Genomic DNA, 57,671 nt, shown 5'->3' with positions numbered 1-57,671 from the left:
GGGAAGGGGGTCGGGTGCCCGCTTCCTCGCGTGGGGTGATGGGCGCACCTGGGAGGGCGCGTGCCTCTGGGATCTGGAGGACCCCGGCTGCAACGCGCGCATGATCGCGGATCTGTTCGTGCACCCTGGGCGCCGCGACGCGCGCGCGGGTGGCGAAATCCTGCGCCTCACCCCGCCGTGGGAGGGTGAGGTGCGCGCCGAGGTGGTCTCCTCCTTGGGCGATGGCGCCTTCGGATACAGCGACGTGGCCTTCGCGGGGGACGAGGCCGTGGTGGTCTTCGAGCGCGACCGGGGTCTCTGGGAGGCTGCGGTCAGCCTCTGAACGGATACAGAAAACCTCGGTGCGCGTGCCCCCACAACGCTCCGAGGTTTTTCTGTGTGCTCTAGCGACCTTCGATGATCGCGAGGAGGGGGGCGTAGTGTGCCTCGACGGCGGCGGTGTACGCCACCAGGTCGCCGGCTTCGCACGCCCGCAGGATGGCCGCGTGGGCCTCGGCGGTGGCTTCCATCTCCTGGCGCGACGCTGCGGCCAGCGAAGGGGTGACGCTCTGGTGGACCAGCCACATGGCGGCCACCAGCTGGTGCATGAGTTCGTTGTCCACGTAGTCCAGTAGGCCGGAGTGGAAGGCGATGTCCTGCTCCAGGTAGGTTGACCCCGACTGTGCGTACTGAGTCATCGCCTCGACGAGCTCCCACAGGTGGGGGTTCGTCGTGCCCTTCATGGCGCGCGTGAGGGGTACGGCGATCCCGAGGTCGAGTGCCCGTCGCGTGTCGATGATCGCGTGCAGGGACTGAGCTCCGTTGATCTCATCCAGTGCGGCGCGCAGGACGAGGGTCTCGACGAGCGGTTGCATCGACATTTCGCCGACGTAGGACCCTGAACCCTGGCGAACCGTCACGATATCCAGTGCCTGGAGGCGACGGAGCGCTTCTCGCACGGACGACCGTGAAACGCCGAGGTCGGCGCACAGTGTTGATTCGGTGGGGAGGCGGTCACCGGGATGTAATCCATGTCGCAAAATATAGGACTTGATCGCATCCATCGTTACCGAGGATCTTGAGTCAATCGGTGCTGATACGCGTCGGTTCTGATCGGTTGTTTGTGGCGATTGGGGTGATATCGCTTGCACTAATTTGTCTGACAACATAGAATCAGTATAGCGAGCGGAACAAAAGAACCGCACGTCCCAATTCTCGAAGATGAGGAGCGAGAACATGCGAATGCGCAAACACTTCGCGACCGGCGCTGCACTGACCGCAGCTGCCGCCATGATCCTGACCGCGTGCGGCGGCGGATCCTCCACCACCACCTCGACCGACGGCGGCTCCAAGGGCTCCGACGGGCCGAAGGGCACGATCACCGCCGGCGTCGCCTACGAGACCACCGACTACGGTCCGATCACCACCTCGGCGCTCGGCATGGGTGCAAACTGGCAGGTCCTCGAAGGCCTGTACCGTTTCAACATGGCCGACTACTCCGTCAGCCCCGCGCTGGCCGCCGGTGACCCGGAGAAGATCTCCGACACCGAATACGAGGTCAAGCTGCGCGACGGCGCGAAGTTCTCCGACGGTACCCCCGTGACCGCCGCCGACTTCGTGGCCTCCTACGAGCGCGCCACCTCCGAAAAGTCGATCTACCGTCAGTTCTTTACCTTCGTCGACTCCGTCGAAGCCAAGGACGACAACACCATCACGATCAAGCTGAAGCACCCCTTCTCCAACCTGAAGGAGCGCTTCGTCAACGTCCGCGTTGTCCCCGCCTCGATGGACGAAGACTCGCTCAAGGCCAAGCCGATCGGCACCGGCCCCTACAAGTACGAGAACATCACGGCGACTGAGATCACCGCTGTTCCCAACGAGAACTACACCGGTAACGAGCCCGCGAAGGTCGCCACCCTCAAGTGGCAGTCCCTCAAGGATGACTCCGCCCGTCTCGCCGCCGCCATCGGTGGCACTATCGACGTCATGGAAGCCGTTCCCGCCTCCGCGCAGGACCAGCTCAAGGGTGCCGGCTGGAACATCGAGTCCAAGCCCGGCTACGGCAACCCCTTCCTGATGTTCAACACCCAGAAGGCTCCCTTCGACAAGCCCGAGGTTCGCCGCGCGATCCTCAAGGCCATCGACAAGCAGAAGCTGATCAACTCCTCGCTCGAAGGCCAGGCCGTTGAGGCGACCTCCTTCCTGCCCGAGGCGAACCCCGCCTACAAGAAGCCCTCGACCGACCTGTCCTACGACAAGGACGCCGCCTCCAAGCTCCTGAGCGACGCTGGCGTCTCCGGCCTCGAGGTCAACCTGGTGACGACGGACCACCCGTGGGTCCTCTCCCTGGTTCCCCAGATCAAGTCCGATCTGGAGGCCCTGGGCCTGAAGGTCAACCACACGCAGATGGCGTCGTCTGACCTCTACGCCAACGTCACCGACGTTGACAACCCCACCTACGACATCGTCCTGGCCCCCGGCGACCCCTCGGTCTTCGGCACCGACCCCGGCATCATCATCTCCTGGTGGAACGGCGACAACGTCTGGACCAAGAAGCGTGACGGCTGGCAGACCTCGGACCCCGAGTCCTTCAACAAGCTGCAGTCCATCATGGACGAGGCCGTTCAGCTCGACGGTGACGCCGCTAAGGCCAAGTGGGGCGAGGCTCAGGATCTGCTCGCTGAGAAGACCGTGATCTTCCCGCTCGTGTTCCGCAACATGATCACTGGCTCCAACCCCGCCAAGGTGGAAGGATTCCAGGCGATCTCCTCCACCGGCCTGCAGCTGCTCGGTGTGAGCGCTAAGTAAGTCCCCTCGGGACATCACAGAAAGGAGGGGTGGGACGCCCGCCCTGAGGCAGACGCCACAGTCGGGCGCCACCCCTCCCTTTCTATTGCCAAAATCCGTTGAAATGGAGGTCTAGAAGTGAATAACCTTCTGCGACTCATCGGACGACGTTTGGTGGCACTGCCGATCATGGTGGTCGGCGTATCCTTCCTCGTCTTCTTCATCATGTCGCTGTCTCCGATCGACCCGGCCTACTCGGCTCTGGGCGAGACCGCGACCCCCGAAGCTCTCGAAGAGTACCGTGTGCAGCACGGCCTCAACGACCCCTTCTTCGTTCAGTACGGTCACTACCTGTGGAACATGCTCCACGGTGACCTTGGTACCTATGGCGTTGGAACGTCCAACCACGTGAGTGATCTGGTCGCTCAGGCTCTCCCGATCACCCTGCAGCTCACCTTCCTCGGCCTGTTCTTCGCCGTCATCATCTCCTTCCCGCTTGGCGTTCTCGCCGCCCTCTACCGCGACCGTTGGCCCGACCAGGTCATCCGCGTGTTCTCGGTGGTCGGCATCGGCACCCCGTCCTTCTGGCTGGCAGCGCTGCTAGTCCTGGGATTTGTCCAGAAGCTCCCGGTCTCGGGTCCGCTGCCCGCATTCAGCGAAAACCCGAGCGGTTGGTTCCTGCGCATGCTGCTCCCCGCGATCGCACTGGCGGTTCCCGTGATCGGTCAGATGACCCGAGTCGTGCGTACCTCAATGGTTGAGGAACTGGACCGCGACTACGTCCGCACCGCTGTGGGTGCCGGTATCCCCAAGCGCATCGTCGTGGCCCGCAACGTGCTGCGTAACGCGCTCATCACGCCCGTCACCGTCCTCGGCCTGCGCATCGGCTACCTGATGGGTGGCGCGGTCGTCATCGAAATTATCTTCTCCATCGATGGAATGGGTAAGGCGGTCCTGCTCAAGGGCATCCAGGAGAACTGGGTGACCCTGGTGCAGGGTGGTGCGCTCGTCGTCGCGATCGCGTTCATCGTCGTCAACATCATCGTTGACATGCTCTACCTGCTCATCAATCCGCGTATTAGGTCGGTGTGAGGCATGAATCAGAAAGAAAAGCTCGGCAAGGTCACCGCGAAGGGCGCGCGTTTCTCGCGCATCGGTGCGATGTCCACCGGATCGAAGATCGCAATGGGCATCCTTGCCCTCATTGTCCTCGCCTCGGTCCTGTCGCCCTTCATTTCTCCCTACGGTCCCGATCAGATTTTCGACAAGTGGAGCGCCCCGTCCGGCGAGCACCTGTTCGGAACTGATCACGTCGGCCGCGACATTCTTGCTCGCGTCCTGTACGGCGGCCGTTTCTCCCTGCTGATCGGCCTGTGCTCGACCCTGATTGCGCTCTTCTTCGGTGCGATCATCGGTTCGATCGCAGCCGTCGTGCGCAAGTCCTTCTCCGAAGCGATCATGCGCGTCATGGACATCGTGATGGCGGTCCCCGGTATCGCGATGGCAGCCGTCTCCGTCCTGGTCTTCGGTCGCACGCTGTCCAAGTCCGGTAACACCTTCGGCCTGGTCCTCGTGATCATCTGCTCGATCGCCTTCGTGTACATCCCGCAGCTGTCGCGTATCGTTCGCGCGAACGTCATGGCCGCCTACGGTGAAGACTACGTCCGCGCGGTGATCGTCTCCGGTGCCCGCGCTCCCTGGATCCTCACCAAGCACGTCATGCGTAACACGGCCGCCCCGGTCCTCGTGTTCGCGACCGTCCTCGTCGCCGACGCGATCATCCTCGAGGCCTCCCTGACCTTCATCGGTTCGGGCCTCCAGGCGACCACCGTGGCCACGTGGGGCAACGTCCTGTCCGAGGCCTCGTCGAACCTGTCGGTTCTGCTGGGCAAGTGGTGGACCGCGTTCTTCCCCGGCCTGTTCATCATGATCACGGTCCTGTGCCTCAACATTTTGTCTGAGGGCATCACCGACGCCATGGTGGCGGCACCCGCGTCGGCGGCTGTCGCCCAGGTCGATAAGGACTCCGACCGTGAGGCCGACAAGCTCCTGCTTGACCCGCGCCGCGCCTACGCCGAGCAGGCCGCATCCCTGCAGGCCCGCCTCGACGACCTCGAGACCGTCGAAGAACAGCGCTTCGATCGCTTCGAAGCCGACTTCGAGAAGACCCCGCTGCTTGAGGTCAAGGACCTGTGCATCAAGTTTGATCGTCACGGCGACGTCAACGTCGTCGACCACGTGTCCTTCAAGGTCCGCCCCGGCGAGACCATGGGCCTCGTGGGCGAGTCCGGCTGCGGTAAGTCGATCACGGCCCTGACCATCATGGGCCTCATTGATCCCAAGGCCGAGATCACGGGCGAGATCCTCTACGAGGGTGAGAACCTGCTGTCCAAGTCCGCCGAGGAGCGTCGCGCGCTGCTCGGTCACGAGATGGCCATGATCTACCAGGACGCCCTGTCGTCCCTGAACCCCGCCATGCTCATCAAGGCTCAAATGAAGCAGCTGACCAGCCGCGGCGGCACCCGCAGCGCCGAGGAACTCCTCGAGCTCGTGGGCCTGGATCCCAAGCGCACCCTCGAGTCCTACCCGCATGAGCTCTCGGGCGGCCAGCGCCAGCGCGTTCTCATCGCCATGGCCCTGACCCGCGACCCGAAGCTGATCATCGCGGACGAGCCGACCACCGCCCTGGACGTCACCGTCCAGAAGCAGGTCATCTCGCTGCTCAACGAGCTGCGCGAGAAGCTCGGATTCGCCATGATCTTCGTGTCCCACGACCTGGCGCTCGTTGCCGAGGTGGCACACCACATCACCGTCATGTACGCCGGCCAGGTCATCGAGCAGGCCCCCACGAAGGAACTGCTCACGCACCCGACCCACGAGTACACGCGCGGCCTGCTGGGTGCCGTCCTCTCGATCGAGTCCGGTTCCGGCCGACTCCACCAGGTCCCCGGCACCGTGCCCTCGCCTCGCGACTTCCCGAAGGGTGATCGTTTCGCCCCCCGGTCCTCGCACCCCGATTACGGACTGGATATTCGCCCGGTCCTCACCGAGGTCGGTCCCGAGCACGTGTACGCGGCTCTCCCGCCCCGCGACGAGGTTCTCGTGGCGAGCGAGACCATCATCATCGAAGAAGGTCAGGAGGACGCGCGATGAGCCCCGAAACTCTGATTGTTGAAACCGAGACGATGATCGCCACATCCGAAGCTCCGATCATCGAACTGAAGGATGTTGAGGTGACCTTCACCTCGCGTACCGGCTCCCTGTTCAAGCCCAATAAGGTCCACGCGGTGCGTGGCGTCAACATGCGCATTGAGCGCGGACAGACGCTCGGCATCGTCGGCGAGTCCGGCTGTGGCAAGTCCACGACCGCGAACGTCATGTGCGGTCTGCAGATGCCGTCGAAGGGCAAGGTGTTCTTTGGTGGCAAGGAGGTCACGAAGCGCAGCGCCGCCGCCCGCCGGGAAATCGGACGCGTCGTCTCCGTGGTCTTCCAGGACCCCGCGACGGCCCTCAACCCCCGCATGCACGTCGCCGATCAGCTCGCTGACCCGCTGCGCGTGCACCACATTGGGGACGAGGCCTCGCGAGCCAAGCGCGTGCGCGAACTGATCTCGCTCGTCGGCTTGCCCTCGAGCGCCCTCGACGCGCTCCCCGGACAGCTCTCGGGCGGCCAACGCCAGCGCGTGGCCATCGCGCGCGCCCTGTCCATCGGCCCCGACGCGATCATCGCCGACGAGCCCACCTCCGCGCTCGACGTGTCGGTGCGCGCCCAGATCCTGAACCTGCTCACGGACCTCAAGAGGGACCTGGGCCTGGCGATGGTTTTCATCTCGCACGATATCCAGACCGTGCGATACGTCTCTGACCGAATCGCCGTGATGAACGGCGGCAAGGTCGTCGAAGAAGGGCCGGCCGCGCAGCTGCTCGCCGACCCGAAGGACCCCTACACCCGCAAGCTCCTGGGCGCCGCGCCCTCGCTCCTGCACCCCAACCTCGAAGGAGAGAAGTAATTATGTCTTCGAAGATCCGTGGCGTTGTCCCGCCCCTGGCCATCCCGCTCAAGGACGGCGAGCTCGACGTCCCCTCGCTCGAGCGTCACATCAACCGCCTGATCGAGGCCGGCCTCGACGGCCTGTTCGTGTCCGGCTCCACCGGTGAGGTCGCGTTCTCGACCGCCGAGCGCCGCGCCCAGATCCAGCGCGAGGCCGTGCGCATCGTCGACGGCCGCATCCCGCTCCTGGTCGGCGTTATCGACACCGAGACCGAGCGCGTCATCGAGAACATCAAGGCCGTGGAGGAGATCGGCGGCGCTACGGGCGTCGTCGCGACCGCCCCGTTCTACGCCCTGGGCGGCGAGACCGAGGTCGAGCGCCACTTCCGCATCCTCAAGGAGAACACCAGCCTCGAGCTGTGGGCCTACGACATCCCCGTGTGCGTGCACACGAAGCTGTCGCCCGACCTGCTCATGCGCCTGGGCCGCGACGGCGTCATCGACGGCGTCAAGGACTCCTCCGGTGACGATGTCGCGTTCCGCTGGCTGTGCCTGGCCAACGAGGCCGCCGGCCACCCGCTGCAGCTCCTCACCGGCCACGAGGTCGTCGTCGACGGCGCCTACATGTCCGGCGCGGACGGCTCCGTGCCCGGCCTGGCCAACGTGGACCCCGAGGGCTACGTGCGCCAATGGCAGGCCTACGAGCGCCGCGACTGGGAGGCCGTGCGCGCCGAGCAGGACCGCCTCGCAGAGCTCATGCGCATCGTCCAGGTGAAGGGCGTGCAGGGCTTCGGTGCGGGCGTCGGCGCCTTCAAGGCCGCCCTGCACCTGCTCGGCGTCTTCGATTCGCCTGAGATGCCGCGCCCGGTTGCCGCCATCGAGGGCGACAACATGGAGCATGTCGCGTCCGTGCTGCGCGCGGTCGACCTGCTCTCCTGATACGTCGACGAGGCCGGGGCACTTCCGTTCCGCATATTGCGTGCCTTCGGGCGCGCGCCCCGGCCTCGTCGATTTTCTTATACCCCTTTTCAATTCGTAAGGATCCTCATGACTACGCTCCTTGCCCTCGACATCGGTGGCACCAAGGTCGGGTGGGGCATCGTCGAGGCCGGTGACACCTACGAGGTCACCGAGCGCGGATCGATCCCCACCGACGCGATGCGCGGCGGAGCGGACGTGGCGGCTCGCATCTGTGACCTTGCCTCGTCCCTGGTCGCCTCTCACCCGCAGATGAGCGGTGTCGCGGTCGCCAGCGCCGGCGTCGTCGACCCTGCTACCGGCGACATCGTCTCCGCGACGGGCACGATGCCCGGTTGGGGAGGCACCCCCCTGGGCTCTCTGCTTCAGGAGGCAACCGGCCTGCCCGTGCGCGTCCTCAACGACGTGCACGCGCACGGCCTGGGCGAGGCCACGCTCGGCGCCGGCCAGCCCTACCGCTCCGTCCTGTCGATCGCCGTCGGCACTGGCATCGGTGGCGCCCTCGTCGAAGACCGCCAGGTCTCCTTCGGGTCGCGCGGCATCGCCGGGCACGTGGGCCATATCCACCACCACTTCGCCCCCGACATGACGTGCTCGTGCGGCCGCAAGGGCCACATCGAGTCTTTCTGTTCGGGATCGGGCATCACGGCCTGGTACGACTCGCTGCGCGGCGAGTCCGACCCCGAGGTGGACGGCGGGCGCGCTCTGCAAGAGCTTGCCGAATCCGGCAACGCCCTGGCGGCCGCCTGCTTCTCCCGCTCCGCGTTTGCGCTCGGCGAGGCCACGGCCTCGTTGGTCAACTGCGTGGACCCGGCCGTCGTTATCCTGTCCGGGTCGATGACCCGCTCCGGTGACATCTGGTGGGACGCCCTGCGCGGTGGCTTCGCGGCCTCCGCGATGACGCCCGTCGCCGCCACCCCCATCCTCGTTGGTTCCCTCGGTGGCGACGCGCCGCTGCTCGGAGCCGTTTCCTTCTTCCTGCACTCATAGGAGTTCACCATGCACCCGCTCATTGCAAACCTGAAGGGTAAGCTCATCGTCTCCGTCCAGGCGTACCCGGGCGAGCCCATGCGCCACCCCGAGACGATGGCGCAGATCGCCCGCGCCGCCGAGATCGGTGGAGCCGCCGCCATCCGCTGCCAGGGCCTGTCCGACATTTCCGCGATCAAGGGCCGCGTCGACGTGCCCGTGATCGGCCTGTGGAAGGAAGGCCACGAGGGCGTGTACATCACCCCGTCGCTGCGCCACGCCCGCGCCTGCGTCATGGCCGGCTCCGACATCGTCGCCCTGGACGCGACGGGCCGCCCGCGCCTGGACGGCCTGAGCTTCGCGCAGACCGTTGCGGCCCTGCGCGAGGACGGCACCCTCGTCATGGCCGACTGCGGTTCCTTCGAGGACGCCCAGCGCGCCGTCGACGCCGGCGTGGACATCGTGTCCACGACCCTCGCGGGCTACACGGGCGACCGCGTGAAGACCGACGGTCCCGACCTGGAGCTGCTGCGCGAGGTCGTCGCCGCGTTCCCGGACGTTCCCGTGATCTGCGAGGGGCGTGTTCACACGCCCGAGCAGGCTGCCGCGGCCATCGAGGCCGGCGCGTTCGCCGTCATCGTCGGCACCGCCATCACGCACCCCACGTCGATCACGACGTGGTTTAAGGCGGCCGTCGAGGGCTGAGTCCCTGTCCCTGTCGAGTGGGGGCGGGCGGGTGATCAACACCCGCCCGCCCCCGCTGACATTTGCAACTGGCGGCGCGTATATTACCCAGCATGTCTGTCCCATCTTCGCGTGCTCGCGCTGCCCTTCGCGCCACAGGCGTCGTCTACGTGTGCCTCGGTTTCGGCACCTCCGCCTGGCTCTCGCGCCTGCCCGACGTCCGCGACGATCTCGGGCTGACCCCGGCGACGATCGGCACGATGCTGCTCATCGCCTCCCTCGGCTCCCTGCTGACGCTGCCGACCTCCGGTCCGATCGTCACCACCATCGGCGCGCGGGCCTCGGGCCGCATCGGCGTGCTCATCTGGGCTCTGGGCATCGTTTGCGCGGGGGTGGGCGCGCTCAACGTCTCGATCCCGCTGGCCACCGCCGGCCTCGTGCTGATCGCGGCCGGCAACGGCCTGTGGGGCGCGACCATGAACATTGAGGCCGGCCTCGTCCAGGCGGCCGTGCGCCGCACCGTCGTGCCCGTCATCCAGGCGATGTACGCGGTCGGTATGCTCGGCGGTGCCCTCCTCGGTGCCCTCGCCGCCCAGCTCGGCCTGCCCCTCGGCGCCCACCTTTTCGGACTGGCGGCCCTCGAGCTTCTCGCTTGCGGGACCGCCGTCGGTTTTTACCTGACGAAGGAGGAGGTCGCGGCCCTCGCACCCGCGCAGGATAAGGGTGAGGGGAAGGATGCCTCGCAGCGCAAGGCGAAGGGCCTCACCCGGGTTGCCTGGCGCGAGAAACAGACTGTGCTCATCGCCCTCATGGTCATGAGCGCCGGCCTCATGGAGGGCGCGGCGAACGACTGGCTCAACCTGTCCATGGTGGATGGCTACGGCTACTCGACCGCGGCGGCCTCGGCGGCGTTCGCGTTTTTCCTACTGATGATGACGATCGTGCGCTTCGCGTCCCCGCGCCTCGAGGCGCGCCTGGGATCGCCGAAGCTGCTGCGCATCACCTTCTCCGGCGCGGTCGTCGGCCTGCTGCTCGTGGCCTTCGCGCCGCACCACCTGTTCGCGGTCGCGGGCATCGCCCTGTGGGGCATCGGTTCGGCCCTCGGCTTCCCCCTGGGCATTTCGGCGCTCTCCGTCGACCCCGTGATGACGCCCGCGCGCGTCTCGGTGCTGTCGACCGTCAACTACGGTGCGGCCCTCATCGGCCCGCCGCTCCTCGGCCTCATCGCCGACCACATCGGCTACCACCGAGCGCTGGCCTTCGTGGCTCTGCCGGTCCTCCTCGCGATCGTCCTCGCCGGGCAGGTGCCCGACCGCCGCGGGACGAAGCACACGGACCTCGCCTTCGGCGACTAGAAGGCGGCTTCTCGGGCTTGTCCTTGAGCCTTCCGTCCGCGACAGCGCAGGCGTATCCTGGTGTACGAGCACGCTTGTGACGTGGCGCTCTGTTTCGCTGCGATGGAAGAAGAGGAATGATGGCGCGAATCATCGGCTACCGTCGTTTTGGAGGCGTCGAGGTCCTCGAGGAAGGCTCGGTGTCACTCCCCGCGCCCGGAGAGGGACAGGTGCTCGTCACCGTGCGGGCCGCCGGCATCAACCCCGTTGACTACAAGCTCTTCGGTGGATTGACGAGGCCCCTCGAGATCCTCCGCACCATCGTTCACCCCGGCCGTTGGTTCGCTCGCGGCAAGGAGCGGCCGCTACGGGGCGTGGGACAGGATTTTGCCGGCGTCGTGGCGGCCGTCGGCCCGGCGGTGAGCAACGTGGCGGTGGGCGACGAGGTCATCGGTCTCCTGCGCGCCGCCCCCTGGCAGGTGCGCGAATATGGTTCGCTCGCGACCCAACTCGTTATTTCCGCCGACAACGTCGTGTCCAAGCCCGCCTCCATGAGCTTCGACGTCGCCGGAGGGCTGGGCGTTGCCGCGCAGACCGCGATGGGCGCCATGCGCAGCGTGAAGGCCGACGCGGGTGACGTCATCGTGGTTGCTGCGGCCGCCGGAGGAGTGGGCGGCCTCGTCACGCAGCTGGCTCTCGCCCGCGGCGCGACCGTCATCGGTGTCGCCGGTCCCTCGAACGCCGACTACCTGCGTTCTCTCGGCGCGATTCCCGTCTCCTACGGCGAAGGCATCGAGCAACGCATCAAGGACGCGGTGCCCTCGCCCGTCACTGCCTTCATCGACTGCTTTGGCGGCTACGCGTCACTCGCCCACAGCCTCGGCGTCCCGGGAGAGCGCGTGGGCACTCTCGTTCCAACTCCCGCGATAGCCCTGCGTCGCGCGCGCTTTACCGGTGGGCGGGACGGGAAGATCGCCGACATCGCAACGGTCGCGGACCTCATCGACCGCGGGATGGTGAGCCTGACCATCGCGGGTACCTATCCGTTCGAGCTGGAGCAGGTGCGCGCCGCCTACTCCGAGCTGATGGGCGGCCACGTGCGCGGCAAGATCGTCATCACGATGGACTGAGCCCGTCGCTGCCTCTGGTGACCGCGCGGTGCCCGGTCGGGCAGGCCACGGCCTCGTCGTCCGTGCGAACCCATCTCAGAGCGCGCTGTCCCGCTGTCCCTGCCATGGCCTCGTCGTCCGAGGGCACTCTGGTGCCCCTTAGCTCAGGTCCGCGCCGGGGTTAGGCCGAACGCGCGGCGTGCGACTAGGCTTAGGGGCATGACGACCCTTGCTGATCTGACGACCCTGCGCGTGGGCGGCCCCATCGCCGAGTACGTGCGCGTTTCTACGACTGACGCCCTCGTGGATGCCGTCGCCGCGGCCGACGCTGCTGGCGGCCCGCTCCTCGTCGTGGGCGGAGGGTCGAACCTGCTGGCCTCCGACGCGCCCTTCGAGGGCACGGTCGTCGACGTGCAGCCCTTCGGTGAGGTCGCCGCCATCATCCACGAGGACCCCGCCGGATCTGTCGTCGCGCGCGTCGGCGCGGGTACGGTCTGGGACGAGTTCGTCTCCTGGACGCTGGCAGAGGGCCTGTCCGGCGTCGAGTCGCTCTCCGGCATCCCCGGCACCGTCGGCGCCTCCCCGGTGCAGAACGTGGGCGCCTACGGCCACGAGGTCTCCGAGACCATCGAGAGCGTCGAGGCCTACGATCGCCTGACGGGCATCGTTGTGCGCCTGCTGCCCTCCGACCTCGGTTTCGCCTACCGCTCCTCGGCGATCAAGCGCAGCGTCGGCGAGCCCGGCCTGAACGACCGCCCGTGGGGGCCGACTGGCCGCTGGGTGGTCCTGTCCGTGGACTTCCGCCTCGAGCGCTCGGCCCTCAGCGCCCCCGTCATGTACGCCGAGCTGGCGCGACGCCTCGGAGTCGAGGCCGGGTCGCGCGCTGATGCCTCCCCGGTCCGCTCCACCGTCCTGGATCTGCGCAGCGGCAAGGGCATGGTCCTGGACGCGGAGGACCACGACACGTGGAGTGCCGGTTCCTTCTTCACGAACCCGATCCTGCCCGAGGACGTGGCAGCCACCCTGCCCGAGGGCGCGCCTCGCTTCAAGGCGGGGGAGGGCCTCGTCAAGACGAGCGCCGCCTGGCTCATCGATCACGCGGGCTGTGGCAAGGGCTTCCACCTGCCCGAGGCCGGGGATCCGCCGCGCGCGTCCCTGTCCACCAAGCACGTGCTGGCCCTGACGAACCGCGGCGGCGCGACGAGCGCCGACATCGAGGCCCTGGCCCGCGCCGTGCGCGAGCATGTCTTTGAGGCCTTCGGCGTGACCCTGGTCCCCGAGCCGGTCACGGTTGGTATCACCTGGTAGCGGGTCACCCGGTAGGTGTTGCATCAACCGGTAGCGTTTGCGTCACCTGGTCGTTGTTGCATCAATCGTCGTTGGTATCTTTCCGGTGATCCCATAGAGGTGCGTCCCTAAATTTCGCATGCAATTCCCCGGTGGGTGTCCGGGGACACCCCCTGAAAACCGCGGAATATCAACGTTCTGGTTTCAAAGTTTGAAGGAGGTGCGGGGGAATTGCATGCGAGATTGTGGGAGAACTGTGCTGATCCTGCGCTCGCGGATAGTTCGCGGGTGTGCGGGGAGGGGCGTCGTCAATGAAGTAAGCCTGCGCTCGCGGATCTGTTACGCGGATAGGTTGTCACGATGCGGATAGGTTGTCACGATGCGGATAGGTTATCCGCATCCGGATAGGTTAATAACCTATCCACATCTTCATAACCTATCCGCGTGCTCATAACCTATCCGCGTGAGGCTGCGGCGCGCAGGCGCTCGATCATGTCGGGCACGTTGCGGGTAACGGCCGTCCACAGGAGTTGGTCGTCCATGTTCTGGTACCCCGAGTGTGCCGCGATGTTGCGGGTCGTGCGCAGGGCGCGCTTCTCAGGCGAGGTCAGGGTATCCATGTAGGGTGCGTACTCTTCGCGTTCCAGGAACGCGGCCAGCCGGATGATCACCATGCAAGCCGAGTCGTACTCCGGGCAGTCGGCGCTAAAGGCCTCAACGGGGACAGCGGCAACTCGCTTGACACGATGGGCGATGACGTCGAGTTCGCGCAGGAAGTTCTCAGCGTCGAAACTGGGCGCGTGTCTGCGCGCCACTCGCGGTCGAGGGGTGAAGGAAGCGGACTCGCTCATAGCGCCACGGCCTCGTCAACGGCAGTTCGCAGTGCCTCGGGTACGTGAGTGTCCGCGTGAACCTCCGTCGGGAAGCCGGTGAGCTCGCTCGCGAACGATGCGATGTCCGCTAACTCGAACAGCGATAGCTCGCGGGTGGGCGTGCCGATCAGGTCAATGTCTGACTCGAATCCGTCCGTTCCCCGGGCAACCGAGCCGAAGACGCGGAGGGAACCGAGGCCTCGTTCCTGGGCGTAGCTGCTGATGGAAGGCGCATAGCGGGCGAGCGGTACGGAGGGGCGGTAGTCGGCGACGCGGAGGATGCGTTCGAGCAGCTCGGCGGAGACTGCGCGCTTGCCGGACTCGATCTGCGCGAGGGTCGACTGGCTCATCCCGGTCATCCCCGCCAGCTCGGCCTGTGTGAGGGATGCGTCCTGACGTGCAGCGCGCACGAGGGACGGCGCATCGTCACGACGAAACCGGCTCATGCCTCCATGATAGTGCACGCGTGCACTATTGGTGAAGTGGTCGTCGGTAGGTACGAGGCCGGGGCCTGCAGTCGTCCCGAGGTGGCCGACTCGGGCGGTTGGATGGGAAAGAAATAATCGGACTGAGAGAGATCCCCATATTTCGCATGCAATTCCCCGGAGCGTGTTCTGTAGCACCCCTCGAAAACAGCGGAATATCAACGTTCTGGTTTCAATGTTTGAAAGAAGTGTGGGGGAATTGCATGCGAGATTGCGGGGGCGTGGAATCTTGGGGGTGTTGAGGAGAAGCTTGCCTGCGCTCGCGGATCTGTTACGCGGATAGGTTGTCACGATCCGGATAGGTTATGCGCATCCGGATAGCTTAATAACCTATCCATATCTTCGTAACCTATCCGCGTGTTCATAGCCTATCCGGATGCGAACCGTCGGTCGCCGAGGTGGTCTGCGATTTGGGCATCGCTGTGGCTGTGGGCCACGGGGACCGGGTAACGGCTGTGTTTGCATTCTCCCATAAATCCCGTCGATACCGTCGATACCGCAGGTTCCGCTGAGACCTCCCCACATTTCGCATGCAATTCCCCGCAGGGCATCCCGGGACATTGTCTGAAATCCGTGGAATATCAACGTTCTGGTTTCAATGTTTGAAAGAAGTGTGGGGGAATTGCATGCGAGATTGTGGGGGAAGTGGGCGCACCCCACACAAGTACGACTCACTACACCGTGGGTGTCGCAGTGCTACGCCGCGTGCACCCCGCGACAGTCCTACGCCACGGGCTCGGCCGCCAGCCACGCGTCGATATCGGCCTTCCAGGCCGCCTTGCGCGAGGGCGAGGCCAGCGACGCGTCGATAGAGGAGCGCGCCAGGTCTGCCAGGGCCTCATCGGACAGGCCAAACACGTCGCGCGCGACCTCGTACTGTGCGACCAGGCGCGAGCGGAACAGCAGCGGGTCATCGGCAGCCAGCGCGATACGAGCGCCGGCCGACAGCAGTGTCGGCAACGGCACCTGCGAAAAGTCCGTGTACACGCCCAGGTGCACGTTCGACGTCGGGCACACCTCCAGGGCGATGCCCGCGTCCACGACGGCATTCAGCAGATCCGGGTCCTCACTCGTGCGCACCCCGTGCCCGAGGCGGGCGGGCGCCAAAGTGGAGACGACCTCGCGCACGGAGGACGGGCCCAGGAGCTCGCCGCCGTGCGGAACACCCACGAGCCCCGCGCGGCGCGCGATGCGGAACGCCGGAGCAAAAGAAGCCGTCGAACCCACGCGCTCGTCGTTCGACAGGCCAAAACCCACGACATCGCCGGGACCATCCCCAGCAAACGATGCGGCCAGGCGCGCGAGCGTGCGCGCGTCCAGAGGGTGCTTCATGCGCGACGCTGCGACGATCACGCCGATGTCGACGCCGGTATCGCGCGAGGCCGCTCGGGCCTCGTCGATGATGATTTCCAGGGCCGGGGTGATGCCGCCAACGTAGGGCGCGTAGGACGTGGGGTCGGCCTGGATCTCCATGCGCACCGACCCCTCGGCGGCGTCGTCTTCGGCGGCCTCGCGGATCAGGCGGCGCATCGCGGCCTCGGAGCGCACGAGGTGACGCGCGGAATCGTAGGCGCGCTGGAAACGGAACCACCCGCGCCCGTCGGCCGGCATGGAGGCCGCGTCGATGTGCAGCAGGTGTGGGGGCAGGCGCACGCCCTGCGTGCGCGCCATCTCGACCATGGTCGTGGGCCGCATCGCGCCCGTGAAGTGCAGGTGCAGGTGGGCCTTGGGCAGGGTCGTGAGGTCACGCCTGCCCGGTGGGGTGGGGCGCGGGGCGGTGAGGTTCGGCACCGCGGGCGTGGCCACGGCTCAGTGCTCCCCGAGCCAGATGATGATGTCGCGGATCAGGCCGGGGCCCTCGGGCTCGTTGAGGAGCTCGTGGTAGGCGCCATCAATGATGCGCAGGTGAATGTCGGCATCCGGGTGAGCGGCGCGTGCCCCGCGCACGAGCTCGCGCGAGCCGCGCAGGTCCGCCATCAGGTCGTGCGACCCGTGCATGACCAGGATCGGCGAGGCCAGGCGGCCGGCGCGGGCGATGACCTCGTCGCCCTGAATGATCATGGTCGCGCCCGTCAGGATCAGCACGCCGCCCTTGTAGGTGAGCGGATCCGCATCGAAGGCGCGCTGGACCTGCGGGTCGCGCGACAGGGGAGAGACCTCCATGTCGGACGCGCCCTTCGCCACGACGAGGCCGGGGCGCAGCCGCGCGATCGGCAGAAGCCTGCGCGCCTGAGAGGGGGAGACGTGGGGGAGGGGACGCAGGGCGGGCGCGGACAGAACGGTACCGCGCAGCCGCGTCGGGTCGAGGATCGTGGAGGCGGCCGCGATGATGCCGCCCATGGAGTGTCCGAACAGGAACAGCTCCGGCGTGCGCGCGTGGGCGAGGGCCGCCCGGCGCGCATCGCCGAAGTCGCGGATCAGCGCACCCACGTCCACGCGGGCGCGGGGACCGTCGGAGGTCCCGTGGCCCGCGTGGTCGTAGTAGGCGACGTCGTAGCCGGCGCGGGTGAGCGCGGAGCGCAGGTGGGCGTAGCGCCCGCAGTGTTCCGCGTACCCGTGGGCGAGGAGGACCGTCCCGAAGGGGGCCTCCTGCGCTGTCCGTTCGAACGAGACGTGCATCAGGCGAAGAGCTCCTGCACGCGGGTGATGCCCTCGACGAGGTCGTCGTCGGACAGGGCGTAGGAGAAGCGCAGGAAGCCGGAGGGGCCGAAGGCCTCGCCCGGAACCGCCGCGACCTCGACCTCGTCGAGGATCAGGTCGGCGAGCTCGCCCGACGTGTTGGCCACGCGGCCGCGGATCTCGCGTCCGAGCAGGCGCTCGACGGAGGGGTAGACGTAGAACGCGCCCTTGGGGGTGGGAACGTCGAAGCCGTCGATCTGGCGTAGCATGTCAACGATCGTGCGGCGGCGACGGTCGAAGGCGACGCGCATCTCGTTCACGGCGTCCAGGGAGCCGGACACGGCGGCGCGCGCGGCCTCCTGCGCGATGTTGTTGACGTTGGAGGTCAGGTGCGACTGGAAGGACAGCGCGGCCTTGATGACGTCGGAGGGGCCGATCATCCAGCCCACTCGCCAGCCGGTCATCGCGTAGGTCTTGGCCACGCCGTTGAGGATGACGGCCTGGTTCGCCAGTTCGGGCACCAGCTTGACGATGTGCGCGGTCTGCGCGTCCTCGTACAGCAGGTGCTCGTAGATCTCATCCGAGATGACCCAGATGCCGTGCTCGAGGGCCCACTGGCCGATCGCGGTCAGCTCCTCGGGCGTGTAGACGCTGCCCGTCGGGTTGGACGGCGAGCACATGAGCAGCACCTTCGTGCGGGGGGTGCGCGCGGCCTCGAGCTGCGCGACGCTCACCTTGTAGTCCTGGTCGGCACCCGCGAACACCTCGACGGGGGTCGCGCCGGCGAGCTTGACGACCTCGGGGTACGTGGTCCAGTAGGGGGTCGGCAGGATGGCCTCGTCGCCGGGGCCCAGCAGCGCGCCGAAGGCCTGGAAGACTGCCTGCTTGCCGCCGTTGGTGACGACGATGTCGGCGGGGGAGACCTCGTAGCCGGAGTCGCGCAGCGTCTTGGCGGCGATGGCCTCGCGCAGCGCCGGGAGGCCGGCGGCGGGCGTGTAGCGGTGCATCGCGGGGTTGCGGGCGGCCTTGACGGCGGCCTCGACAATGTAGTCGGGCGTGGCGAAATCGGGTTCGCCGGCACCGAAGCCGATCACCGGGCGGCCGGCGGCCTTGAGGGCCTTGGCCTTCGCATCCACGGCCAGGGTCGCGGACGGGGTGATGGCGTTGAAACGATCAGAGACACGGGTGCGAGGAGTATTGGTCACCCCTCCATGGTCCCACGTCGCGCGCGCGTGTGGCGGGGAGCGCACGCAATGCGCGCGTGGGCTACCTCTCATTTACGAGGTCGGGGCTGGTATTTCGGGGCGCGCGACCTCTGGCTGTGGTTCTCGGGTGGACAAAGCGCCGCATGATCCACTAATGTTCGTCAGGCAGGTTTTCCTGCGTAGGGCAGTGGCGCAATTGGTAGCGCACCGGTCTCCAAAACCGGCGGTTGTGGGTTCGAGTCCCGCCTGCCCTGCGGATTAGGCTGATCATTTCGTAGGAGGATTCCCATGGCCGATCGTGTTGCCTCGGACGCTGAATCCTCGCGCCGAGATCGCACTAAGAGCGCTGCCACCCGCAAGCGTGGTGACGCCGACAAGGAACAGAACAAGCGTCCCGGTTTCTTCGGCGGCATCTGGCTGTTCTTCAAGCAGGTCATCGATGAAATGAAGAAGGTGACCTATCCGACGGGATCCGAAACCTGGACATACTTCGTTGTCGTCGTTGTGTTTGTCGCCGCAATCATGCTTTTCGCTGGCCTACTCGACTTCGGATTCGGTAAGCTAAGTGCATTGATCTTCGGCTGAGACCGACGAACCCGCCCGCAGGATACTGCAGGCGGGTTTCTTCTACGGTCCGGCCCCATTTGCAGGAGGGAAACGTCGTGAGCGACGAAAACTACACCGAGGAACAGGCTTTCGAGGAGCACCAGGAAGAGGTCCAGCAGGAGAGTGCCGAGGCGCTGGCCGACGGAGCCGCCCAGGAAGTCGTCGATGAGGTGACCGAGGAGGTCGCCGAGAAGGAGACCGAATCGGACGACGAGGCCCCTGCCTCGGCCGAAGAGGAAGCGATCGCCAAGCTGCGCCGCAAGCTCTACATGTCTCCCGGCGACTGGTACGTCATCCACACCTACTCTGGCCACGAGCGCAAGGTGAAGGCGAACCTCGAGCAGCGCATCACCACGCAGAACATGGAAGACTACATCTTCGCCGTCGAGGTCCCGGACGAGTACGTCATGGAGTACCGCGGCACCACGAAGAAGCGCGTGCGTCACGTGCGCATCCCCGGCTACGCGATCGTCTGCATGGACTTCAACGAGGCCTCGTACCGTGTCGTCAAGGAGACCCCCGCCGTCACCGGCTTCGTGGGCGACCAGCACAACCCGGTCCCGCTCTCGATTGATGAGGTCGTCATGCTCCTGACGCCCAACGTCCTCGAGGAGGCCGCCGAGGCCGCCAAGGATCAGCCCGCACCCGTCCAGGTCGTCCAGACCCAGTTCGAGGTCGGCGAGATCGTCACCGTCACCGACGGACCTTTCGAGACCATGTCGGCCACGATCTCCGAGATCATGCCCGAGACCCAGAAGCTCAAGGTCCTCGTCACCATCTTCGAGCGCGAGACGCCGCTCGAGCTCGGCTTCGACCAGGTGGAGAAGCTCGAGCAGTGACATCACGCACCCGGACTTGGGATCGAGCCCGGAATCGCGTTATGATTCACTTTTGTGTGCGTAGGGCGCACTATGCCCGCTGAAACCCAGTGAGCAGTGCCCGACGCTCCGCCTGACCGGCACCCGTCGGTCAGAACTTCAGAAGAAAGACCCGCATTCATGGCACCGAAGAAGAAGGTCACCGGCCTGATCAAGCTTCAGATCGCAGCCGGCGCCGCAACCCCCGCACCGCCCGTCGGCCCCGCACTGGGCCAGCACGGCGTGAACATCGTCGAGTTCACCAAGGCTTACAACGCGGCCACCGAGTCGCAGCGTGGAAACATCATCCCCGTTGAGATCACCGTCTACGAGGATCGTTCCTTCACGTTCGTCCTCAAGACGCCGCCCGCCGCTGAGCTCATCAAGAAGGCTGCTGGCATCCAGAAGGGTTCCGGCACCCCCAACACCGTCAAGGTTGGTTCGATCACGATGGATCAGGCTCGCGAAATCGGCCAGTCCAAGATGGCTGACCTCAACGCCAACGACATCGAGGCCGCGGCCAAGATTATCGCCGGCACCGCCCGCTCCATGGGCATCAACGTCGAGGGCTGACCTCAACCAACCCCCCGTGGTAGGGCAGGCGCTGCCCGACACCCACGACTGCAAGGAGAAGAAGCAGAATGACCAAGCGCTCCAAGAGCTACCGCGCAGCGGCCGAGAAGGTCCACGCGGACGTGCTGTACACCCCCTTCGAGGCCATGAAGCTGGCCAAGGAGACCACCGTCACCAAGTTCGATTCGACCGTTGAGGTCGTCTTCCGACTCGGTGTCGATCCTCGTCAGGCGGACCAGATGGTCCGTGGCACCGTTTCCCTGCCGCACGGCACCGGCAAGACCGCCCGGGTCTTGGTCTTCGCCGTTGGTCCGCGCGCTCAGGAAGCGATCGACGCAGGTGCCGACGAGGTCGGCGGCGACGAGCTCATCGAGAAGGTTGCCAAGGGCTACACCGACTTCGATGTTGCCGTTGCTACCCCCGACCTGATGGGCAAGGTTGGCCGCCTCGGCCGTGTCCTCGGCCCCCGTGGCCTCATGCCGAACCCCAAGACGGGCACCGTGACCATGGATGTCGCGAAGGCCGTCAAGGAGATCAAGGGTGGCCGTATCGAGTTCCGTGTCGACAAGCACGGCAACCTGGCGTTCATCGTCGGCAAGGCGTCTTTCACCGCCGAGCAGCTGACCGAGAACTACGCGACCGTCCTGGACGAGGTTCTGCGTCTCAAGCCGACCTCCGCGAAGGGTCGTTACCTGATCAAGGGCTCCGTCGCCACGACGATGGGCCCCGGCATCCCGCTGGATGTCACCAAGGTCAAGGACCTGCTGGAGAAGTGAGCTTAGCTCGCTGACGAAGCAATCCGGGTCCCCGCGCAGCCAAGCTGCGCGGGGACCCGCTTTTTGTCTCAAGGCCTGCCGTCGCTCGTCTGGGTAGCATGTGAGCTCTGTTAGGGACGTAGGTCACATGCTATTGATGGAGAGTAGGGTACCCTTAATTCGCTTGTATAAACCTATGTTTGTGAAGGGTCGCGAAAATGTCTCAGGTTGCGGGTTCGGGTGTCACGAAGGCGCGCTCGGCCGTCACGATTGGTGCTTTCACCGCCGTCTACTTTGTCCTCATGTGGTGCTCGGCGATGCTCGGCTTCTTCGGGCCGGCGTTCATGTTCGTCGGCGGGATTGTTGGCCTCCTCCTGAACGGGCCGGTCATCATGCTCATGCTGGTGCGTTCGCGCATGTTTGGGACGATGACGATCATGGCGGGCATCGTCGCCTTCTTCATGGTCGTGACAGGGCATGCGTGGGTGACCGTACCGGTCGCCCTCATTCTCGGTTTCCTGGCTGACCTTATCGCCCACAGTGGCGGCTATCTTAGTGCCCCTCGAAACATTGCAGCATACATGCTGTTTTCCCTGTGGGGGATTGGCCCGCTTGCTCCGATTTTCTTTGCTCCCGACTCCTACTACGCGGATGTCGCGTCCCAGATGGGCCAGGACTACGCGGATGGTATGCGTGCCCTCTTTAGCCCCGCGGTCATCAGCGTGTGGGTGGTTGTTACGATGATCGTCGCGTGCCTCGGCGGGCTTATTGGTCGTTTCTTGCTGCGCAAGCACTTCGCGAAGGCTGGCGTTGCCTGAGATCTCGCTCGCCGAGGACGCCCCAGGCCAGTTAGTGAGCAGGCTGGATCCGCGCACCAAGCTTCTTGCCCTCCTCGTCCTCAACGCGTTTGTCATGCGCGCGAGCCCCACGTCCACGCTGCTGGCGGTGCAGCTGCTCGCGGTGCTTGCCCTCCTGTGGGAGGTGGGTGGCGCCACCGCGGCGCGCACCGGGCTTGGGTGCCTCGTCTGCGACGCGTTTAGCCTCGGCTCGCCCCTCCTCGTCGCGTGGCTCGAGGGCATGGGGGCGCCGCGTAGCGTGGTCCTCGTGATCGGCACGTGCGCCGCGATCGCATTCTGGTTCGCGCGATTCTTCGCGGGCTTTGGCCTCGCCCTCTACGTGTACCGCACGACGCGGATCGGCCAGATGAAGGCAGCCCTGCGTGCGATTCACCTGCCGCGTGTGTTCGTCGATGCCCTCGTTGTCGCGTTCCGCGTCCTCCCGACGGTTGGAGCGGAGGCGGTCGCCATTCGCGAGGCGCTGGAAATGCGCGGCGTCGACCTCGGGATTCGTGGTGTTCTGCGCCACCCCCTCGTGATAGCCGAGCGCTTCCTCGTCCCCCTGCTGTCCTCCATCGCGCGCGTAGCCGACGACCTGGCGGCCTCGAGCGTCATTCGAGGCCTGGGTGGCCCCACGCTCCCCACCTCGCTGACGCGGCTGCGGGCCAGCGCCTGGGACGTGGTGGCCCTCGTGTGCGTCGCCGGCGTAGCCGCCATTGAGTTCAGCGCTTACCTCGGAGTACTCCCATGATTGACGTGGAATCCCTGTCGTTCTCCTACGTCAGTGAGCTGACGAGTGATCGCGTCGACGCGCTCTCCGGGGTTGACCTGTCCGCCCGGCCTGGCACCCTCACGCTCGTGTGCGGCTCCTCCGGCTGCGGAAAGTCGACGCTCATGCGGGCGCTCACCGGCCTCGTCCCCCAGATGACGCCGGGAGAGCTGGAAGGCGCGGTGAGGATCGACGGTCGCGACCTCGCCGAGGTCCCCCTGACCGAGGTCGGCCACCTCTGCTCGTCGGTCTTCCAGAATCCGCGCACCCAATTCTTCTGCGACACCGTCGCCGAGGAGCTGGCCTTCTGCGGGGAAAACTACGGCCGCGACCGCGAGACCCTCGTCGAGAGCAGCGCACGCGCCGCGACGCTCATGGGGATCTCGCACCTGATGAACCGCAAGCTCTCGACCCTGTCGGGTGGGCAGCTGCAGAAGGTGGCGCTTGCCTGCGCGCTGTCATCGGGTACCCCGGTCCTCCTCGCCGACGAGCCGACGTCGAACCTTGACCCCGACGCCATCGCCGACGTGCGACGCGCCCTCGCGATCCTCAAAGAACAGGGGATGACGATCGTCGTCGTCGAGCACCGCCTCCACTTCCTGCGGGCGCTCGCCGACCAGGTTCTCCTCATGGAAGGCGGAGCGATCACGCGTCGCTGGGGCGGCGAGGAGTTCTACTCGATGGGCGAGGAGGAACGCAGGTCGCTCGGTCTGCGGACCCTCGTGGACCCCGGACCGCCGCAGGCCTGGGTGGCCTCGCGGGGAACCGGGGCGAAAGCCTCGGCCGACGGGGACGCGGGCCTGTCCTGCCGGGACCTGAGTTTCGCCTACGGGAGTACTCCCGTGTTCGAGGGGTTTGACGCGGATTTTCCGGCCGGGAAGATTACCTGCATCGCGGGAGAGAACGGCGCCGGGAAAACGACCCTCGTGCGTGTGCTGTGCGGGCTGGCCGCTCCCGCTTCCGGGACGATCACCCTGGACGGCCAGGAGGTGAATCGCAGGCAACGCCGGGCCGCGTGCGCGCTCGTCATGCAGGACACCGGGCGACAGCTGTTCTCCGACACGCTTGCCGGTGAGCTCACAATCGGAGCATCCGAAGCCAGCGGCGAGGCCGGGGAGAAACTCCTCGCCGACTTCGACCTCGCGCACCTGGGAGAGCGCCACCCGCTGAGCCTGTCGGGCGGGCAGAAACAACGCCTCGTCATCGCTGCCGCGCGAGCAACCGGGCGCCGCATCGTCATCCTCGACGAACCCACGTCGGGCGTCGATGCCCGGCACCTCGACTCGATTACCGCCACCCTGCGCCGCATTGCCGAGGAAGGCGCGGCCGTCATCGTCGTTACCCACGACGGCGAGTTCGCCTCGGCCTGCGCGGACCGACTCATCACACTCACGCCGACGGGCACCACACGCGCCCGCGAAGGAGACCACCAATGACCGACACCGACGAGCGCGAGGCCGCCACTGCCTCGTCCCCGAATGCCCCGCGTGCCGACGCCGATCACCCCGACGACCCGCGCGCGGCTCACCTGGCGGGCCAACGCGCCTTCAAAGAACTGACCGCCCCTATCCGTGGGTCCATGATGGTTGCCCGAGTGCTCGGGTTCCTCTACGGTGCGCTCGCGGTCGCCCCCTATGTCATTCTCGTCCAGCTAGGCGAGGTGCTTCTTGCCGCAGCGCGCTCGGGGGTCTCACCTGACCGCGCCGAGGTGATGACTCTCCTCATGTGGCTGACCGGCGCGTTCGGCCTCCGATACGGTATCTACTTCGTCGCGCTGGCCGTCACCCACTTCGCGGACGTGCGTTTCGGGCACATCGTGCGTTCCCGCATGGTCAGTGTCCTCGCCGCCGCGCCCCTCGCTTGGTTTACCTCCACGAACTCGGGGGCCGTGCGCAAGGCCATCCAGGACGACACGCACGACGTACACACGGTCATCGCGCACGCGCCCGTTGAATCCGCGGCCGCAATCAGCGCGCCAGTCTCCCTGCTCATCTACGCCTTCGTCGTCGACTGGCGGCTCGGGCTCCTCTCGATCGCGACGCTGCCCCTCTATGGACTCCTCAATGCGTGGATGATGCGAGGCATGGGGGAGAAAACCGCGCAGATGGACCGACACCTCTCGCGCGTCTCGTCGACGATGGTCGAATTCGTGTCCGGCATCAGCGTCGTCAAGGCATTCGGAACCGTCGGGCGCTCACACGAGCGATTCACCCGGGCTGCCGAGGACTTCTCGCGCTTCTACGTCGACTGGTGCGGCCCGCTGCTGAAAGGCTCCGCGCTCGGGCAGGCAACCGTGTCTCCCTCCCTGATCCTGCTCGTCTCGACGGCGGGAGGGTCCGCGCTCGCGGCCTCGGGCATCGTGAGCCCGGTCCAGGTCATCACCTGCGCTCTCATTGCCCTCGTCATCCCGGCGGCCATTGAGGTGCTAGGCACGACGACGTGGGCCTACCAGATCGCCGGGGCCGCCGCGCTGCGCATCGTGGACCTACTCTCGGTCGCCCCGTTGCCCGCCGAGGGGAGTTCAGTGCCGAAGGGCGCTGACATCGAGATTGATGGTGTTTCCTTCTCCTACGGGTCAACTCTCGCGCTGGACGACGTGAGCCTGACGATCCCCGAGGGATCGGTGACCGCCCTCGTGGGTTCCTCCGGCTCGGGAAAATCGACGCTTGCGACGCTGGTCGCGCGCTTCGCCGACCCGGACCGGGGGGCTGTCCGCATCGGTGGGGTCGATGCGCGTGACATCGCTGCGGACGTCCTCTACCGGCACGTCTCCTTCGTCCTCCAGGACCCGCAGCTCCTCGACATCTCCGTGCGTGACAACATCGCGCTCGGAGTCCCGGACGCCAGCGACGAAGCAGTGTGGGCTGCCGCTGGGGCCGCTCGCATCGACGACTACCTGCGTTCCCTACCCCGAGGCCTCGACAGCGTCATCGGGGAAGATGCTCACCCCTCGGGTGGTCAGGCGCAACGCATCGCAATCGCTCGAGCCCTCCTCGTCGATGCGCCCATCCTCGTCCTCGACGAGGCCACCGCCTTCACCGACCCGGAAGCCGAAGCCGATATTCAGGCGGCGCTCACCCGCCTCGTCCAGGGAAAGACGGTCCTGGTCATCGCGCACCGCGCCGCCTCGATCGCGGGTGTCGACCAGATCGCCATCCTCGACGCTGGTCGTCTCATCGCGCTGGGCACGCCCGACCAGCTCGCCGATCATCCCTACATGCGTCGCATGAGCGCACCCGCGAAAGGACACTGACATGCTCGACCTCATCCCCCGGCTGCGCGAACCCCTCTCCGAGCAGGGACGAGCCGACTTCGTTCAAGCAACCGTGCTGTCCTGTGTCGTCGGAGCGGTACGCGGCGTCTCCTTGGTCGCCTTCATCCCGGCTGCGATTGCCCTGACCTCGGGCGCGCCCGCGTGGGGTATGAGCCTGGGATCGTGGCTCGTTGTGCTCGCTCTGTGCGCCCTTACCTCCTTTGTCGTCGAGTACCTGCTCGCCATGCGCTCCTATTCGGTGGCCTTCGACTTCCTGTCGAACATGCACCGTGCGATCGGCGACAAGGTGGCGTCCCTGCCGCTCGGGTCGTTCCGCGCGGACACGGCTGGAAAGACGTCGCGCCTCGTCTCGCGCGAGCTCATGGTTCTGGGCGAGATCTTCGCGCACATGTATTCGCCCCTCATCGCCGCTATCGTCACCTCGGCGACGATGCTCGTTGGTATCGCCGCCTTTTCGCCGGTTCTCGGGGTCGTGTGCCTGGTCGCAATTCCGATCGTCGGTGGGGGAGTGTGGGTGGCGCGCCGATGCCTGCAGTCGGGGGCCGCCCTGAAGGAGCCTCCCGCCCGCGAGCTGTCGCACCGCATCGTCGAATACGCGACCAAGCAGGGGGCGCTGCGCGCGTGTGGGCGCTCCGCCTCCTACGAGCCCCTCCAGCGGGCCGAAGACGCCTACGGGGTGGCCGCGCGTCGCTCACTCATGAGGGAGACGGTTGGCCAGATCGTCAACGGCATGGCCGCCCAGCTCGTCGTCGTGACGCTCATCTGCGCGATGGGGTGGCTCGCGGTCGCCGGTAGCGTCAGCCCCGTGGAGGCCATCGTCTCCATTGGCCTGCTCCTGCGCTTCACGCAGATCCTTGTCGACATCGGGACGCTCACCTCCGCGTTCGAAACCCGGCGCCCGGTCCTCGACCTCAGCCACGAGATCCTCTCCGCCCCCGAACTGCCCGCCCCCAAGGGCGTGCGACGCGCGGACGAGGCCCCGGCCTCGTCGGGCTCGTCGGTTTCCCTCGAGGAGGTGTCCTTCTCCTACGAGGCCGACCACCCCGTCCTGCAAGGCGTGTCCTTCCGCGTCGAACCGGAGACGATGACCGCGATCGTCGGCCCCTCGGGCTGTGGTAAGACCACCATCGCACGCCTCATCGCGCGCTTCTACGACGTGGACGCGGGACGTGTACTCGTCGGTGGTGGGGACGTTCGGGACTGGGATACTGCCGACCTCATGGCACAGCTGTCTCTTGTCTTCCAGGACGTTTACCTCTTCGACGACACCCTCGAGGCTAACGTGCGCGTCGGAAACCCAGACGCGACCCGGGCTGACATTGAGGAAGCAGCCCGCCTGAGCGGAGTCGACGAGATCGTCGAACGCCTGCCGCTCGGCTGGGACACCCCCGTCGGGGAAGGAGGCCGCGCATTGTCCGGAGGGGAACGCCAGCGCGTCTCCATCGCCCGCGCGCTCCTGAAAGCCGCGCCCATCGTCCTCTTCGACGAGGCCACGAGCGCTCTCGACCCCGAGAACGAATCACGCATCACCGACGCCATGGCCGCCCTGCGACGCGACGCAACACTCATCGTCATCGCCCATAAGCTCGATACGATCACGGCAGCCGACCAGATCGTCGTCCTCGACGAGGACGGCCGCGTCGCCCAGATCGGCACGCACGCAGAGCTCTACTCGCAGGAGAGCGGCCAGTACCGGGCCTTCTGGGACGCGCGCTCGCGGGCATCGGGGTGGAGTCTCGTCTGACCGGGGGCGGGGCCTGCCTCGCGCATCTGCCCAGCGGAGGACTGTGCGCGCGGTCGGCCCCGGCCTCGTGCACCCGATGGCGTGCTCAGCGGCTGTTTGCCTGCGTGACCGGCCCCAGCCTCGTCTGTGAAACGCGCCGCCATGCTTGCGTGCGCCTGCCCGCCCTGTTAAGCTGATCCGTGCCGAAGACCGTTGGTGTCCACGCTAGTGGAGGAAAATCCAACGCAGGTGAGTGAGCAGCCTTGTGCTGCAATCGAGCGTACGCCCGACACGATCCTGCGTGTCGGGTTTTTTCTTACCTGCGGTCACGTATCTGGAAGGAGGACCATGGCGAAGTCCGACAAGGTGGCAGCAGTTGCCGAGCTCGTGGAGCGCTTCCGCGCAGCCGACGCTGTCCTGCTGACCGAGTACCGCGGCCTGACCGTCGGCCAGCTCAAGCAGCTGCGTCGCGGCCTGGGCGAGAACGCGACCTACGCCGTGGCAAAGAACACGCTTGCGCGCCTGGCGGCCAAGGAGGTCGGTCTCGACTTCCTGGCTGAGGACCTGAAGGGCCCCACCGCCATCGCATTCGTCTCCGGCGAGCCCGTCGAGGCCGCCAAGACCCTGCGTGATTTTGCTAAGGACAACCCCGCCCTCGTGCTGAAGTCCGGCGCGATGGACGGTGCTCAGCTGAGCGCCGAGGGTGTCAAGAAGCTTGCCGATCTCGAGTCCCGCGAGGTCCTGCTGGCCAAGGCCGCAGGCGTCCTCAAGGCCAAGATTGGTCAGGCGGCGTTCGCATTCAACGCTCTGCCCGTCAAGGCAGTGCGCACCATCGATGCTCTGCGCGAAAAGCAGAGCGAGGCGGCCTGACGAGACAGGCCATGTTCCACGCCGCCACCGTGGCTGCGTGAAACAAACCAACAATCTGCACTCGTGCAGGCCAATTAGGAAGGATGCCACTCATGGCTAAGCTCTCCAATGACGAGCTCATCGCAGCTTTCAAGGAAATGACCCTCATCGAGCTCTCCGACTTCGTGAAGCTCTTCGAGGAGACCTTCGACGTTGAGGCCGCTGCCCCCGCAGCCGTCGCCGTTGCCGCCCCGGCCGCCGACGCCCCCGCCGCCGAAGAGAAGGACGAGTTCGAGGTCGTCCTCGAGTCCGCCGGTGACAAGAAGATCGCCGTCGTCAAGGTCGTCAAGAACCTGGCCGGCCTGGGCCTCAAGGAAGCCAAGGACCTGGTTGACTCCGCGCCCTCCACCATCTTCCCCGCCGCGAAGAAGGAAGACGCCGAGAAGGCCAAGGCTGAGATCGAAGAGGCCGGCGGCAAGGTCACCCTTAAGTGACTTTCCCCGTCTGAATCGTTCAGACTCTTCCACCCGACTGGGTGGGCGAAACCCCGTCCCGCATCTGCGGGGCGGGGTTTCCGCATGCGAGAGCCGGGCTGCGCCGTGGGCGGCGGCCCGCCCGCGAGCCGTCCGCGCTGCGAGCCTTCGGTGCCGCTCGTTGTTGCTTGTGGCACCGCTGGTGTTCCGGGCGCCGTCGGGCCCGGCCGCCCGCGAGGCTAGGCGGCCTCACTGCGTTCGGCGCCGCGCCTCGAAGCCCGCCCTGGCCCTCCGGACCCTCCGGTGCCCTCCACACCAGTGGGGCCTTGTCGCTGTGAATAGCCCAGCCAGGCCCTGCCGCCGTCCACAGGCGCCGCAGCCAGGCCCATTGGAGTCGCAGCCAAGCCACACCCCAACCCCACAAGCCTCACATCCAACCCTCCCAGCGCTCATCGCTGAGTCCACACCCAATTTCGCACGTAATTCCCCCACGACTCTTTCAAACTTTGAATACCGATCGTTGGAATTGCAACGTTTGTGGATGGTCTCGAAAAGTGACCGTGGGAAATTATGTGCGACTTATGTTTCGCTCGGGTCCTGCCACCGCCTATGGGCACCGCAGCTCGACTTCTCCGGACCCTCCGGCGCCCTCCACACCAGTGACGCGTGGCGTGCTGTGTGTTGCCAGGCGCGTCGGTGCGACTCAGGCCAGGCCCTGCCGCCGCCCACGGGCACCGCCGCCTTGTCAGCGCGGCTATTGTGGGTCTAGCACTTTCGCATGCAATTCCCCTGTGACTATTTCAGAATTTGAATTGGCATCGTTGGAATTGCAACGTTTCTGGGCTTTGTTGAAAGTTCACGCAATCGAATTGCATGCGGAATTTCTGGCAAGTGTCTCCGTCGTCACTCGGGAGGTAGCGCAGCCCCGTGCAACGGCTTCCTCGCATGCTGTGCATGCGGATAGGTTGTTGCTATCTGGATAGGTTATGAGCATCCGGATAGCTTATTAACCTATCCGCATCGTCGTAACCTATCCGCATCGTCGTAATCTATCCGCATCGTCGTAATCTATCCGCATCGTCGTAATCTATCCGGATCGTCAGCGACCATGTCAGTGTCACCCCGTGCCCCACAGGAGAGGTGAGGCTTTGGCATGTTATTCGGTGTTGGCGGGGTGGGCCCGCGATGGCCGGTACAAAATTCTCCCTGCTCGGCTTCTGTACTCTGCGAGCGGTACATAATTCTCCCTGCTGATGCATTTTGGGCAAAAACAGCCGTTTTTTCGCGAGCTGGGAGAGTTTTGTACCGCCAAGGGTGTGTGACGCTGGTTGTTGGGAGAGTTTTGTACCGGGGTGGGCGTTTAGTGATGCCGTTGGTTTCACAGTTATGACGTCCCTGTGCTCTGGGCGCGAAAAAGTTCGCCATGTGCGATCTGACGTGAACGCAAACGCGAAAAAGTTCGCCCAGCGAGGGAAAAATGGCCTAAAAATCGCGGTTCATGGCACGCTGGGCGAGTTTTTTCGCGAAAACGCCGCTGGCGTGCCTATGCTGGGCGAACTTTGTCGCGCAAGGGGCCGGATGTGCTTCGTGCTGGGCGAACTTTGTCGCGCAAGGGGCCGGATGTGCTTCGTGCTGGGCGAACTTTGCCGCGCAAGGGGCCAGATGCGCCTCGTGCTGGGCGAGTGTTGTCGCGCCCAGGGCACCGGGGTGTTCTTCTGGGTGACCGGACGTTGAGGTGTTTTCAAGCTGACTGTTACGCTGGCATTTTCTTCCATGTGGCCGCGACGCGGACACGCCCTCCCGCGTGACCACGACATGGAAACTCTCTTCCGCTTGACCATGACGCGGCGTCAGGGGTCAGAATCGATGTCATGAGCAACGACACCATCCTCTACACGGTCGGGGAGGTCGCTGAGCGATTCTCGCTGACGGTGCGAACGCTGCGCCACTGGGAGGCGCAGGGCCTCCTTGCACCCACCGCGCGGAGCTGGTCGAACTACCGGCTCTATTCGCGCGAGGACTGCGTGCGTGTCCAGCGGATTGTCATCTACCGGGCGACGGGGATGAAGCTGATGGACATCAAGGCTCTCCTCGACTGTGGAGACTCTGAGATCGAACACCTCAAGAGGCAACGAGAGAGCCTTCTTGCTCATCGCCGCGAGACGGACGCAATGATAGACGCACTAGACATACTGTTGGAGGATGCAATGAATGACAACGAGCTCACCGTGGAAGAGGTCGGGAAGATCCTGGGAGACGCCGACTTTGCAGCGCACCAGAGCGAGGCCGAAGACCGTTATGGTGACACTGACGACTGGCGTGAATCACGAGAGCGCACCGCTTCGTGGCAAACCGCCGACTGGCGTGACAACGCCGAGCGATTCCACGACATCGAAAGCAGGATGATCGATGCGATCCGCGACGGCGTAGCTCCGGATAGCAAGGAAGCGGAAAGCCTCGTCGAGGAGCACAGAGAAGCCCTCAGTGAGTTCTTTCCGGTTACACCTGCCAAGCACTACATCATGTCTCGCGGGTACATCCATGACGAGCGATTCCGGGCTCACTACGACTCGCAGTATGTTGGCTTCGCGCAGTGGCTTGCCGATGCGATTGAGGCGGCTGCGAGGCATCGGGGAATTAACCTCGAGAATCCGACGTGGGGGTGAGCGCACCCGACCCCGAACTTGATGTCAGTGACGCGCAGCATAGCCTTTGAGGCCGCTCTGGCTTGCCAGTTTCGAATAGTCTCTGCTACCATTTTCTCTTGTCGCAATCCTGCGTAGCTCAACGGCAGAGCATCCGACTGTTAATCGGACGGTTACTGGTTCGAATCCAGTCGCAGGAGCAGATGCCCCGAGTTCTCATGAACTCGGGGCTTTTTGTTGATCGGGGAGGAGTGGATAGATGCAGGCTATCGCTGATCACGCCTACCACATTCTGATCATCGTGTTCGTTGCGACGACGATCGTCGAGGTGATCGTCAAGGCCGTGAATAAGCCGCGCAAGAAGAAGTGCGGGCCGGTTGCCCCCAGAGAGAGCGCGGCCGAGCGTGAGAAGCGCATGCGAGAGCGCTATGCGGCTTTTGGGGATCGTTGGCGGGAGTGGCTGGATCGGCCCCGGGAGAGTGGCGACGCTGGCCGTCTCGTGACGGCTGCGAGCATCTGGGGAAGCCCCGAATCGGGGGCGTCTTTCCCTCGGCGCTTCCACGACAGTCAGCTGGGAAAGGTCATGCTCGATAAGCGCAGCTACCTGGCGATGCTGGACGCGCCCGCCGATGCGCTTCAGCCGAGGCGCGAGCTTGCCCCGGCCTCGTGGGCGACGATGCGTCTCGACGTGTGGGCGCTGCACTCTAAGGCTGCACAGAAGCCTCGTCTCATGCGCGTGTGGATCAGTAGGGATCGTGCGCTCGTGGAGCTGCATCGCACGCGCGTCGTGAAGGTTGATGAGATCCTCCCCAGCGAGATCGTTGGGTTCGTCCGAGGCTTCACGCGCCTCGGCCCGCGCACGGGCAAAGTCGACGGCCTGCGCTGGCTGCCCGCCGAGGCGATGGAGCTGGGGGAGAGGCCCCTGTGGAACACGTTCCGCGTCCTGCGCGGAATCTCTGGCGTCGCGCCCGAGGGATCGCCCATCGCCGATGCGTTGCGTGCGGGGGACTATCATGCGTTTGCCTTCGTGGTTTGCCGCGCTGAGAACATGTGGAGAGCGCCCTACGCGCATCTACGCATCCTGGATTGTGCTGGCGTCACGTACCAGGTGGGCGACGCGTTCGTCCGGGAGTCCTCCGACGCGCGGTGGGCTCCTTCCGCAGCTGAGGGTGCGGCCTTGCCGCAGGCGGGTGATACGGAGGATGTACAGGCTCCTCGACGAGGCCGTGGCCGCCCGGGCGAGCAGGGTGCCCTGAGGAGGGGAGGCGGCGTGGTGGCCGAGCCGGGTGCGGCCACCGGTGGCGATGGGAGGATTGTGAACCCGATGTCATCAGGGCTGCTCGGAGATGAACCTGGGCCTATGGCGGATACGGACCTCGCCGTGGTGCCGATCGACCCTCGCGAGGTGCTCTGGGCGGTCGAGAGGATGATCGAGCTGTGAGGGAGGAGCTCGTTGAAGCTGTCCTGAGGGTCGTGGAGGAAATCCCGGTGGGGCGTGCGGCGACGTACGGCATGATTGCGCGGGCGGTCGGTACCGGTCCGCGCGTTGTGGGGCGGATCATGCATGACTGGGGTGGTGGGGTCCCGTGGTGGCGTGTCGTGAACGTTCACGGAACTTTTCCAACAACTGTACGAGGTGAGGGAATTTCTGAGTGGGAGAAAGAGGGGATGCCTCACGATCCAGAGCGAGGAAAATTGCATCTTGACAAGTGCGTTGTTGAGCAGGCCTGGCTTGACGCTGTCGCACGAACGGTCATTGAAAATCTGCAGAATTCTGCGGAATTGTCAGGCTAAAGCCCGACGGTCCTTGATTACGATTTGGTTACGCGTCTTTCGATTTCGGTCGCGTAGACCCCTGTGATGCTCTACTCTAAAGAAGACGCCGAAGAGGGCGATTCTCCGGAGCGGTGACCGTTAGCGTTAACGAAGCCGGGGAAGAAAACTCCAGAAACAGAGAAGTTACTGGTACCCAAGGGGTGAGAAGTGACGAACTTACTAGAGCTAAAGGGGATCTCAAAGACGTTCCCCGGCGTGAAGGCGCTGTCCGACGTGGACCTCGACCTTCGACCCGGTGAAGTCTTGGGTCTCTGCGGTGAGAACGGAGCGGGCAAGTCCACGCTCATGAAGGTGCTCACCGGTATTCACAAGTCCGACCCGGGCGGCGAGATCTGGCTGCAGGGAGAGAAGGTCGACATTCAGTCGCCGGAGCACGCACGTGACCTCGGCCTGTCGATCATCCACCAGGAACTCAACATTGTTCCTGACCTGACCGTCGCCCAGAACCTGTACATCGGTCGACCCGGTACGTCCAAGTTTGGCTACGTCGACGACCGCAAGATGGTTCGTGATGCGCGCGAGCTCTTCGAGCGCCTCAACATGAACATCGATCCCACCGCCTACTGCCGCGACCTGCCGGTTGCGCGCCTGCAGATGGTGGAAATCGCACGCGCGCTGTCCTTTGATTCGAAGATCCTGGTCATGGACGAGCCCACGGCTCCTCTGACGACCACCGAGACCGAATCCCTGTTCGAGCTCGTGCGCGACTTCGTGTGCCCGACGACCGGCCTGATCTTCATCACGCACCGCATGCCCGAGCTCACCGAGCTCACCGACCGCATCTCGGTCCTGCGCGATGGCAAGTACATCGGCACGGTGGACACGGCCACGACGCCTATGAGCGAGGTCGTCAAGATGATGGTTGGCCGCGAGGTCCCCGCCGACGCGCGCCCCACGACCAAGCCGCTCTCCGACGAGGCCGTCCTGCGCGTCGAGCACCTCTCGACCGTCAAGGTCGTCCACGACGTCTCCTTCGAGGTCAAGAAGGGCGAAATCTTCGGCTTCGCGGGCCTGGTCGGCGCCGGCCGCACCGAGGTCGCCCGTGCGCTGTTCGGCGCTGACCCCCACACCGAGGGCGACATCTACGTCCACGGTAAGAAGGTCTCGATCAAGGGCGCGACGGACGCGGTCAAGAACGGCATCGGCTACCTGTCCGAGGACCGCAAGCAGTACGGCCTGCTCCTCGACAAGGACATCTCTTTCAACACGGGCCTGGCCGCGATGAGCCACTTCACCACCGCGACCGTCGTCGCAACGAAGAAGCTGCGCCGCGTCGCCCAGGACTACGTGGAGAAGCTGCGTACCCGCACCCCCTCCGTGGACGTCGAGCTGCGCAGCCTCTCGGGCGGTAACCAGCAGAAGGTCGTCGTGGCCAAGTGGCTGGAACGTGACACCGACATCCTGATCTTCGACGAGCCGACGCGCGGCATCGACGTGGGCGCGAAGGATGAGATTTACACGCTGCTCGAGGATCTGGCGGAGCAGGGCAAGGCCATCATCGTGATCTCCTCGGAGCTGCCCGAGGTCCTGCGCCTGGCCAACCGCATCGCCGTCATGGCCCATGGCCGCATCATCGGCACCCTCAACAACGAGGAAGCCACCCAAGAAAACATCATGGAACTGGCCACCGTCGGCCAGGAAGAAGCGAACGGAGAAGTCGCGTGAGCACCGTCGTCGACAACAAGGGCCTGGAGGCGCCGTCGCCTGTCAAGACCTTCCTGAAGAACAACATGCAGCTGATGCTCGTCACGGTTGCTCTGTTCGTCATCCTGCTGTTCTTCAGCATTGCAGCCAACGGCTTTGCGAAGCCGAACATCTACCTGGACATCGTTCTTCAGTCGGCCTACACGGGCGTCATGGCCCTGGGCGCGACCTTCGTCATCGCGACTTCCGGCATTGACCTCTCCGTCGGTACGGGCATGAGCCTCGTGGCGGTTATGGCCGGTATCTTCCTGGCGGGCGACAAGATGAACCTGCCTCTGGGCCTCGGCCTCCTCCTGACGCTGCTGGTCGGCATGGCGATCGGCCTGGTCAACGGCCTGAACGTCTCGATCCTGGGCCTGCCGCCCTTCATCGCGACGCTGGCCATGATGATGGTCGCCCGAGGCCTCGCGCTGATCATCTCGGACAAGGCTTCCATCACGATCGCGAACACGGGCTACAAGGCAATCGCGCGTGGCGAGATCATCCCCGGTGTGGCCAACGCCGTCCTGATCTTCGTCGTCCTCACTGTCCTGGCGACCTTCCTCATGAACAAGACGCTGCTCGGCCGCTACTCCCTCGCGATCGGCTCCAACGAGGAGGCCACGCGCCTCTCCGGCGTCAACGTGCGCCTGTGGAAGATCATCATCTACGTCGTCGCGGGTGCTTTCATGGCTATTGGCGCGGTCCTCTACTCCTCGCGTGGTGGCCTGGTCCAGCCCGCTGAGGGCGTGGGCATGGAGCTTAACGTCATCGCCGCGGCTGTCATCGGTGGTACGTCCCTGTCGGGTGGCCGCGCCTCGATCCCCGGTGCCCTGGTTGGCGCGATCATCATGGAGACCCTGAAGAAGGGCCTGACGATGATGGGTATCGCCGCCGAATGGCAGTTCGTCGTCACCGGTATCGTCCTGCTGCTCGCCGTCGTCATCGACAACATCCGCCGCGTTCGCGAGAACGCCGCCTGATTCTTACCCATTCAATTCACCCATCGTGGACCGACGTCGGTCCACACACCCAAGGGCGGGAATGACCCCGCCACCCCACGAAAGGAATACCAATGCGCCCCATCGGACGTATCTTCGCCGCCGCCGCTGTCGGCTCCATGGCCCTGGGCCTGGCTGCCTGCACGACCTCGTCGGACTCCTCCGCTCCCGCGACTGACACCAAGACCGGTGACTCCTCGGGTGCGACCAAGGTCGACACCTCTGCCAACGCTCAGGATTGGGAGAAGGCTGCGGTCAAGGGCGACGGCACCAAGACCATCTACCTCGTCTCCAAGGGCTTCCAGCACCGCTTCTGGCAGGCCGTGAAGGAAGGCGCCGAGCAGGCTGGCGAGGAGCTGGGCTACCAGGTCAAGTTCGTCGGCCCGCAGGATGAGACCAAGGTGACCGAGCAGACCGACCAGCTGAAGTCCGCTCTGGACTCCGGCCCGGCCGCCATCGGCTTCGCTGCCCTCGACTCTAAGGCTGCCGCCGACCTGCTCGACGAGATCAACAAGCAGGGCATCCCGGTCGTCGCCTTCGACTCCGGCGTTGACTCCGACATCCCCGTGACCACCGTCCAGACGGACAACAAGGCCGCCGCCGCCGAGGCCGCCAAGCACATGATCGAGCTGCTCAAGGACAAGAAGGGCTCGGTCGGCATGGTCTGCCACGACTCGACCTCCACCACGGGCAAGCAGCGCTGCGAGGGCTTCAAGGAGTACTTCAAGGCCAACGCTCCCGCCGACCTGAAGCTCCTCGACGAGCAGATCGCCGGTGAGGTCACCAAGGCCGCCGACACCTCCAAGGCCATCATCCAGGCGAACGACGACATCGTCGGCATGTACGGCTCCAACGAGGCCGCCGCCTCCGGTATCGTCCAGGGCTCGCAGGAGACCGGCAAGGATGTCACCGTCGTGGGCTTCGACTCGGGCAAGACCCAGATTGACGCCATCAAGGCCGGCACCGAGGCTGGCGCCGTCACCCAGTCGCCCGTCAAGATCGGCTACTACACGGTCAAGGCTGCCGTCGTCGCCATCAACAAGGGCGAGCTGCCCAAGGTCATCGACTCGGGCTTCGCCTGGTACGACAAGACCAACATCGACAACCCCGACATCAAGGCGAACCTGTACGAGTGAGCCGATAGCTCCATCGGGCACGAGGCCGGGGCCGGGGACGTAACGCACTGAACCGGTGGCCCGCCGCGGGTCCCGCTCCACGACGGTGGGGTGGGACCCGCGGGCCCGGCACCTTTTTATTCACAGGATCCGAGGGGGCGAGCGCCCCCGCGCTCCGACATCGACGTCATCATGAGGGATGAAGGAATAATGACAAACCACCCCCGCATCGGAATCCGCCCCACTATTGACGGCCGCCGTAAGGGCGTTCGTGAGTCGCTCGAAGAGCAGACCATGAACATGGCGAAGTCCGTCGCCGAGCTTTTTTCTTCCAACCTGCGTTACCCGGACGGCGACCCCGTCGAGGTCGTCATCGCTGACACCACGATCGGCCGCGTCCACGAGGCCCAGGCTTGCGCCGCCAAGTTCCGCGAGAACAACGTCGGCCTGACCGTGACGGTCACCCCCTGCTGGTGCTACGGCACGGAGACCACCGACATGGACCCCGCGATGCCGCACGCCATCTGGGGCTTCAATGGCACGGAGCGCCCCGGCGCCGTGTACCTTGCCGCCGCCCTGGCAGGCCACGCTCAGATCGGTATCCCCGCCTTCGGTATCTACGGCGAGCACGTGCAGGACGCTGACGACACCTCCATCCCCGAGGACGTGCGCACCCGCCTCCTCGACTACGCGACCGCCGGTCTGGCCGTTGCGCAGATGAAGGGCGAGGCCTACCTGTCCATGGGTTCCGTCTCCATGGGTATCGCGGGCTCTGTCGTCAACCCCGACTTCTTCGGCTCCTACCTCGGCATGCGCAACGAGTACATCGACATGTCCGAGTTCACCCGCCGTATCGATGAGGGCATCTACGATCCCGAGGAGTACGAGAAGGCGTACCAGTGGATCCGCGAGAACTTCAAGCAGGGCAAGGATTGGAACCCGCCGGAGTGGCAGTACCCGGAGAAGCACGAGGACTGGTGGAAGTTCGTCACCAAGATGACGCTCATCGCCCGCGACCTCATGCACGGCAACCCGCGCCTGGCCGAGCTGGGCTTTGAGGAAGAGGCCGGCGGCCACGGCGCCATCGCGGCAGGCTTCCAGGGCCAGCGCCAGTGGACGGACCACTTCCCGAACGGCGACGTTCTGGAGACCATCCTCAACACGAACTTCGACTGGACCGGCATCCGCCAGCCTTCCGTCGTGGCCACCGAGAACGACTCGCTCAACGGTGCGTCGATGCTGTTCGGCTACCTGCTGACCAACACGCCGCAGATCTTCTCCGACGTGCGCACCTACTGGAGCCCCGAGTCCATCGAGAAGGCCACCGGTTGGAAGCCCGAGGGCCGCGCTGCCGCCGGTCTGCTCGACCTGCGTAACTCCGGCTCGACCACGCTGGACGGCGCCGGCAAGGCTGTGCGCGACGGCAAGAACGTCATCAAGCCCTGGTACGAGCTGACCGAGGAGGACCGCGACGCCACGCTCGAGGCCACGACCTTCCACCCGGCCTCGACAGGTTACTTCCGTGGCGGCGGCTTCTCGACCCACTTCCGCACCTCCGGCGAGATGCCCGTGACGATGTGCCGCATCAACCTGGTGCGCGGCCTCGGACCGGTCCTGCAGATCGCCGAGGGCTACACGGTCGAGCTCCCCGACGAGGTCGCCTACACCATCGAAGAGCGCACCAACATCGAGTGGCCCACCACCTGGTTCGTCCCGAACCTGACGGGTGAGGGCGCGTTCAAGAGCGTCTACGACGTGATGAACAACTGGGGCGCTAACCACGGCGCGATCTCCTATGGCCACATCGGCGGTCAGCTCATCACGCTGGCCTCGATGCTGCGCATCCCGGTCAACATGCACAACGTCCCCGAGGAGCGGATCTTCCGTCCCAAGGCGTGGTCGCTGTTCGGCACCGAGTCCCTCGAGGCCGCGGACTTCCGCGCCTGCGACACCTTCGGTCCGATGTACCGCTGATGCAACTCCCGGTCGGGCTCGGGTGTCCTCTCTCCCCGGGCCCGACCGGGCCACCCCCTCGGGGCTCTTTTCCCGGGACGCAGCCCCGGCCTCGCCGATGAGGAAAGCTGCACGAGAACCCAACGACGGGACACGCCGAGCCAGGGCGTATCTGGAGGAGACCTTCAATGACCACCGTACTTGCTGTTGACCTTGGATCCGCGTCCGGACGAGTCCTCGCCGGAACGCTACGCGATGGCCGCCTGGATGTCACGGACATCCATCGTTTTAAGCACGAGGCGCGCCGCCGGGAAGATGGCACCCTCACGTGGGACGTGGCCACGATGGAGGCCGAGACGATCACCGGCTTGAAGAAGGCCCTCGAACGCTTCCCCGATGCCCGCGCCGTTTCCATTGATACCTGGGGCGTGGACTGGGCCCCCCTCGATGAGAACGGTGAACTCGTCGGCGATGTCGTCGCCTACCGCGACGAGCGCACCGCCCGCACCCTGGATGCTTTCCGCGAGCGCATCGGCGACCGCGAGTTCTTCGACCTGACCGGCAACCAGCCGGCCACCATCAACACGGCGAATCAGCTTTTCGCCTACCTGCGGGAAAATCCCGACGACGCCCGGCGCGTCGCTGCTGCCCTCTTCCTGCCCGACTACTTTGCGTACCGTCTCACCGGTGTCGTCGGCTGGTCGCGTACGATTGCCTCGACCTCGGGCCTGCTCACCCCCGGCGGTGGCGACTTTAACGACGAGGTCTTCTCCCGCCTGGGCATCCCGCGCGGCTGGTTCGGTGAGCTGTCCGCCGACCGGACCGTTGTCGGCCCCTGCACGGTTCCCGGCCTCGAAACCCTGACCGTCGTACGCGGTGGTGCCCACGACTCCGCGTGCGCGGTCCACGGCCTGCCCATCGAGGAGGGCAAGCGCGCCTACTTCCTGTCCTGCGGCTCCTGGTCGGTCCTGGGTGCCATTGAGGACAAACCCCTCATGAGCGACGCCGCCTTCGACCTCGGCATTACGAACGAGGGTCGCACCGACGGGGGAGTGCGTCCCCTCTTCAACATCACCGGCATGTGGATCCTTCAGGAAATCCAGCGCCAGTGGGAGCGCGAGGGCACGCCCACCGACACCGACGAGCTGGTCGCCCAGGCCCGCGAGCTGCCCGCCGCATCCGGTGTTTTCGATCCCGACGAGGAGGCCTTCGCCACCCCCGGCGATATGCAGCGCAAGATCGACGAGGCCCTGGACGCCCAGGGCGCGGCCCGTCCCGACTCCATGGCGGGGTACGTGCGGGTCATCATCGAGTCTTTCGCCCGCCGTTACGCGCGCGCGATTGGTGAGCTCACCGAGGCCACGGGGAAGGCCCCCGACCAGCTCAACCTCGTGGGCGGCGGCGCACGTAACCGCCTGCTGTGCGACCTGACCGCCCAGATCTCGGGAGTCACCGTCGTGCGCGGCCCCATCGAGGCCTCGACCTTCGGTTCTCTCCTCGCCCAGCTCGAAACCATCGGTGCTCTCGCCGAGGAAGATCGCGCCTCCGTCATCGCAGCCAGCGCAGCGACCCATGTCCACGTCCCGACCCGCGGCTAAAAAAGTCTCCCTGGCCGACATCGCGCGGCGCGCGGGCGTCTCGACGAACACCGTGTCGCGCGTGGTCCGCGGGGATCCCGAGGTCTCAGAAAAGACGCGTGCGCGCATCTCGAAGCTCGTCGAGGAGCTGGGCTACGTGCCCAACTACGCGGCGCGCGCGCTCGCGGCCAAGCGCACGAACGTCCTGCAGGTCGTGCTGGCGGCCCCCATGTTCCACGGGCACGGGCGCGTGCTGCTGTCGATCCTCAACGCCTCGTCGCAGGCCGGCTACCACGTGTCCCTGTCCTACGCGTACGGGCCGGATGGGCAGTTGCGCAACGACTTTGCTCCCTTCGATGTCGACGGCGTCATCATCCTGGGCGGCCAGGATCCGACGATCGACGTCGCAATCGAGGCGGGCAAGCGTTTCCCGACCGTCCTCGTTCTGACGAGTGAAAAAGGGCTCGATGGCATCTCGACGGTTGCCGTCGACAACGTGCGCGGGGCGCGCTTGGCCACAGAGCACCTGCTCGCCCAGGGGCTCACCGACGTCGTTCATATCTGTGGGCCCGCCGGCTGGTCGGACGCGCAGATGCGCAGGCTCGGCTACGAGCAGGCATGCCAGGCGTACGGCATCGAACCCGTCGTGCTCCAGCCCGACTCCTGGGACTCGCGCGACGGCTACGACGTGATGCGCGCGGCCGGGCGACTGCCTGAGGGCGTGCAGACCGCCAACGATCAGCTGGCCCTCGGCGCGATGCGCTACATCTACGAGCGCGGGGGAGTGGTCCCGCGCGACGTGCGGGTCGTCGGCTTCGACGACATCGACGGCGCGGACTCCTATGCACCCCCGCTCACGACGATCCACCAGCCCTTCGATCGCCTCGGGCGCACCGCCGTGCGCCTCGTGCGTTCGCTTATGGGCGGGGGACACTCCCAGGACATTGTTCTCGACCCCGAGCTGGTCATCCGGGCCAGTTCACACCTGTAAGAAAGGCACGTTCATGCTCTATGGTCCGATGACTCACCCGCAGTTCCTGCGCGCGCTCGCGGCCGCCGGTCACGGTTCGAAGATCCTGCTGGCTGACGCGAACTACCCGCACACGACGGGTGTGAACCCGCGCTGCGAACTCATCTCCCTCAACCTGGCTCCGGGGCTCCTGGACGTCAGCCAGGTCCTCGACGTCCTCAAGCGCACGATTCCGATCGAGCGTGCCGAGATCATGACCCCCGCACCCGACGCTGATCCGGTGGAGATCCCGATCCACGACGAGTTCCGTGCGGCTCTGCCCGGCGTCGAGTTCGGTGAAATTTCCCGCTGGGACTTCTACGATGCTGCGCGCGACGAGAACGTGGGCATTATCGTTGCGACGGGCGAGCAGCGCCTGTACGGCAATCTGCTGCTCACGGTGGGCGTTCGTCAGCCCGGGGAGTAAAGCCCGTTTGCCGCGCCAGTGATGGGCTTGTGCCGCGAGTGACGAGCGCTTTCGTTTCGTTTTCGTTTCGAGCGGATGATAGCCCTGGCGTGGAGTGAGAGTTTCATAGCTGGTGGGTGGCCCGAGAGGGCCGCCCACCAGAGTATTTATCCCTGCAATATCCGTCAAATGTGCCGAATGAATGACGGTGTTCTGAACGTTTGTGCGTCCCGCCTGCACGGGTGTATGAACAGCTTGCGTGATGTTGCATACTTTCGTTTTAGTGACTATTCTTGTCGTAACGAAAGGTAAAGCGACAAGGAATGCCGCTGATTCCACGAAGAGGTGCCCCATGGGACGTGCAGAAGAACGCACGAACTACATCCTGGATCGCCTCGCCCGGGAGGGTGAGGTGAGCGTCGCGCAGCTTGCCTCCGATCTGGGCGTATCGCCCGTGACGGTGCGCGCCTCGCTGAAGGCCCTCGACGAGCAGGGCTACCTCGTGCGCACCCACGGCGGTGCGCGCCCCACCACCTTCCGTAACATTCACCTGCGCCAGAACGATCGTGTCGAGGTCAAGGAACGCATTGCTCGCGCCGCTGCCGACATGATCCACGACGACGATCGCGTCATGATCGAGGCCGGTACCACCTGCGCCCTCATCGTCAAGTACCTGACCGGCAAGCGCGGAGTGCAGGTCCTGACCAACTCCGTGCTTGTCTTCGCTAACGCCCGCTCCAACCCGAGCCTCAATATCACGCTGACGGGTGGGCACTTCCGCGCCGAGTCCGAGTCCCTCGTGGGACCGGTTGCAGAGCGCGCTATCAATGACTTCAACGCACGCGTCGCGTTCCTCGGGACCGACGGGTTCAGCGTTGATCGCGGCCTGACCACCCAACTCGTGGAGGGTGGACAGGTCGGTTCCATTATGCGCACCCGCGCACAAGAGACGTGGCTGCTCGCCGACTCCTCCAAGTATGGGGAAGCCGGCTTCGTCAGCTTCATGGGGATCGACGAGGTCACCGGAATCATCACCGACGATGAGATCCCCGAAGAATCCATCAAGGAATTGGCCGAGCGCACGAAGCTGCGCATCGTCTAGGAGGAATTACATGGCCACCATCGTGGTGATGCCCCAGCTGGGCAACTCTGTTGAGTCATGCATCATCGTCGAGTGGATGATCGCGGAAGGCGACACCGTCGCCGTCGACCAGACGCTCGCGTCCATCGAGACCGACAAGTCGACCATGGAGGTGCCCTCGACCGCTGAGGGTACCGTCCTGAAGCTCCTGTGGGAGGAAGGCGACGAGGTCCCCGTCAAGGATCCGCTCATCATCGTCGGTGAGCCCGGGGAGGACATCTCCGGCCTCGTTCCGGGTGGCGACGGCGCCCCCGCCGAAGCCGATGCTCCCGCCGAGCAGGCCGGCGCCCCCGAGCAGGCCGCTGCCCCCGCGTTCGCGACCGAGCGCGCTACCGGCGCCGTCTCTCCGCGCGCCCGCGCCCTCGCCGCCTCCAACGGCGTCGACGCCTCGTCCATCTCCGAGGGCTCGGGTCCCCACGGCCGCGTCATCGAGCGTGATGTTGCCGCCGCCATCGCCGCCGGCCCCGTCCTGACCTCCGCCGCGCGCGCCGCCGGCGTGAGCGCCACCGAAGGCACCGGCATCGGCGGACGCGTGTCCGTCGCCGACGCGGGCCGCGCGCCCGAGGCCGCCCCCGCCGCCGCTGTCGCAGCCCCCGCCGCCGCGGCCGACTTCCCCGGTGCCTCGACCTCCGCCCCGCTCAAGGGCGTGCGCAAGGTCGTCGCCAAGCGCATGATGGAGTCCCTGACCTCCACCGCGCAGCTGACCCTCAACACGACGGCCAACGCCGCCGGCATCCTCGCGATGCGCAAGAAGGTCAAGAACGCCGACGAGTCCCTGGGCCTGAACAAGATCACGCTCAACGACCTGGTCTGCTTCGCCGTGTCGCGCACCCTGCTCAAGTACCCCGTGTTCAACGCTCACCTCGAGGACGGCGTCCTCACCCAGTTCGAGCAGGTCCACCTCGGCTTCGCGTGCGACACCCCGCGCGGCCTCCTCGTCCCCGTTATCCGCTCGGCGCAGTCCCTGGGCCTCAAGGCCTTCTCCGACGAGGCCAAGCGCCTCGCCGGCGGCGCGATCGACGGCTCCCTGTCGCCCGATTTCCTGAGCGGCGGCACCTTCACGGTCTCCAACATCGGCTCCTTCGGTATCGAGACCTTCACCCCCGTCATCAACCTGCCTCAGACGGCGATCCTGGGCGTCGGCGCGATCACCCCGCGCCCGACCGTGGCCGCCGACGGCACGATCGGCGTGGAGCAGCGCATCAACCTCTCGCTGACGATCGACCACCAGGTCATCGACGGTGCGGACGGCGCCCGCTTCCTGCGCGACCTGGTCGCCGCCATCGAAAACATCGACGTGACGGTCCTGGCCTGAGGAAAGAGGAACACTCATGAGTGATACGCATTTTGACGTCATCGTCCTCGGTGCGGGCCCCGGCGGCTACCTGGCCGCCGAGCGCCTCGGACACGCGGGCAAGAAGGTCGCCCTCGTCGAAGAGCAGTACCTGGGCGGCACCTGCCTGAACGTGGGCTGCATCCCCACCAAGACCCTGCTCAACGGCGCGAAGAACTACCTGCACGCCAAGGAAGCCAGCCAGTTCGGCGTGGACGCCAGCGGCGTGGCCGTCAACTGGACGCAGATGCAGGCCTGGAAGGATCAGGTCGTCAAGGGCCTGGTCGCCGGCGTCGCAGCCACCGAGCGCAAGGCGGGCGTGACCGTCATCAATGGACGAGGCCACCTCGATGCCCCCGGTCGCGTGACCGTTGAGGGGACGACCTACACCTCGGACCACGTCATCATCGCCACGGGCTCCGTGCCGGCCATGCCCCCGCTGCCCGGCACCCAGGACAACCCGGCGCTGGTGGACTCCACGGGCATCCTCTCGCTGCCCGAGGTCCCCTCCCGCCTCGCGATCATCGGCGGCGGCGTCATCGGCGTCGAATTCGCCTCCCTGTACTCCACCCTCGGCTCCCAGGTGACCGTCATCGAGATGGCCCCCGAGATCCTGCCCTTCATGGACGACGACCTGGCCGCCAAGGCCCGCGCCGCCATGAAGGACGTGACCTTCGAGCTGGGCTGCCGCGTCGAGTCCCTCGACGGAGGCACTGTCCACTACTCCAAGGGCGAGGAGAAGCTGAGCGTCGAGGCCGACGTGGTCCTCATGGCCGTTGGCCGCCGTCCCGCGACGGTGGGCTGGGGTGCCGAAGAGGCCGGCCTCGAGATCAACCGCGGCGTCGTCGTCGACGACACGATGCGCACCAACCTGCCTAACGTGTGGGCCATCGGCGACGTCACCGGACGTTCCCTCCTGGCGCACGCTGCCTACCGCATGGCGGAGATCGCCTCGGCGAACATCCTCGATCCCACCGCGAAGAAGCGCGGCGAGGTCATGCGCTGGCACACCGTCCCGTGGGCCGTCTTCTCGATCCCCGAGGCCGCCGGCGTCGGTCTGACCGAGTCCGCCGCTAAGCGCGAGGGCCGCGAGGTCCTCGTCGCCAAGGTTCCCGCCCTCATGTCCGGCCGCTTCATCGCGGAGAACGGCTTCAAGGCCCCCGGCGAGGCGAAGATCCTCGTTGACCCCAAGACCCACCAGGTGCTGGGCATCCACGTGCTGGGCGCGTACGCCGCGGAGATGATCTGGGGCGCGCAGGCCGTCCTCGAGATGGAACTCACCGTCGAGGACCTGCGTCAGGTCGTCTTCCCGCACCCCACGGTCTCCGAGGTCATCCGCGAAGCTGCGTGGGCCGTCAAGCTCTAACGAACATCCCCTACGTCAAGGAAGAGTAGAAAAATGACTCAGTCTCTCATCATCGACCCCAACGAGGTACGTCGCCCCGGTTACGTGAAGTTCCCCGAGGTGCCCGTCAACCAGTACACCTTCGACCGTGACACCGAGATCGCCCGCTACGGCGAAAAGGGCATGGTCCAGATGCTCCACGACATGATCATCGTGCGCACCTTCGAGTCGATGCTCGACTCCATCAAGAAGACCGGCGCCTGGCAGGGCGTTGAATACAACCACCGCGGCCCCGCCCACCTGGGCATCGGCCAGGAGAGCGCCTACGTCGGCCAGAGCTTCGTGCTGAAGCCCGAGGACTTCATCTTCGGTTCCCACCGCTCCCACGGCGAGATCCTCGCCAAGTGCTACTCGGCCATGCACCAGATGGACGACGCGCAGCTCGAGTCCATCATGAAGGGCTTCCTCGGCGGCGAGACCCTGTCCTACGCCGAGAAGATCGACTACAAGGACACGAAGGACCTCACTGAGAACTTCATCCTCTTCGGTGCTCTCGCCGAGATCTTCGCCCGCAAGTCCGGCTTCAACCGTGGCCTGGGCGGCTCGATGCACACCTTCTTCCTGCCGTTTGGCTCCTACCCGAACAACGCGATCGTCGGCGGATCCGCGCCGATCGCGAACGGCGCGGCCCTCTTCAAGCGCATCAACCGCAAGCCCGGCATCGTCGTCTCCAACGTTGGTGACGCCGCCCTGGCCTGTGGCCCCGTGTGGGAGGCCATGAACTTCGCGTCCATGGATCAGTTCCGCTCCCTGTGGCGCGAGGAGGACGGTGGCAACCCGCCGATCCTGTTCAACTTCTTCAACAACTTCTACGGCATGGGCGGCCAGACCTTCGGCGAGACCATGGGTTATGAGATCCTCGCCCGCGTGGGCGCGGCCCTCAACCCCGAGGCCATGCACGCCGAGCGCGTCGACGGTCTCAACCCGCTGGCCGTCGCGGATGCGACCACCCGCAAGAAGAAGATCCTCGAGGAGGGCCGCGGCCCCGTCCTCATGGACACCATCACCTACCGCTTCTCCGGCCACTCGCCGTCGGACGCCTCCTCGTACCGCACGAAGGAAGAGGTCGAGCTGTGGGAGCAGGTCGACTGCATCAAGGAGTACTCGAACCTGCTCATCTCCAACGGCCTGACCACGCAGGACGAGATCGATGGCTACGCCGCCTCCCTGACCGACAAGCTCGTGCACGTCCTCAAGCTGGCGATCGACGACGAGGCCACGCCGCGCGTTGCCGACGGCTACATCGATTCCGTCATGTTCTCCAACGAGAAGGTTGAGGCGTTCGACGACGCCACCCCCGAGATCGACCTCGAGGACAACCCGCGCATCAAGGCTCTGGCGAAGAAGGTGCGCAGCTCCGTCGACGAAAACGGCAAGCCCGTCTCCAAGATGCGCATGTACCAGTTCCGTGACGGCCTGTTCGAGGCGATGCTGCACCGCTTCAAGACCGATCCGACGATGGCCGCATGGGGCGAGGAAAACCGCGACTGGGGCGGTGCCTTCGCCGTCTACCGTGGCCTGACTGAGGCCCTGCCCTACCGTCGCCTGTTCAACTCGCCCATCGCCGAGGCCTCGATCGTGGGCGCCGGCGTCGGCTACGCGATGGCCGGTGGCCGCGCGGTCGTCGAGCTCATGTACTGCGACTTCCTGGGCCGCGCCGGTGACGAGGTCTTCAACCAGATGGCTAAGTGGCAGTCGATGAGCGCGGGCCTGCTCAAGATGCCCCTCGTCCTGCGTGTGTCAGTGGGTTCGAAGTACGGTGCCCAGCACTCCCAGGACTGGAGCGCGCTCGTCGCTCACATCCCGGGCCTGAAGGTCTACTTCCCGACGACCCCGACCGATGCGAAGGGCATGCTCAACCTGGCACTGTCCGGCACCGACCCGGTCGTGTTCCTCGAGAGCCAGAAGCTCTACGACAAGGGCGAGGACTTCGAGCCCGGCGGCGTGCCCGAGGGCTACTACGAGACCGAAGAGGGCGAGCCGGCGATCCGCCGCGAGGGCAGCGACATCACGATTGCCGCCTACGGCGCGACCGTGTACAAGGCCCTGGAAGCCGCGGACGTCCTGGCCGAGAAGTACGGCCTGAGCGCCGAGGTCATCGACCTGCGCTTCGTCGCCCCGCTGAACTACGACAAGCTCGTCGCATCCGTGAAGAAGACCGGTCGCCTCGTCCTGACCTCGGACGCGGTCGAGCGCGGTTCCTTCCTCAACACGGTTGCCGCGAACGTGCAGACCCTGGCCTTCGACGCGCTCGACGCGCCGATCGCCGTCGTCGGCTCGCGCAACGGCATCACGCCCGGCCCCGAGATGGAGTCGTACTTCTTCCCGCAGGTCTCCTGGATCCTCGACGCGATTCACGAGCGCATCCTCCCGCTGCCCGGCCACGTGCCCACCACGAAGCACGCGACCGAGGCCGAGATCGCTCGCCTGAACCGCGAGGGCCTCTGAGGCGTTGGGGGCGGGTCGTTCCCCTTTCCGGCCCGCCCCCGTACCTGGCTCGCATTCCCTGACGCGAGCTAGCGAGGCCGGGGCCACACTCCTCCTCACCGAGCCCCGGCCTCGCCCACATTCTTGATTCATCACCGTTTTTCTCCACCCAACGAAGAGATGGCAGAACCCATGGACATCACCAACGATCCGGCCGCCACCCCGGTCCAGCGCATCGAGGCGCTGCGCGCGGTGGTCGCCGACGAGCACTTCCCCAGCTGGGTGCCCGAGTCGAACAACCACATCCACACGTGCTTCTCGTTTAGCCCCTACACGCCCACCCACGCGGCGCTGCTGGCGCGGCGTAACGGCCTGCGCGTTGTCGGCTCGGTCGATCACGATTCGATCGGCGCGGCAGCCGAGATGAGTGAGGCCACCCGCATTCTGGGCATGGGTTCCGTCACCGGCTTTGAGATTCGCGCCCGCTTCGGAGAGGGAACGCCGCTCGCGCAGCGTAAGCTCAACAACCCTGACTCCGTGGGCGTGGCCTACATGACGGTGCAGGGCGTGCCTGCGCCGGCCCGCGAGAAGGTCGCCGAGTGGCTCGCCCCCAAGCGCGCCGCCCGCCTTGAGCGCACCCTCGCCATGGCTGAGAGCGCGGGCAAGATCCTCACCGACCTGGGCCTGGAGCCCTTCGATCCCCAGGCGGACATGGTCGGCATCTCCCAGTACGCCAATGGCGGCGGCATCACCGAGCGTCACCTGCTGGCTGCCATGGCCTCGGCCCTGATCCGCGGTTTTGGCCGCGGCCCCGCCCTGGTCCAGGGCCTGGATTCGATGGGCGTTGAGGTTCCCGCCTCCCTCGCGCGCGTCCTGTCCGACAAGGACAACCCGCACCTCATGTACGACCTGCTGGGTGTCCTGAAGGCCAACTACCTGGATCGCATCTACATCCAGCCCACCGACGAGCTGCCGAGCGCGGCCGAGGTCGTCGAGTTCGCCGACTCGGTCGGCGCGATCGCCACCTACGCCTACCTGGGCGACGTATCCGCCTCGCCGACGGGCGACAAGAAGGCTGAGAAGTTCGAGGACGCGTTCCTCGACGAGCTCTTCGAGTACATGGAGTCCATCGGCCTGCGCGCCGTTACCTACATGCCCCCGCGCAACACCCCCGAGCAGCTCGAGCGCATCCACGCGCTCGCGGCCGCCCACGGCATGCTCGAGATCTCGGGTGTGGATATCAACCAGCCCCGCCAGCGTTTCACCTGCGAGGAGCTGCGTCGCCCCGAGTTCGCGGACCTCAACGAGGCCACGTGGGCCCTCGTCGCGCACGAGGCCCTGTCTTCCGTGGATCCGTCCCTGCACCTGCTGGGCCGCACGGGTCGCCTGACCCCTGAGGCTCTCGCCGAGCGCATCACCGAGTACGCGCCCCTGGGCCGTGCGATTGCCGACGGTGAGGATGCCGCCGACGTCGCCGCCCGAGCCACTTCGATTAACTGACGAGCATCGTCAAGAAAGAGAGACATCATGAGTAACGCTCCCGAGGTACGTGGGCTTTTCCTCAAGGCCCTCGGCCGCCCGGTCATCGTGGCCCCCAGCTCGGCGGAGCCGACAGTCACCTTCGACGGTCCGCTCACCGAGGTGTGCTCCTGCTCCCTGAAGGAGACGGAGCTTCCCGTCGTCGTGCGCGCAGGCGAGGAGACTTTCGAGGTCCGCGCCACCACTACCGGCGAGCGCACCATCAACGGCCGCGTCGCCCTCGTGACGGGTGGCGCCCAGGGGTTTGGCGCGGAGATCGCGCGCGGCCTGGTCGACGCCGGATGCTTCGTGTTCATCGCCGACCTGAACGGTGAGGGTGCCGCCGCGAAGGCGGCCGAGCTCGGCGGCGAAGGCGTCGCACACCCGATCACGGTCAACGTCGCCGATGAGGACTCTGTCGCGGCGATGGCCTCCGAGATCGAGCGCGTGACCGGCGGCCTCGACCTGGTCGTCTCCAACGCGGGCATCGTGCGCGCCGGCTCCGTCCTCGAGCAGGACGCCTCCGCGTTCCGCCTGTCCACGGACATCAACTACGTGGCGTTCTTCCTCGTCACCAAGCACCTGGGCCAGCTCTTGGCCCGCCAGCACTCCACCGCCCCTGAGTGGCTGACCGACATCATTCAGATCAACTCCAAGTCCGGCCTCGTCGGCTCGAACAAGAACGCCGCCTACGCGGGTTCCAAGTTCGGCGGCATCGGCCTGGTGCAGTCCTTCGCCCTCGAGATGGTTGCTCACGGCGTGAAGGTCAACGCGATCTGCCCCGGTAACTTCTACGATGGCCCGCTCTGGTCTGACCCGGACCGCGGCCTCTTCGTTCAGTACCTGAACTCCGGCAAGGTCCCCGGCGCCAAGACGGTCGCCGACGTCAAGGAGTTCTACGAGGCGAAGGTCCCTATGCGCCGCGGTGCCCAGGGCATTGACGTTCTGCGTGCGATCTTCTACATCGTCGAGCAGGAATACGAGACCGGCCAGGCCGTGCCCGTCACGGGCGGCCAGGTGATGCTCTCCTGACTTCTTACGAGGCCGGGGACACATGCGGGTTTCTCGCCAGCTCCCCGGCCTCGTCTTTTCTTCCCACGTTCAGTTGTTTTTCCAGTGAAAGAGTCAGTCATGACCCAGATTCCCTCCACCCAGTACGCGATTCAGATCGTCGGCAAGGAAGAGTTCGTCGTGAACCCGGCGAAGCCCGTTGACCCCGTTGGCCCGACGCAGATCATGCTCGAGGTCGAAGCCTGCGGCATTTGCTTCTCCGATACGAAGCTGCTCCATCAGTTCGATGGCCACCCGCGCAAGTCGGACGTGGTGGCGGGCATCGACCTGGACGCCCTCAAGGACATTCCGTCCTACCACCCGAACCAGGAGGCCGTGACGCCCGGCCACGAGCCCGTCGTGCGCGTCGTGCAGGTCGGCGAAAAGGTCACGCACTTCAAGGTCGGCGACCGTCTGCTGGTCCAGGCCGACTGGAAGCACCTGCGCACCGCGAAGTCGAACGGCGCCTTCGGCTACAACTTTGACGGCGCCCTCGAGGAGTTCGTCGTCGTCGACGAGCGCTGCGTTGTGTCCCCGGACGGCGAAGAGTTCCTCATCCACGTGTCGGAGGGCCCGTCGGCCGCAGCCGTCGGCCTCATCGAGCCCTGGGCGACCGTCGAGGGCTCCTACGCGTGGGCCGAGCGCAACCACGTCGCCGATGGCGGCCGCCTGCTGGTCGTCGGTGAGGGCGACATCGACGCTCTGACCGCCGAGCACAAGCCCGCCGAGGTCGTGCGCGTTGGCGCTGATGCCATCGAGGGCGTGGAGGGCGAATTCGACGACGTCGTGTTCTTTGGCTCGGACGCCGACGCGATCGAGAAGGCTGCGCTCCTGATCGGCACCCGCGGCACCATGTGTGTCGTCTTGGGCGGCGAGAAGATTTCGCGCAAGGTGTCCCTGGACATCGGCCGCGTTCACTACGACTTCATCCGCTTCTGCGGTACGACCGGCTCGGATCCGCGCGAAGGCTACGCCTGGATCCCCGCCAACGGCGATCTGCGCGAGAACGATAAGTGCGTGTTCGTCGGCGCTGCCGGCCCGATGGGCGTCATGCACACGATGCGCGCCGTCACCTCCGGTGTTCCCGGCATCAGCGTCGTGGGCACCGACCTGTCGGACGAGCGACTGGCCAACTTGACGAAGGTCGTGGGCCCGACCGCCGAAAAGAACGGCGTTCCGCTGGATATCATCAACACCGCCTCGACGCCCCTGGAGTACGGCTACACCTACGCGACGTGCCTCGTGCCCGTCCCGGCGCTGGTCTCCCAGGCCGTCGACCTGCTGGCCGAGGGTGGCATCCTGAACGCGTTTGCCGGTATCCCGGCCGGCACGTTCGGCGACTTCGACCTGCAGGGCATCATCGAGCGCCAGATCTTCATGCTGGGCACCTCCGGCTCGGATGTCTCCGACATGCGCACGGTCCTGCGCAAGATCGAAGCCGGCATCATCGACACCACGATCTCCCTGTGGGCGATCACCGGCATGGCGGGCTTCGGCGACGCCATCAACGCGGTGATGAACCGTACCTCGGGCGGCAAGATCATGGTCTTCCCGATGATGCACGACCTGGGCCTGACCCCCGTGTCTGAGCTCGCCGAGAAGCTGCCGACGGTTGCCGCGAAGCTTGACGCCGCCGGCCTGTGGACCAAGGAGGCCGAGGAGGCGCTGCTCGCCACCCGCTGAGCAACCTGCTGAGACCTTTGCCCCGGCCTCGTCTGTCACCCGGACGAGGCCGGGGCTTCCTCGTTCCGTGATAGCCGCGTACGATGGTGGAATGACTGTCGGCGGAACAAGGAGGTTCCCATGGGAAGCGACGATTGCGTGACACGTGAGCGCTACGTGGCGTTGCAGGCGTGGCTGTGCGGGCAGATGTCCCCGCGCACGCCGCACGTGGCGGACCTCTTTGCGCAGGACAGCGAGTGCCTCTACGATGCCTTCCTCTCCGTGCTTGTCGGCACGAGGCTGGGGTTCGCGGACTACGACGATAATCAAGCCCATCACGGGCTCTACGTCTTCGACTTTTTCGTCGGTGACATCGAGGCGCCGCCGCTCGGCAGGGGCGTTGATGGGCAGAGAGTGCCCGGCATGGCGGGGGACCCTGCCGCGGACGGCGCCGCCCGAGCGATGTGCCACGCGATCGTCGACACGTGGCTCGGGGACACGAGCGCACACATCCCGTTCGTGGCATCTGTGATTGCCTCCGTGGCCACCCTCGAGCTCGTCGCCGATGTGCGCGTCGACGAGTGTGTCTTTGAGTGTGAGCTGCCGCGGGACTATGCGCGCTTCACCGCGAACAAGCCGTGGGAGGACGGGAGCCTGCTAATCGGCGCGCTCGATTCATCTCTGCTGGTCCCCGGTCCACTCATCTACGTGGAGGCGGGTGTGCGATATGGGAGACAGGTTCTGTCCTGCTCGGGCTTCGACGAGGCCGTGGCCTCGTGTGTGCAGATGGGGCTTTCTGTGGAGTCCTCCATGGCCTCCGGCACCGGAGCGACTGCCGTTCTGCGTGCCCCGCACGACCGGCCTGAGATGCTCGGGTGGGCCGCCGATGCAGTGGCTCGAGCCCTGTCCGCGTGCGGGCACGTCGGCGGAGTGCAGATTCGAGTGCGCTTCGCGCAAACGTCGGTGTAGCGCGCAGACGCGGGCCGAGAACCCACGTGCGGCTGGGGCACGCCCCCTGGCCGAACGCGATGACCGCGCCGATGCGCATAGCGAAGCCCCGGCCTCGTCCCCACGTGGAGGAACGAGGCCGGGGCAGTTTGCTCGGGGAGAGGACCCTTACGCGTTGGTCTTCTCGGAGGCGACGGGAGCGTCGTCCTTCCAGAAGTCCAGCTCGTCGGGGTTCAGGCCGATCGAGGAGGCCTTGAAGTGCGGCTCGAGGCCGGCCTTGCGCTGGGCGACGTAGTCGTTCGCGCAGCGGATGGCCTGGTTGCCCAAAATGACGATGACGGGCAGGTTGATGAGCGCCATGAGGCCCATCAGGATGTCGCCCAGGTTCCACGCGACCTCGAACTTGAGGAGGGCACCCGCGAAGACGAGCAGCGCGGCGACGGCGCGGAAGATCGAGAGCATCCAGTGCTTCATGTGCACGTTGCGCAGCAGGAAGCGGAAGTTGACCTCGGCGTAGTAGAAGTTACCGACCAGTGTCGTGAAGGCGAAGAGGAACAGGGCGACCGAGATGAAAACCTGCGCAGGACCCTGGCCGAGGATCGTGGCCATGGCGTCCTTCACGAGGGGAGCGCCCGTCACACCGTTATCCGAACCGACTCCCGAGGAGAGCACCACGAAAGCGGTGAGCGTGCAGATCACCATCGTGTCGATGAAGACGGACAGCATCTGGACGAGGCCCTGCTTGGCGGGGTGCGACACGGAAGCGGAGGCGGCGGCGTTCGGAGCCGAACCGACGCCAGCCTCGTTCGAGTAGAGGCCACGCTTAATGCCGAGCATCATGGCTGAGCCGGTGAAACCGCCGAAGATAGCCGGGAAGTCGAAAGCGCTGCGGAAGATAGCTGCGAACATCGCGGGGATGTTCTGGTAGTTGAGCACGATGACGACGAAGCCGACACCCAGGTAGATGATCGCCATGACCGGGACGAGAAGGCCCGTGACGTCGGTGAGGCGACGCGTGCCGCCGAAGATCGAGCCGGCCATGAGCACCGCGAGCACGGCGCCGACGATCCACGGCGTCCACTCGTTCGCCCAGCTGTACCCGGTGAACGCGTCAGCAACGTTGAAGGATGCCAGCAGGTTGAAGCCGCCCATGTAGGTCAGGATGAGGACCGAGGCGAAGAGCGTGGCCAACCAGTTCTGCTTGAGCGCCATCTGAATGTAGTAGGCGGGGCCACCGTAGGAGTGGTGGGGTCCCTGCTTCTTGTAGATCTGCGCGAGCGTCGACTCGATAAACGCAGAGGCGCCGCCAAGCGTCGCGATGACCCACATCCAGAAGACAGCACCCGCACCGCCCAGTGTCACGGCGGTCGCAACACCGGCGATGTTGCCGACGCCCACGCGCGAGGCCGTGGACACCATCAGGGCACGGAACGAAGAGACCTCGCCTTCCTCTTGCGGCGGCTCGGTGACGACGCGGATCGCTTCCTTAAAGAGACGAAGCGGGAGCGCGCGCGTGCGCACGAAGAAGTACAGGCCGACGCCGATCAGGAGCGCGACGAGCACGTACGTATACATGAAGCCCGAGATCGTATCCAGGGTGCCGGCGAGGTCGAAAGCCGGACGCAGGGTTCCATTCATCGTTTTTCCTAGCGTTGATGGATGTTCGTTGACGCGGCGAGCCGCGGTGTGAGCACGAGTATAGCGCCAGGGTCAACAAAAGGTAAAGAGTTTACTAAAAAATGTGATGGCGGCGGCCATCTGTGCAGGCTGGGCCCCTGATGGACCGGCGTTGGAGGCAGGTTACTGTGGAATGTTGAGAGTGCTGGCGCACATTTCGGCCAAATCTTTGTGGTCTGGCGCATGAAATTGGGTGATTTTGGGGCAAAGTGAGCCAGTCTGAAGGCTGTAATCGTTGAAATGCTGGGGAAACGTATTGAGAAGCGAGGTAATTGCGCTTGACTTGACGGTGTTGGAAGAAGTGCGTATTGTTTTCCTTGTTGCGCCGAACGGCAGCGAACGAAGCGAGAAGCTCGGGTCGCGGAAACATGGCGCAGACCGCCTTTCGAAAACATGCGAGAGATTCGTGTGCGCTTGATCGTGCAGGTGTTGTTTGTGAACTCGATAGTGTGTTTGTTTGTTTTTTATGCCTGTTTTTTGTTTTTGAGTGTTTTTGGTTGGGATTGCTGGCTGGCCTGGTTTGGTTGGTTGGTTTTTCTGGGCTTTAACGTTTTTGTTTTTGTTCGGAGAGTTTGATCCTGGCTCAGGACGAACGCTGGCGGCGTGCTTAACACATGCAAGTCGAACGCTGAAGCCTAGCTTGCTGGGTGGATGAGTGGCGAACGGGTGAGTAACACGTGAGTAACCTGCCCTCTTCTTTGGGATAACGCCCGGAAACGGGTGCTAATACTGGATATTCACTGGCCTTCGCATGGGGGTTGGTGGAAAGGTTTTTTCTGGTGGGGGATGGGCTCGCGGCCTATCAGCTTGTTGGTGGGGTGATGGCCTACCAAGGCTTTGACGGGTAGCCGGCCTGAGAGGGTGACCGGTCACATTGGGACTGAGATACGGCCCAGACTCCTACGGGAGGCAGCAGTGGGGAATATTGCACAATGGGCGAAAGCCTGATGCAGCGACGCCGCGTGAGGGATGGAGGCCTTCGGGTTGTAAACCTCTTTCGCTCATGGTCAAGCCGCAACTTAGGGTTGTGGTGAGGGTAGTGGGTAAAGAAGCGCCGGCTAACTACGTGCCAGCAGCCGCGGTAATACGTAGGGCGCGAGCGTTGTCCGGAATTATTGGGCGTAAAGGGCTTGTAGGCGGTTGGTCGCGTCTGCCGTGAAATCCTCTGGCTTAACTGGGGGCGTGCGGTGGGTACGGGCTGACTTGAGTGCGGTAGGGGAGACTGGAACTCCTGGTGTAGCGGTGGAATGCGCAGATATCAGGAAGAACACCGGTGGCGAAGGCGGGTCTCTGGGCCGTTACTGACGCTGAGGAGCGAAAGCGTGGGGAGCGAACAGGATTAGATACCCTGGTAGTCCACGCTGTAAACGTTGGGCACTAGGTGTGGGGGCCACCCGTGGTTTCTGCGCCGTAGCTAACGCTTTAAGTGCCCCGCCTGGGGAGTACGGCCGCAAGGCTAAAACTCAAAGGAATTGACGGGGGCCCGCACAAGCGGCGGAGCATGCGGATTAATTCGATGCAACGCGAAGAACCTTACCAAGGCTTGACATGCACGGCGGCACTGCAGAGATGTGGTGGCATTTAGTTGGTCGTGTGCAGGTGGTGCATGGTTGTCGTCAGCTCGTGTCGTGAGATGTTGGGTTAAGTCCCGCAACGAGCGCAACCCTTGCCCTATGTTGCCAGCACGTGATGGTGGGGACTCGTGGGGGACTGCCGGGGTTAACTCGGAGGAAGGTGGGGATGACGTCAAATCATCATGCCCCTTATGTCTTGGGCTTCACGCATGCTACAATGGTTGGTACAGAGGGTTGCGATATCGTGAGGTGGAGCGAATCCCTTAAAGCCAGTCTCAGTTCGGATTGGGGTCTGCAACTCGACCCCATGAAGGTGGAGTCGCTAGTAATCGCAGATCAGCAACGCTGCGGTGAATACGTTCTCGGGCCTTGTACACACCGCCCGTCACGTCACGAAAGTTGGTAACACCCGAAGCCCATGGCCTAACCGGCTTGTCCGGGGGGAGTGGTCGAAGGTGGGATTGGCGATTGGGACGAAGTCGTAACAAGGTAGCCGTACCGGAAGGTGCGGCTGGATCACCTCCTTTCTAGGGAGCCCATTATTGTGGGAAACAATCAGCGCGCTTGCCTGTTGTGGGTGTGTGGTTGTTTTCTTGTGCCTGCATGTGTTCACTGCCCGGTGGTGGGTGGTGGGTGTGGGTGCGTGTTTGGGTTGGGCATAAAAAGTTATACGAGCAGACACACTGTCGGGTTCACG

48 protein-coding genes, 2 tRNA genes and 1 rRNA gene (1 of these 51 running past the window's edge) are annotated in these 57,671 nt (G+C 65.4%); 44 read left to right on the top strand and 7 right to left on the bottom strand.

Annotation, left to right across the window (positions count from 1 at the left end; genetic code table 11):
• On the top strand, positions 1-322 hold the end of the coding sequence (locus O3656_RS04325) for a sialidase family protein (RefSeq protein ID WP_500062785.1). The gene continues 695 nt to the left of window position 1, outside the view; 322 of the gene's 1,017 nt are visible here — the last part of the coding sequence; its start codon lies beyond the left edge, outside the window; the stop codon is at positions 320-322.
• 61 nt (positions 323-383) lie between these two features.
• Here O3656_RS04325 and O3656_RS04320 read toward each other — a convergent pair whose 3' ends face one another.
• Positions 384-1,043: a FadR/GntR family transcriptional regulator gene (locus tag O3656_RS04320; protein WP_500062784.1), complete on the bottom strand. Its 660-nt coding sequence runs from the start codon at positions 1,041-1,043 to the stop codon at positions 384-386.
• 172 nt (positions 1,044-1,215) lie between these two features.
• Here O3656_RS04320 and O3656_RS04315 point away from each other — a divergent pair, with 172 nt between their 5' ends.
• The 10 genes from O3656_RS04315 (at position 1,216) to O3656_RS04270 (ending at position 13,139) form a co-directional block, all read left to right on the top strand.
• Positions 1,216-2,787 carry an ABC transporter substrate-binding protein gene (locus O3656_RS04315; RefSeq protein WP_500062783.1) on the top strand — a complete coding sequence of 524 codons (1,572 nt, stop codon included), beginning with the start codon at positions 1,216-1,218 and terminating at the stop codon, positions 2,785-2,787.
• Between the two features lie 117 nt (positions 2,788-2,904).
• A complete protein-coding gene (locus O3656_RS04310; protein ID WP_500062782.1) occupies positions 2,905-3,858 on the top strand; it encodes an ABC transporter permease in 954 nt (317 codons plus the stop codon).
• A gap of 3 nt (positions 3,859-3,861) precedes the next feature.
• On the top strand, positions 3,862-5,919 hold the full coding sequence (locus tag O3656_RS04305) for a dipeptide/oligopeptide/nickel ABC transporter permease/ATP-binding protein (protein ID WP_500062781.1): 2,058 nt from the start codon (positions 3,862-3,864) through the stop codon (positions 5,917-5,919).
• Positions 5,916-6,776, top strand: coding sequence for an ABC transporter ATP-binding protein (locus O3656_RS04300; protein ID WP_500062780.1), 861 nt, complete (start codon positions 5,916-5,918; stop codon positions 6,774-6,776). Before O3656_RS04305 ends, O3656_RS04300 begins: the two co-directional genes overlap by 4 nt.
• A 2-nt stretch (positions 6,777-6,778) precedes the next feature.
• Positions 6,779-7,696, top strand: a complete 918-nt coding sequence (locus O3656_RS04295; RefSeq protein WP_500062779.1) for a dihydrodipicolinate synthase family protein — start codon at positions 6,779-6,781, stop codon at positions 7,694-7,696.
• Between the two features lie 108 nt (positions 7,697-7,804).
• Complete coding sequence (locus O3656_RS04290) at positions 7,805-8,725, top strand: ROK family protein (RefSeq protein ID WP_500062778.1); 921 nt, start codon at positions 7,805-7,807, stop codon at positions 8,723-8,725.
• Positions 8,726-8,734: 9 nt separating this feature from the next.
• Positions 8,735-9,409 carry an N-acetylmannosamine-6-phosphate 2-epimerase gene (locus O3656_RS04285; RefSeq protein WP_500062777.1) on the top strand — a complete coding sequence of 225 codons (675 nt, stop codon included), beginning with the start codon at positions 8,735-8,737 and terminating at the stop codon, positions 9,407-9,409.
• 92 nt (positions 9,410-9,501) lie between these two features.
• Positions 9,502-10,743 carry an MFS transporter gene (locus O3656_RS04280; RefSeq protein WP_500062776.1) on the top strand — a complete coding sequence of 414 codons (1,242 nt, stop codon included), beginning with the start codon at positions 9,502-9,504 and terminating at the stop codon, positions 10,741-10,743.
• A gap of 119 nt (positions 10,744-10,862) precedes the next feature.
• A complete protein-coding gene (locus tag O3656_RS04275; protein WP_500062804.1) occupies positions 10,863-11,852 on the top strand; it encodes an NADP-dependent oxidoreductase in 990 nt (329 codons plus the stop codon).
• A gap of 72 nt (positions 11,853-11,924) precedes the next feature.
• A complete protein-coding gene (locus tag O3656_RS04270) occupies positions 11,925-13,139 on the top strand; it encodes a UDP-N-acetylmuramate dehydrogenase (protein ID WP_500062803.1) in 1,215 nt (404 codons plus the stop codon).
• A 434-nt stretch (positions 13,140-13,573) separates the two neighbouring features.
• On the opposite strand, the gene O3656_RS04265 is transcribed toward O3656_RS04270, so the two are convergent.
• The 5 genes from O3656_RS04265 to O3656_RS04245 form a co-directional block, all read right to left on the bottom strand.
• Positions 13,574-13,969 carry a ribonuclease HepT family protein gene (locus O3656_RS04265; protein ID WP_500062775.1) on the bottom strand — a complete coding sequence of 132 codons (396 nt, stop codon included), beginning with the start codon at positions 13,967-13,969 and terminating at the stop codon, positions 13,574-13,576.
• Complete coding sequence (locus O3656_RS04260; RefSeq protein ID WP_500062774.1) at positions 13,966-14,436, bottom strand: helix-turn-helix domain-containing protein; 471 nt, start codon at positions 14,434-14,436, stop codon at positions 13,966-13,968. The genes O3656_RS04265 and O3656_RS04260 overlap by 4 nt, the downstream gene beginning before the upstream one ends.
• A gap of 762 nt (positions 14,437-15,198) precedes the next feature.
• On the bottom strand, positions 15,199-16,281 hold the full coding sequence (locus tag O3656_RS04255) for an adenosine deaminase (protein WP_500062773.1): 1,083 nt from the start codon (positions 16,279-16,281) through the stop codon (positions 15,199-15,201).
• Positions 16,282-16,284: 3 nt separating this feature from the next.
• On the bottom strand, positions 16,285-17,094 hold the full coding sequence (locus O3656_RS04250) for an alpha/beta hydrolase (protein ID WP_500062772.1): 810 nt from the start codon (positions 17,092-17,094) through the stop codon (positions 16,285-16,287).
• Positions 17,094-18,299, bottom strand: coding sequence for a pyridoxal phosphate-dependent aminotransferase (locus O3656_RS04245; RefSeq protein ID WP_500062771.1), 1,206 nt, complete (start codon positions 18,297-18,299; stop codon positions 17,094-17,096). Before O3656_RS04245 ends, O3656_RS04250 begins: the two co-directional genes overlap by 1 nt.
• Before the next feature lie 181 nt (positions 18,300-18,480).
• On the opposite strand from O3656_RS04245, the gene O3656_RS04240 reads away from it, so the two are divergent.
• From O3656_RS04240 to O3656_RS04085, 32 genes are all read left to right on the top strand, one after another.
• Positions 18,481-18,553 (top strand) — tRNA-Trp (locus O3656_RS04240).
• Between the two features lie 34 nt (positions 18,554-18,587).
• On the top strand, positions 18,588-18,884 hold the full coding sequence (gene secE / locus O3656_RS04235; RefSeq protein ID WP_500062770.1) for a preprotein translocase subunit SecE: 297 nt from the start codon (positions 18,588-18,590) through the stop codon (positions 18,882-18,884).
• A gap of 77 nt (positions 18,885-18,961) precedes the next feature.
• On the top strand, positions 18,962-19,744 hold the full coding sequence (gene nusG, locus O3656_RS04230) for a transcription termination/antitermination protein NusG (protein WP_500062769.1): 783 nt from the start codon (positions 18,962-18,964) through the stop codon (positions 19,742-19,744).
• 159 nt (positions 19,745-19,903) lie between these two features.
• Positions 19,904-20,335, top strand: coding sequence for a 50S ribosomal protein L11 (gene rplK, locus O3656_RS04225; protein ID WP_060566375.1), 432 nt, complete (start codon positions 19,904-19,906; stop codon positions 20,333-20,335).
• A 68-nt stretch (positions 20,336-20,403) separates the two neighbouring features.
• A complete protein-coding gene (rplA, locus tag O3656_RS04220; protein ID WP_500062768.1) occupies positions 20,404-21,111 on the top strand; it encodes a 50S ribosomal protein L1 in 708 nt (235 codons plus the stop codon).
• Between the two features lie 197 nt (positions 21,112-21,308).
• Positions 21,309-21,908 carry an MptD family putative ECF transporter S component gene (locus O3656_RS04215; protein WP_500062767.1) on the top strand — a complete coding sequence of 200 codons (600 nt, stop codon included), beginning with the start codon at positions 21,309-21,311 and terminating at the stop codon, positions 21,906-21,908.
• The gene (locus O3656_RS04210) at positions 21,901-22,677 is read left to right on the top strand and encodes an energy-coupling factor transporter transmembrane component T family protein (protein ID WP_418912645.1); all 777 of its coding nucleotides are present in this window, start codon (positions 21,901-21,903) and stop codon (positions 22,675-22,677) included. Before O3656_RS04215 ends, O3656_RS04210 begins: the two co-directional genes overlap by 8 nt.
• Entirely contained in the window at positions 22,674-24,131 is a 1,458-nt protein-coding gene (locus tag O3656_RS04205) for an ABC transporter ATP-binding protein (protein WP_500062766.1), read from the top strand. Before O3656_RS04210 ends, O3656_RS04205 begins: the two co-directional genes overlap by 4 nt.
• Positions 24,128-25,948 carry an ABC transporter ATP-binding protein gene (locus O3656_RS04200; RefSeq protein ID WP_500062765.1) on the top strand — a complete coding sequence of 607 codons (1,821 nt, stop codon included), beginning with the start codon at positions 24,128-24,130 and terminating at the stop codon, positions 25,946-25,948. The genes O3656_RS04205 and O3656_RS04200 overlap by 4 nt, the downstream gene beginning before the upstream one ends.
• Before the next feature lies 1 nt (position 25,949).
• Positions 25,950-27,713 carry an ABC transporter ATP-binding protein gene (locus tag O3656_RS04195; protein WP_500062764.1) on the top strand — a complete coding sequence of 588 codons (1,764 nt, stop codon included), beginning with the start codon at positions 25,950-25,952 and terminating at the stop codon, positions 27,711-27,713.
• 327 nt (positions 27,714-28,040) lie between these two features.
• Positions 28,041-28,562, top strand: coding sequence for a 50S ribosomal protein L10 (rplJ, locus tag O3656_RS04190; RefSeq protein WP_500062763.1), 522 nt, complete (start codon positions 28,041-28,043; stop codon positions 28,560-28,562).
• A 92-nt stretch (positions 28,563-28,654) separates the two neighbouring features.
• Positions 28,655-29,035 carry a 50S ribosomal protein L7/L12 gene (gene rplL / locus O3656_RS04185; protein WP_003792291.1) on the top strand — a complete coding sequence of 127 codons (381 nt, stop codon included), beginning with the start codon at positions 28,655-28,657 and terminating at the stop codon, positions 29,033-29,035.
• A gap of 1,416 nt (positions 29,036-30,451) precedes the next feature.
• Positions 30,452-30,748 carry a hypothetical protein gene (locus tag O3656_RS04180; protein WP_500062762.1) on the top strand — a complete coding sequence of 99 codons (297 nt, stop codon included), beginning with the start codon at positions 30,452-30,454 and terminating at the stop codon, positions 30,746-30,748.
• A 137-nt stretch (positions 30,749-30,885) separates the two neighbouring features.
• Entirely contained in the window at positions 30,886-31,680 is a 795-nt protein-coding gene (locus O3656_RS04175) for a MerR family transcriptional regulator (RefSeq protein WP_500062761.1), read from the top strand.
• Positions 31,681-31,787: 107 nt separating this feature from the next.
• Positions 31,788-31,859, top strand: a tRNA-Asn gene (locus O3656_RS04170).
• Positions 31,860-31,918: 59 nt separating this feature from the next.
• Positions 31,919-33,100 carry a hypothetical protein gene (locus O3656_RS04165; RefSeq protein ID WP_500062760.1) on the top strand — a complete coding sequence of 394 codons (1,182 nt, stop codon included), beginning with the start codon at positions 31,919-31,921 and terminating at the stop codon, positions 33,098-33,100.
• The gene (locus O3656_RS04160; RefSeq protein WP_500062759.1) at positions 33,097-33,453 is read left to right on the top strand and encodes an MGMT family protein; all 357 of its coding nucleotides are present in this window, start codon (positions 33,097-33,099) and stop codon (positions 33,451-33,453) included. Before O3656_RS04165 ends, O3656_RS04160 begins: the two co-directional genes overlap by 4 nt.
• 189 nt (positions 33,454-33,642) lie before the next feature.
• Complete coding sequence (locus O3656_RS04155) at positions 33,643-35,160, top strand: sugar ABC transporter ATP-binding protein (protein ID WP_500062758.1); 1,518 nt, start codon at positions 33,643-33,645, stop codon at positions 35,158-35,160.
• Positions 35,157-36,161 (top strand): ABC transporter permease, encoded by a 1,005-nt coding sequence (locus O3656_RS04150; RefSeq protein WP_500062757.1) that lies wholly within the window; start codon positions 35,157-35,159, stop codon positions 36,159-36,161. Before O3656_RS04155 ends, O3656_RS04150 begins: the two co-directional genes overlap by 4 nt.
• Before the next feature lie 92 nt (positions 36,162-36,253).
• Positions 36,254-37,315, top strand: coding sequence for an ABC transporter substrate-binding protein (locus tag O3656_RS04145; protein ID WP_500062756.1), 1,062 nt, complete (start codon positions 36,254-36,256; stop codon positions 37,313-37,315).
• Positions 37,316-37,504: 189 nt separating this feature from the next.
• Positions 37,505-39,268 carry an L-fucose isomerase gene (locus O3656_RS04140; protein WP_500062755.1) on the top strand — a complete coding sequence of 588 codons (1,764 nt, stop codon included), beginning with the start codon at positions 37,505-37,507 and terminating at the stop codon, positions 39,266-39,268.
• A gap of 167 nt (positions 39,269-39,435) precedes the next feature.
• Positions 39,436-40,845, top strand: coding sequence for a rhamnulokinase (locus O3656_RS04135; RefSeq protein ID WP_500062754.1), 1,410 nt, complete (start codon positions 39,436-39,438; stop codon positions 40,843-40,845).
• Positions 40,820-41,815, top strand: coding sequence for a LacI family DNA-binding transcriptional regulator (locus tag O3656_RS04130; RefSeq protein WP_500062753.1), 996 nt, complete (start codon positions 40,820-40,822; stop codon positions 41,813-41,815). The genes O3656_RS04135 and O3656_RS04130 overlap by 26 nt, the downstream gene beginning before the upstream one ends.
• 13 nt (positions 41,816-41,828) lie before the next feature.
• On the top strand, positions 41,829-42,260 hold the full coding sequence (locus O3656_RS04125) for an RbsD/FucU family protein (protein WP_034467793.1): 432 nt from the start codon (positions 41,829-41,831) through the stop codon (positions 42,258-42,260).
• A gap of 331 nt (positions 42,261-42,591) precedes the next feature.
• Complete coding sequence (locus O3656_RS04120; protein ID WP_500062752.1) at positions 42,592-43,341, top strand: DeoR/GlpR family DNA-binding transcription regulator; 750 nt, start codon at positions 42,592-42,594, stop codon at positions 43,339-43,341.
• 10 nt (positions 43,342-43,351) lie between these two features.
• Entirely contained in the window at positions 43,352-44,695 is a 1,344-nt protein-coding gene (locus tag O3656_RS04115; RefSeq protein WP_500062751.1) for a dihydrolipoamide acetyltransferase family protein, read from the top strand.
• Between the two features lie 16 nt (positions 44,696-44,711).
• Positions 44,712-46,079 (top strand): dihydrolipoyl dehydrogenase, encoded by a 1,368-nt coding sequence (lpdA, locus tag O3656_RS04110; protein WP_500062750.1) that lies wholly within the window; start codon positions 44,712-44,714, stop codon positions 46,077-46,079.
• Positions 46,080-46,112: 33 nt separating this feature from the next.
• Positions 46,113-48,566: an alpha-ketoacid dehydrogenase subunit alpha/beta gene (locus O3656_RS04105; protein ID WP_500062749.1), complete on the top strand. Its 2,454-nt coding sequence runs from the start codon at positions 46,113-46,115 to the stop codon at positions 48,564-48,566.
• A gap of 159 nt (positions 48,567-48,725) precedes the next feature.
• Positions 48,726-50,045: a PHP domain-containing protein gene (locus O3656_RS04100; RefSeq protein WP_500062747.1), complete on the top strand. Its 1,320-nt coding sequence runs from the start codon at positions 48,726-48,728 to the stop codon at positions 50,043-50,045.
• A 27-nt stretch (positions 50,046-50,072) separates the two neighbouring features.
• Positions 50,073-51,095, top strand: coding sequence for an SDR family NAD(P)-dependent oxidoreductase (locus O3656_RS04095; protein WP_500062746.1), 1,023 nt, complete (start codon positions 50,073-50,075; stop codon positions 51,093-51,095).
• 99 nt (positions 51,096-51,194) lie between these two features.
• A complete protein-coding gene (locus tag O3656_RS04090; protein ID WP_500062745.1) occupies positions 51,195-52,796 on the top strand; it encodes an alcohol dehydrogenase catalytic domain-containing protein in 1,602 nt (533 codons plus the stop codon).
• A gap of 120 nt (positions 52,797-52,916) precedes the next feature.
• Positions 52,917-53,744: a hypothetical protein gene (locus tag O3656_RS04085; protein WP_500062744.1), complete on the top strand. Its 828-nt coding sequence runs from the start codon at positions 52,917-52,919 to the stop codon at positions 53,742-53,744.
• Positions 53,745-53,891: 147 nt separating this feature from the next.
• On the opposite strand, the gene O3656_RS04080 is transcribed toward O3656_RS04085, so the two are convergent.
• Positions 53,892-55,361, bottom strand: a complete 1,470-nt coding sequence (locus O3656_RS04080) for an alanine/glycine:cation symporter family protein (RefSeq protein ID WP_500062743.1) — start codon at positions 55,359-55,361, stop codon at positions 53,892-53,894.
• Between the two features lie 599 nt (positions 55,362-55,960).
• On the opposite strand from O3656_RS04080, the gene O3656_RS04075 reads away from it, so the two are divergent.
• Positions 55,961-57,501: ribosomal RNA gene (locus O3656_RS04075) — 16S ribosomal RNA — on the top strand.
• The last annotated feature ends 170 nt before the right edge of the window (positions 57,502-57,671 follow it).

The sequence above is a fragment of the Pauljensenia sp. 27098_8_83 genome (assembly GCF_041432695.1).
Lineage (GTDB): Bacteria > Actinomycetota > Actinomycetes > Actinomycetales > Actinomycetaceae > Pauljensenia.
Note: the sequence above shows the minus strand (reverse complement) of the source record. Positions and strands in the feature narration are given on the sequence as shown.

Bases quoted from the DNA above. Each gene is read 5' to 3' on its own strand.
- rplK (WP_060566375.1), top strand. From the start codon at position 19,904: ATGGCACCGAAGAAGAAGGTCACCGGCCTGATCAAGCTTCAGATCGCA.
- lpdA (WP_500062750.1), top strand. From the start codon at position 44,712: ATGAGTGATACGCATTTTGACGTCATCGTCCTCGGTGCGGGCCCCGGC.
- O3656_RS04290 (WP_500062778.1), top strand. From the start codon at position 7,805: ATGACTACGCTCCTTGCCCTCGACATCGGTGGCACCAAGGTCGGGTGG.
- O3656_RS04100 (WP_500062747.1), top strand. From the start codon at position 48,726: ATGGCAGAACCCATGGACATCACCAACGATCCGGCCGCCACCCCGGTC.
- O3656_RS04085 (WP_500062744.1), top strand. From the start codon at position 52,917: ATGGGAAGCGACGATTGCGTGACACGTGAGCGCTACGTGGCGTTGCAG.
- rplA (WP_500062768.1), top strand. From the start codon at position 20,404: ATGACCAAGCGCTCCAAGAGCTACCGCGCAGCGGCCGAGAAGGTCCAC.
- O3656_RS04305 (WP_500062781.1), top strand. From the start codon at position 3,862: ATGAATCAGAAAGAAAAGCTCGGCAAGGTCACCGCGAAGGGCGCGCGT.
- O3656_RS04265 (WP_500062775.1), bottom strand. From the start codon at position 13,969: ATGAGCGAGTCCGCTTCCTTCACCCCTCGACCGCGAGTGGCGCGCAGA.
- O3656_RS04135 (WP_500062754.1), top strand. From the start codon at position 39,436: ATGACCACCGTACTTGCTGTTGACCTTGGATCCGCGTCCGGACGAGTC.
- O3656_RS04260 (WP_500062774.1), bottom strand. From the start codon at position 14,436: ATGAGCCGGTTTCGTCGTGACGATGCGCCGTCCCTCGTGCGCGCTGCA.
- O3656_RS04145 (WP_500062756.1), top strand. From the start codon at position 36,254: ATGCGCCCCATCGGACGTATCTTCGCCGCCGCCGCTGTCGGCTCCATG.
- O3656_RS04130 (WP_500062753.1), top strand. From the start codon at position 40,820: ATGTCCACGTCCCGACCCGCGGCTAAAAAAGTCTCCCTGGCCGACATC.
- O3656_RS04275 (WP_500062804.1), top strand. From the start codon at position 10,863: ATGGCGCGAATCATCGGCTACCGTCGTTTTGGAGGCGTCGAGGTCCTC.
- O3656_RS04300 (WP_500062780.1), top strand. From the start codon at position 5,916: ATGAGCCCCGAAACTCTGATTGTTGAAACCGAGACGATGATCGCCACA.
- rplL (WP_003792291.1), top strand. From the start codon at position 28,655: ATGGCTAAGCTCTCCAATGACGAGCTCATCGCAGCTTTCAAGGAAATG.
- rplJ (WP_500062763.1), top strand. From the start codon at position 28,041: ATGGCGAAGTCCGACAAGGTGGCAGCAGTTGCCGAGCTCGTGGAGCGC.
- O3656_RS04120 (WP_500062752.1), top strand. From the start codon at position 42,592: ATGGGACGTGCAGAAGAACGCACGAACTACATCCTGGATCGCCTCGCC.
- O3656_RS04125 (WP_034467793.1), top strand. From the start codon at position 41,829: ATGCTCTATGGTCCGATGACTCACCCGCAGTTCCTGCGCGCGCTCGCG.
- O3656_RS04250 (WP_500062772.1), bottom strand. From the start codon at position 17,094: ATGCACGTCTCGTTCGAACGGACAGCGCAGGAGGCCCCCTTCGGGACG.
- O3656_RS04175 (WP_500062761.1), top strand. From the start codon at position 30,886: ATGAGCAACGACACCATCCTCTACACGGTCGGGGAGGTCGCTGAGCGA.
- O3656_RS04105 (WP_500062749.1), top strand. From the start codon at position 46,113: ATGACTCAGTCTCTCATCATCGACCCCAACGAGGTACGTCGCCCCGGT.
- O3656_RS04200 (WP_500062765.1), top strand. From the start codon at position 24,128: ATGACCGACACCGACGAGCGCGAGGCCGCCACTGCCTCGTCCCCGAAT.
- O3656_RS04080 (WP_500062743.1), bottom strand. From the start codon at position 55,361: ATGAATGGAACCCTGCGTCCGGCTTTCGACCTCGCCGGCACCCTGGAT.
- O3656_RS04285 (WP_500062777.1), top strand. From the start codon at position 8,735: ATGCACCCGCTCATTGCAAACCTGAAGGGTAAGCTCATCGTCTCCGTC.
- O3656_RS04115 (WP_500062751.1), top strand. From the start codon at position 43,352: ATGGCCACCATCGTGGTGATGCCCCAGCTGGGCAACTCTGTTGAGTCA.
- O3656_RS04095 (WP_500062746.1), top strand. From the start codon at position 50,073: ATGAGTAACGCTCCCGAGGTACGTGGGCTTTTCCTCAAGGCCCTCGGC.
- O3656_RS04280 (WP_500062776.1), top strand. From the start codon at position 9,502: ATGTCTGTCCCATCTTCGCGTGCTCGCGCTGCCCTTCGCGCCACAGGC.
- O3656_RS04205 (WP_500062766.1), top strand. From the start codon at position 22,674: ATGATTGACGTGGAATCCCTGTCGTTCTCCTACGTCAGTGAGCTGACG.
- O3656_RS04215 (WP_500062767.1), top strand. From the start codon at position 21,309: ATGTCTCAGGTTGCGGGTTCGGGTGTCACGAAGGCGCGCTCGGCCGTC.
- O3656_RS04165 (WP_500062760.1), top strand. From the start codon at position 31,919: ATGCAGGCTATCGCTGATCACGCCTACCACATTCTGATCATCGTGTTC.
- secE (WP_500062770.1), top strand. From the start codon at position 18,588: ATGGCCGATCGTGTTGCCTCGGACGCTGAATCCTCGCGCCGAGATCGC.
- O3656_RS04320 (WP_500062784.1), bottom strand. From the start codon at position 1,043: ATGGATGCGATCAAGTCCTATATTTTGCGACATGGATTACATCCCGGT.
- O3656_RS04090 (WP_500062745.1), top strand. From the start codon at position 51,195: ATGACCCAGATTCCCTCCACCCAGTACGCGATTCAGATCGTCGGCAAG.
- O3656_RS04140 (WP_500062755.1), top strand. From the start codon at position 37,505: ATGACAAACCACCCCCGCATCGGAATCCGCCCCACTATTGACGGCCGC.
- O3656_RS04195 (WP_500062764.1), top strand. From the start codon at position 25,950: ATGCTCGACCTCATCCCCCGGCTGCGCGAACCCCTCTCCGAGCAGGGA.
- O3656_RS04295 (WP_500062779.1), top strand. From the start codon at position 6,779: ATGTCTTCGAAGATCCGTGGCGTTGTCCCGCCCCTGGCCATCCCGCTC.
- O3656_RS04315 (WP_500062783.1), top strand. From the start codon at position 1,216: ATGCGAATGCGCAAACACTTCGCGACCGGCGCTGCACTGACCGCAGCT.